Raw genomic sequence first — 57,671 nt, 5'->3', positions numbered from 1 at the left:
TTTTGGCGACTTCATTTTTGCTCCGTTGGGCGAATTTGTCGTTCGCAACGGACTGGAGAAGAAGCACGTCAATCGATCGCTGCGGACACTCAAGGCACTGACCCAGCGGTTTTCGATGGAGGATGCGATTCGCGCGTTTCTCAACGGACATCCCGAACGGACACTGAACGAACTGCAAAAGTGGTCGACCCATAAGAATTATCACGTGCGACGCTTGGTCAGCGAAGGGACTCGTCCGAAACTGCCATGGTCCAAGCGGCTGTCGATTCCTGTGACCACTCCGCTGCCGCTGCTCGAGCAGTTGCATGCCGATCCGACACGTTACGTCACACGCTCGGTTGCCAATCATTTGAACGACTTGACCAAGTCCCATCCGGACTTGGTCTTGGAAATGCTTCAGCGCTGGAAACAAGCAGCCAAGCAGGACGAGAAAGAGCTACGCTGGATCAGCAGGCATGCACTCCGCACGCTGGTCAAACAAGGTTCCGCTGAGGCACTCGCCTTCTTGGGGTTTCGGCCCGATCCACAGATCGAAGTCAGCGGTTACAAGCTCAAGCGATCGAAGATTCGACCGGGCGAAGCGATCGACATATCCTTCGAAGTTGCGGCGCGGCGTGATGAATCGCTGATGGTGGACTACGTGATCGATTTCGTGAAGGCCAACGGAAAGCACTCGCCCAAAGTCCACAAGCTCAAGCAATTGGCACTGAAATCGGGTTCATCCCTCTCGATGCGAAAGCGGCATGTCTTGCGGGCCAACGCGACCACCTACACACTCTATCCGGGAACACATCACGTCACGCTGCAGATCAACGGAAAGCCGTTCGGGACGCAATCTTTTGAGCTGCTACCCTGACCGTTGGTTGTTAGCCTTGAGGCGATTCCTGGTCGCTGCGTAGCAGCGACAGGGGGCGGCTAAAGCCTGCACACCAACACTCAGTCCCGCGCCACCTTTTTAGGATCCGAGGTTGGCGGTCAGGCAATGGAGGGCGCCGTCGAGTTCGATAATACGTGAACAGTCGATGAACACGATTTCCCAGTTCGGCAGGAGCTTATGGTAAATGCCGCGGACCTCTGATTCGAGGCTTTCGTGGCCGGCGTAGGACGGTACCAATAAGACCCCATTTGCGAACACGACGTTGGTGTAGGTTCTGAAATGGTTGTCGCCTCGTTTCGGCATTGGGACACGATGCACACGCAGTCGTTGCCCTTCGTGATCCATCTTCGAAAGTTGCCGGGCGACCTCATCGAGAATCGCCGTGTTGGGATCGTCAGGATCAGCGTACTGGCCGACGACCACCGTGACGGGGTCGACGAACGTTAGAAACATATCCACGTGGGAGGTGGGTTCGTCTTCCAGCGATTTGACGACGACCAGCTTTTTCGCCCCGCAAATGCGCTGCAATTCACGTGTGATCGCATCAGATGAAAAACCGTAGTCCTGGTTCTTGCGCAGCATCGCTTCGGAAGTGATTGTCAAGCCTTGTCCGTTGGAGAGGATCATGCCGCCTTCGACTCGCAACGGCGTGCGGCTGAACAGTGTGGTTCCGTCATCGATGATTCGTTCGGGCAACGAATCACAGATCGGTCGGAAATCGGTATTCCGTCGGCTGAGTAGCGAGTCAAACCAGATCGATTGGCCGCCGGGTGCGGTCGAGACGATCGGCCCGCTATCGCGAAACCAGGGCACTTCGGTTTCCAACACCCGAAAATCCACACGACTGAGATCGATACCGGCAGCGGTGAGTGCCCGTTTGGCTCGCGTTTGCGAATTCGCGTTGTCGGCAATGACGATCAGATTGGCGCGGGCGCAAAGATGTTTGGCGATGTTCGTGACCAGTTTTTCGGTCCAATCAAACGAACACCACGCGATGGCAAAGCTCGCTTGTGGTTCGAATTCCGCGACCATCGTTCCGCGAAACAAGCTGTCGGAGGCGACTAGCTCGCTCCTGAGATCGACGAGCGGACGCCACTGCAGCATCGGTTGATGATCGGCAACACCGGGACCGGCGTCTCCCTGGCCGGCCTTCGAGATCGCCCCCGTGCAAGCCTCGATCCGTCGCAGGGCGTCTTCATATCGATAGCGATGGGCCTCGCGTTTGGCCAAGTTCTGAGACTTGACGAGCAAGGAGTTGAGGTCATCGCGAGCTTGGCTGAGAACGCGTTTCCCCTGATCTCGGTCGCCGTTCATCTGCAGCAACAGATAGAGTTCTGCACGAAAGTCGACCAGCATTTCGTGTTCGATGGTCAACGACGTTGCTTCTGACCAGGGTGACAGAAACTCGATCGCTTTCTGCAAATAGTCTTTGCCATCGAGACCTTGAGCTTGTGTCGCAAAGCAAAGGTTGCGCAATGCGACCGCGGCAAGTTGACGACAATTTGGTTGTCCCACCAGCGACGTAAAACTTTCTTGGAAGTCGACGATTGCCGAATCCCAGTCCCCCAGAGTCGCGAAAACGCAACCACGCATATTCTGAACGCGGGATCGAAGTTTTGGATCACGCGAGGTGGATGGCGATGCGATCGATTGATTCAACGAGTCGATCGCCGACAATCCATCTCCTTGCAGGAATCTCGCTTGTCCGAGCCGAAAGAAGACTTTTGCCGCCTGATCGCTTTTTCCATAGTGCTGATTCTGAACGTACTGCGAATAAGTCACGTCCGACGCCGAGAGAAATGAATGGGCAAAGGTCGGATTGGATTCGTCACCGTACGCTCTCGCAAGATCGGTTAACACGGCTTCTTGTGATGCCATCGTTTCGTCCAACGATCGTGTTGCGAATGCGTCCGCTGCCGTCAGGCTGAGTTGCAACGCATCGACATGCGCATCGACAGACGCATTGGCATGGGTGATCTCCGATTCCGTTGCATGAGCTGGAACGCTCGCCTGCTGAGACCGAAAGATCAATCCATTGGCGGCTCCGATGACGAGCAGGAGCAAGGAGATGGCAAGGCCGAAAAAAGACCATTGTTTCACAAATCGAACCCCATCACTCGTCGTTACAGTTGGCACCTGGATCCAGTGTTTAACCGATCCGGTCCGGTTTTGGTTTCGCCGGAAACCCTCCGGGTGGATAAAGATTCGGTAAATGGACTGCCCCGTTTAGAGTCTTGCTGCTCCCCCCGAGCCGACGGCATTGCGGAGCCGACACCCGTTACTCTGGGACCGGCCACCGTCGCTCTTCAGGGGAGGCCTGGCAACCGGAAGGGGCGAGGCGGGGGTGGAGGCTGCAGTGACGGCGGCCATGGTTTTCGAGTATGCTAACGGTTCAATCGAAGCACTCAAGCCGTGCCGACTCGTTCGGCCGAGCGTTCCGATCCCACCCCACTCGCGCTCTCGAGATTTTGACGATGACCCGCACATCGTTTTTGATCGTGCTGCTGATTTGCATGCACACTTCGTTGACCGGTGTTCGGTCGTCGTCGGCGGAAGAAACATCGACGCAAAAGCTGACTTACGAGCAGCACATCCGGCCGATCTTTCGCGCCCATTGTTTTGATTGCCACGGGGCGACGGCGGAATTGGAAGGCGGCTTGGACCTGCGGCTTGTTCGGTTGATGAAAGCGGGCGGTGACAGCGGTGCGTCGATCGTGCCCGGCGATCCTGAGGAAAGCTTGCTGCTGCAACGCGTCATCGACGGTGAAATGCCTCCGGGAGATCACAACGTCCCCGACGAGGAGACCGCGATTTTGAAGCAATGGATCGCGGCGGGCGCTCCCACCGCACGGAAGGAACCCGATTCGATCGGCCCCGGCTTGGGGATCACCCCCGAAGAACGGGCGTACTGGGCGTTTCAGCCGATCGCGACCGACGAGGCCCCGCCGCTGGCGGACCATCCCCGCGTCCGAAACCCGATCGATTCCATCGTGTTACGAGACGGCGAGGGGCAACCGGTACCGCTGGAACCCGAGGCGGATCGCACGACGTTGGTCATCCGCGTCTATTTTGACCTGGTCGGTCTGCCGCCATCGGCCGAGGAGGTACAACGTTGGCGCAACGATTCACGGGAAGACTGGTACGACCACCTGCTGACCGAACTGCTCGATTCGCCGCACTATGGCGAACGCTGGGGACGACATTGGCTGGATGTCGCCGGCTACGCCGACTCCGAAGGCTATACCGTGGCCGACCCCGAGCGTGCTTGGGCCTGGAAGTATCGCGACTGGGTCATTCGTGCACTCAATGCAGACAAACCGTTCGATCAATTCATCATCCAACAGCTCGCCGGCGACGAACTCGCCGGTCCCCGCAACGGCGATCTGACGGCCGAACAAATTGAATTGCTGACCGCGACCGGCTTTCTGCGGATGGCCGCCGATGGAACCGGCAACGGAGCCAATCATGACGAAGCACGCAATCAGGTCATGATCGACACGATCAAGATTGTCGGGACGTCGCTGATGGGGTTGAGCTTTCACTGTGCCCAGTGTCACGACCATCGCTACGATCCGATCCTGCAAACCGATTACTACGCGCTCCGCGCGGTTTTCGAACCGGCGCTGGATTGGAAGGACTGGAAGACACCGGGGGCACGTCTGGTTTCGCTGTACACCGCCGCCGACCGCGAACGTTCCGCGGAGGTGGAAATCGAAGCAAAGAAGATCGAGCAGGAGAGAAGCCAGCGGCAGGCCGAATACATGAAGCAGGCACTCGACAAGGAACTGCTCAACTACGAGGAACCGCTGCGGACTTCGCTCCGCCAGGCGTACCAAACGCCTGCCAAGGAACGAAACGACGAGCAGAAGAAACTGTTGGCGGCCAACCCCAGCGTCAATATTACCCCCGGCAATCTGTACCAATACATTCCTGATTCGAAACCCAAACTGGCCGAGATCAGCAAACGGATCGCCGAAGTGCGGGCCGAGAAGCCGACCGAAGAATTTTTGCGGGCGTTGGTCGAACCGGCGGGGCACGTCCCGGAAACCAAACTGTTTCACCGCGGTGATCCCGGCCAACCGAAGCAAACCGTCATGCCGGCTGCACCGGAAGTCGCTTCACCGGAAGGCCGGCAGGTCGAGTTTCCGGTCAACGACCCCGAGTTCGCGTCAACGGGACGTCGACTTGCCTTCGCACACTGGTTGACCGATCGCGACAATCCGTTGCTCTCTCGCGTGATCGTCAATCGCGTTTGGATGCATCACTTCGGCAAGGGGCTGGTCGCCACGCCCGGTGAATTTGGCAAGCTTGGTGCGATGCCTTCGGATCCCCGGCTGCTCGATTGGTTGGCGGCCGAGTTCGTGGAACAGGGCTGGAGTCTCAAACGGCTGCATCGCCTGATCCTCTCTTCGGCACTTTGGCGGCAGAGCGTTGTCCCCACTTCGGCGAACCCCTACGCGCGGACCCTGCGCCGATTGGAAGCCGAAACGATTCGCGACCGGATGCTGGTGGCGTCGGGATCGCTCGATCGCCGATTGTTCGGTCCGCCGGTCAACATCAAAGAAGACGAAACCGGACAGGTCGTCGTCGACGGGCCGCAATCGCGACGCAGTTTGTACGTCCAGGCTCGCCGCAGCCGCCCCGTCGCGCTGTTGCAGACCTTTGATGCGCCGGTCATGGAAACCAATTGTGAAAACCGAGTCAGTTCGACAGTGGCGACCCAGTCGTTGATGTTGCTCAACGGGGAATTCATTCTCGATCAATCCGCCAAACTGGCTGACCGTGCGGCGCAAGAAGCGGTTGCGTTGCCGGAGCAGCGGTTGGCGTCACTTCCCCAAGTGCCGGCTCCCAAGCAATCACAGTGGCAATACGGTCATGGCGGGTTCGACGAAGACAGCGAACGCACCAAATTCACGCCGTTTCCGCACTGGACGGGAACGCATTGGAGTGGTGGCGAAACGCTGCCGGATACCCAGCTCGGCTGGGCACACCTCAGCGCCGGCGGCGGACATCCCCATGATGTCGATCGATCGGTCGTTCGTCGCTGGGTGGCGCCGCGTGACGGTGTGATCGCGATCAGCGGAGCCTTGCATCATCCGTCGACAAACGGCGATGGCGTGCGGGGGCGTATCGTGTCGAGTCGATCAGGTTTGATCGGGGACTGGGTCGCACAGCACGGCACGGTGGAGACGACGGTCGACCGCATTGAATTGCGAACCGGCGACACGATCGACTTCATCACCGACTGCCGAACCAACCACACTTCCGACTCGTTCACCTGGCCGGTGATGATCCGTTTGACGGAACCATCTGGGGCGGATGAAGCGTTTCGCTCGCAAGATCAATTCGCCGGCCCCGCCGAGTCGACCGATGCGGTACCCGGCCAGATCGTTCGTGCCTGGGAACTCGCCTACAACCGCCAGCCCCGCGGCGACGAACTGGCGCTGGCCGTCAAATTCATCGCCGACCAAATTCGGATGATGGGTGCGATGCCCGAGGCCATCCCGCCGGGCAGGACAAGTGTCTCTCAAGCGATGACCAATCTGTGTCAGTCGCTCCTCAGTTCCAATGAGTTCTTGTATGTGGAATGAAACGCTCACCCGCCGCTGTTTTCTAAACCGCCAGGCATTGGGGATCGGTTCGGTCGCGCTGGCTTGGCTGTTGCAACAAGAACAATTGGCTGCGAAACCGAAAAACGTCCCCATGCAGCCGCCCACGTTTGACTTGGGGCTGAAACCGACGCATCATCCGCCCAAGGCCAAGGCGATGATCTCGCTGTTCCAGCACGGCGGGCCGTCACACATGGACTTGACCGATCCCAAGCCGGAGCTGACCAAATACGACGGCACCGAATACCAAGGCGAAGTCGGCTACAGTTTCGTCAACGAAGCCAGCAAGAAGCTGATGGGGACGCGGTGGAAGTTCGCCAAGCATGGCCAATGCGGGACCGAACTATCCGAGTTGTTGCCCGAGACGGCAGAGATCGTCGACGACATCTGCTTGATCCGCAGCATGCACACCGGCGCGAACGGCCACGAAGTGTCGATCCGCTACTTTCACGGTGGCATCCCCGGTGTGACCGGTCGAGCCCACTTGGCGTCGTGGTTGTTGTATGGCTTGGGCAGCGAGACACAAGAGTTGCCCGCCTACATGGTGTTGACCGACCCGGGCGGACATCCCGTTGACGGCACCAACAACTGGTCCAGCGGGTTCATGCCGGCACTTTATCAAGGCACCGTCCTGCGTCCCAAGGAGCCACGGATTTTAAATCTTGATGCGCCCTCGCATCTGCAAGGATTGCCGCAGCGTCAGAACCTGGATTTCTTGCAAACGCTTAACCGAAACCATGCGGAGCGGTTCCCCGGTGCCAGTGATTTAGAGGCCCGCATCGCCAGCTATGAATTGGCCGCGCGGATGCAAACGGCCGCCCGTGAAGCTCTCGACATTTCCAAGGAAACCAAGGCAACCCACGAGTTGTACGGCATCAACGACGACGCAACGCGCGAGTACGGAACGCGTTGTCTGATCGCGCGTCGTCTGGTCGAGCGGGGCGTGCGTTTTGTGCAGTTGTTTCTCAACGGCCAGCCCTGGGACAACCACAGCAACCTCGGCACGGCGTTGCCATCGATCTGTCGCAAGACGGACAAGCCGTCCGCAGCGTTGGTCAAGGACCTGAAACAACGCGGCATGCTGGATGAAGTGATGGTTCACTGGGGCGGTGAAATTGGTCGGTTGCCGGTGACGCAAAACCAGGGGGCGCCGGAAAAGCATGGGCGCGACCACAACGGCCAGGGATTCAGCATGTGGCTCGCCGGAGGAGGCATCAAACCGGGGATGACGTTCGGTGCGACCGATGAATTCGGCCATCGCGCGGTCGAAAACAAGGTGACGCCCAACGACTACCAGGCGACGCTGTTGCACCAATTCGGATTGGACTGGAACGAGTTGGTCTTTCACCACAACGGACGCCAGGAACTGCTGACCGCAGGCCGACCGGCACGCGTTGTCGATGAAATCCTGTCGTAAAGAGTGTCCGACACGAACGATACGGGCATAGACGTTGGTGTTTTAGCCTTCAGGCGATTCCCGGTCGCTGCAATTGCCCCAAGGGCATTCACAACATAGCCTGGGGTCAGGGAACGAGCGCAGCGGAGTGACCGCCACCCCAGGGAAAGAAAGCCAAACCCGCTCTCTCCCCCTTTCGATCGGCCGGCGGCAGAGCCGCCGGCCGATCGAAAGGGGGAGGGTTTTCGGTGGATCGTGGACCTGGGGTTACGCCCGGATTCGCTGGGGCTCATCCGGTCTCACCCCAGGCTATGTTGTTGATCGCCTTTGGCGAACCGAGCCGAGTGATTCTTGATCCACCACGGAACAAGAACAACCAATGTCTTATCCGGCACAACGGATGAAATAGCGGGGATTTTCGCAGCCCAGGCTCTGCCTCCGTGGTCCGCCGGCGGAGCCGGCCTGAATTGAGTTCCCAAGCGGAGCCCCACGCCGTGAACGACTTTTTAGCGGTAGGGCGCGAGCCCTCCGCTGTGTTGGCTTTTTAGCGGTAGGGCGCGAGCCCTCCGGTGTGTTGGCAAAGAAGCGGCACCGGAGGGCTTGCGCCCTGCCGCTACAACCACGTCAAGCACAGGAAATAAATCGTTCACGGCGTAGGGCGGAGCCTGGGAACGAGTCGCGGCGTGACCTTTATCGCTCGACGGACCCCTACTGCCCCACCGGCGTGAAGTGGATGGCTTTGAGGCTAGCGGAGTCGACGTTGCCGTCCAGACACTGAACGGAAACCTTGTAACGACCGGCTCGGGGGAAGTTCAGCCAGCCGATCGGGAACGATTGGTAGTTGTGCGATGCGTTTTGCTGGTTCTGAATCTGCTCGCCACCTTCGACGTTCACACTCCAGACCAACCGGCCTTCACCGGAATAGGTCAGGTCCACGATGTAGTCGCCCGGTTGCAGGACATCGACGTCCCAGGTCGCTTTTCCGCCGGAGCCGAAACCGTGTGCGTGAACGATCCCCTTCCACTCGCCGAACTTTTCCATCCATCGCTTTGCCGATTTTTCAATACCGGTCACTTCGGCAAATTCTGCCAAGATCTCCGTTTCGGTGTTCGGATCGAGTGACCAAATCGGATCGACTTTGGCTTCTGATTCCAGTTTTAATTCGATCACCGAAACCAGTTTTTCCGGTGCTCTCGGTGGAATTTCCAAGAACCGCCAGTCGCCTTGTCGACCATGCGCGATCGAACGCTTCTCTTTGCCGACCAGCAAATCCGCCGACTCGATTCCCGTTTTCAAGTTCGGCAGGTAAAGTTTGCCTGAGGTCGGCCACTGGAAAACACACACAAACAGCGTGTTGCCCTTGCGAGTCACGTCGCCCCATGGCAAGGCGTGCTGCCAGGGTGAGGCTTCTGTGCCGTAGACGACTTGTGGGTATCGGCGAATCCACTCGCCGGATAGCTCGAGTGTCCTGATAGCCCGCTCGGGGACGGTGCCGTCGCCGCGCGGGCCGATGTTCAGCATGTAGGTCCCGCCGCGGCCGACGCATGCGATCAAACGCTTTAAGATCTCTTTCGGCGTCTTCCAGTACTCGTCGTACCAGGCATAGGCCCAGGAATCATTGGTCGTGTCGACACTTTCCCAAAGTCCTTCGATGTTCTCGCGGGGGACTTCCATGTCGCCGAGCGTTTGGTAGTCACCCAGTCCGTGCCCGGCACGACCGGAAACCATCGCCCGCGGTTGATTCTTGTGAACGACCTCGACGAGTTGCTCGACATAGTGTTTGGGCATTTTACCGGGGGTGTCGAACCAGACGATTTCGATGGGACCATATTCGGTCGTGATCTCTTGTACTTGCGGCAAACACTTCTTGGTGAAGTAGTCGTCGAAGGTTGCCGGGTTCCCGTCCTTGTCTTTCTTTGGTCCACCACCGCCGCCGGGGAAGGTCCAGTCTTGATTGTGCGAGTAATAAAAACCGAAACCGAGTCCGGCTTCACGGCACGCGGCAGCGAGTTCTTTCATCGGATCCTTGTTGAAGGGTGTCGCATCGACGATGTTGAAGTCATTGGCTTTGGAGTGATACATCGCGAAGCCGTCGTGGTGTTTCGCCGTGATCACGATGTATTTCATGCCTGCATCCTTGGCGATCCTGGCAATTTCCCCGGCGTCGAACTTGACCGGATTAAAGGTTCCGGCGAGCTGTTTGTATTTCTCCACAGGGATTCCCGCCATGCGTGGATTCATGATCCATTCGCCGATCCCGTAGTACGTATTGCCATCGACTTTGTTTCCGAGTTGGGAGTAAAGCCCCCAGTGGATGAACATCGCGTAATTGCCTTCGTCAAACAACTGACCACGCTCGGCATTTTCGGCCCGCAGTTTGACGACGCGATCTCCCCAAAGCTTGTCCATCGATTCCTGGGCACGCGAGACCGTCGGGATCGAGACAAGGGTGGTCAAGACAAGAGTGGTGATCAGAATGACTGATCGTCTTCGATGTCGATTCACGGTGATGTCCTCAGTTAACGAACGTTTTAGGATTTGCGGTCATAGCTTCAACGCTTGTTGGCGGTAATGTTCGTCGATGCGATTGGCAATCCGATTCACCTCAGTTTCGTCCATGAAGACCGGTCCGCCGAGTGCCGCGGCACCGGCAAAAATCTCTGCCGCCTTGTGAGCCATCAACATCGCGGCTTTCACGGCACCGGGCGTTTTGCCGATCGTGATCAGGCCATGGTTGTGCAACAGAATCACGCGTGGCGGGACCCCAAATTCATCCAGGAACGCTTGCGTCTTTTGACGGATCACCTGTGACAGTTTCAGTCCGGGGTCGACGTACGGGATGGAGACGGACTGTGCCCCGCAACAAACGACTTCGTCGGGAAACAAACGCTGGGTCGCGAATTGCTCGGCCAGCGGCGAGCAGAGGATTCGGTTGACCGCGATGCTGTGCGTGTGGCCGACGAATTCGATCCCCGGCAGCGACAACAGGTAGGCGTGAAAGAGTGTTTCGACGGACGGTTTCTTCGCGGTCGAATCCACGCGACAGCCGAGCAGCCGATCCTCGATCTCCTGGTCACCGATCGCGTCTTCGTCCAGCATCGGCAGCAGCGCATCAAACCGGCAGGCGACCGCATCGTCGACGCCGAGTGTTCCCAGACAACTGCCACTGGCTTTGACAAAAAAGGTCTCCGCGTCGATCTTCGCCGACGTGTTGCCTTCGCCCAGGATCGCCAGCTGCCGATGTTCCTCACCCAGGAAGTGAGACAGTTCAAGCATGGATTCGAGGGTCTGTTGTTGATTCATCACGTCTGTTGCCCAGCATGGGGTGGTAAAAGTAGATCGTAGCCACGCTCGCCGCAGCGTGGTGGGCGGCCGCCGGGTGACGGCAACGATGTCCTGTCAACTGATTCGCCGTCGACGACGCTTCGATGCGGGAGAGCGGTTTTCAGCTCGTTCGCAACGCACGGAAAACAATCCGCAGAGGCTATCTACGTCCGTACAGCGGTCCGAAGTTTTCGCAGGCCCGAAAGTCGGCGCCCTCCAGGTCGTCGGTCCCGAAAGCATTCCAAGCACTCGGCCGGAAAACACGCGCCCGATCGACGTTGTGCATGTAGACCGGAATTCGAAGGATCGACGCCAAGGTCATGAACAGGTGGCCGACGTGTCCGGCGGTCATCACACAGTGGTTGGCGCCCCAGTGGTTCATGACTTCGTAGGTCGAGGTGAACGCGCCGCGACCGGTCAGCATCGGCGCGAACCACGTCGTCGGCCAAGTCGGATTGGTGCGCTGATCCAACGTGTCGTGGACGTCGTCGGGCAGTTCGATCGTGTGTCCCTCGGCGATCTGCAGGGCAGGGCCGAGCCCATCGACCAGATTGATTCGCGTCATCGTCGCCGGCATGCCGCCGCGTGTTTTAAAGCGGGTGCTCATGCCGCCGCCGGGGAAGTACTCGGTGATCGACGGATGCCACGTCGTCGCCTTCAGGCACTTTTCGACTTCGTCGTCGGAGATTTCCCAGAACGGCTTCATCGTCGGCGTGCCATCGGCGGCGGATTGTTGGCCCGTCCCATCCAACGCCGCCGGCCCGGAGTTGATCAGGTGCAGCAGACCGTCGCCGGCCATCCCATCAAGCCGATAACCGTCACAGACTGACGCGACCGCGTCCGGGCTCCAGTACGTCCGCAGGTCGGCGAACACCTGAGCCGAATTAGTCAGCAGATGACCGAACAACATGGTCGCCGCATTCATGGCATCGTTTTCGGTGGCGACGATGTACGGGGCGCGTTTGCCGTTCCAGTCGAACGAGGTATTGAGGATCGCTTCCATGAAGTCCCCGTTGGGAAAATGATCCGTCCATTGACGCTGGCCTTGGAATCCGGATGCGATCGCGCCGTGCCCGTGAGCTTGTTCGTTCAGTCCCATCTCGGCCAGTTTCGGGTTGCCGACCATCAAGTCGCGGGCGATCAACGCCATCTTCACACCATCCGACCACTCGCCGTCGAGTTGTTCGCGGGAACGTTTGGTGGCATCGCTGTTGTAATCGTCGCCTTCGGGACAGTTCTCTTTTACCCAGCCGAGTGCCGTTTCGTATTCGGCCTGATCGAATTGGCCCTTGTTCATCCGTCCAATGAACTCGCTCATGTCGATGTCTTCGACACGCATGCCCAACCATTTTTCCCAGAACGAGTAGTCGACCATCGAACCGGCGATGCCCATCGACGTTCCGCCCATCGACAGGTAGGACTTGCCTCGCATCAACGCCGCTGCCAGACCGCAGCGGGCGAAATCCAGGATCTTCGTTTGCACATCGGCGGGCATCGCCGCGTCTCCCGCGTTCTGGACGTCGCGTCCATAGATGCCGAATGCGGGGAAGCCTTTTTGCGAGTGTCCGGCCAGGACCGCCGCCAGATAAACGGCGCCCGGGCGTTCGGTACCATTGAAACCGAACACCGCTTTGGGGCGTAGCGGGTCCATGTCCATCGTTTCCGATCCGTAACACCAGCACGGGGTGACGGTCAACGACAGCCCCACGTTCTCGCGACGAAACAGGTCTTCGCAGCGGCTGGCCTCCGCGACGCCGCCGATGCACGTCTCGGCAATCACGCACTCGGCCGGTTCGCCGTTGGGATAGCGAACATTGCTGCTGATCAATTCGGCCACTCGTTTCGCCAGATTCATCGTCTGGTCCTCGAGCGATTCACGGACGCCGCCGAGTCGTCCATCGATCGTGGGTCGGATGCCGATCTTGGGCAGGTTGCCGTTCCAAACGCTGGGAGAGGGTGAAGGTGTATTCATGATGGAGGTTTTTGGACGATTCCCTTCTGACGGAGAACAGGTGGACCGCTAATCCGAAGATGGCGATGGTGGTAAAGCAAGCTTTTGGCGAGTCGAATGATACAGCAACGGCTGCCAAAGCTCGACCGGTGATGGTCGTCGGGTGGTGATCAATCGGCGTCTGTTTTGCCCTCGCGTTTGAGCGTCAATTGCCTCAGATTCATGGGCTGCCACGAGCCGGGAGCGGGGATGACGCGGACACTCTTCCGCCCGGCCTGGCTGACCCGGATCGTGCCCAGATCTCGTCGGACGTAGCGGCCATAGCTGCCGGTGGAGGGGACGGACGCGGAGAGCTGTGAATCGTTGACCGACACCCGGAATTCGGTTTGAGATTCTTGAACGGACATCACGGCGGAAACCTGGTAGACGCCGGGTTCGCGAATTTCGATCTCCCATTCGACCCAGGCCTGGTCGTCCAACCAGTATCCGACGTGCGGGATTCCGTCGTGTTCGCGAAGGCCGGCATCGCGACTGCCTTCGTTGTTGTGAATGAAGGCTTGGTCGGCAAAAAGTTCGAGCACACCGTCTTTTCCAGGTGTGGGCAACAGCGATCGGACTTCCGGCGTTCCGCTGACGACCAGTTTGATCACGCTGTCGTCGGCGTCCGGCGGATCTGCAGGCACGCTGACCAGAACGCCGTCGTCGACCGTCTGGGTGGAAAGAATTTGACCGCCGTCGAGAAGACTGGCCGATTGGACGTCGTTTTCCAGCCCACGGATGACCAACTTGCCGTCTTGCGGCCAGTCGAACACGTGCAAGTACAGCGCCGTGCTGTCACCGGTCGCCTTGGCCGTGCAGCGTCCCCAATCCGGCTTGCCGATCAGGCTGGCTGTCGTGCCGTAAATCGATTCTCCGTTGGTTTGCATCCATTGTCCGATTTGCTCCAGCCGTTCGACCGCCTGGGGCAACAGTGTGCCCGTTCCCGTCGGGCTCACGTTGAGCAGATAGTTTCCGCCCTTGCTGGCGATGTCGGCCAGATTCCGAATCAGCGTGCGGGTGGATTTGAAATCCGTGTCGGACTTCTTGTATCCCCAGCTGCCGCTGATCGGCATGCAGACCTCCCAGTCTTTGCCGTGCGGTGCTTGCCTGGGAATATTCCGCTCAAACGTCTTGTAGTCACCCGGAAAGTTTTCTCCCAGTCGGTCGTTGGTCAGGACATCGGGTTGAAGTTTGGTCAGCGAATGCAAGCTATTGAACGCTGCTTCGCTCATCGCCCGCGGGGTGTCCCACCAGAAGATCCCGATCGGGCCGTATTCGGTCAGCAACTGCCGCACCTCCGGCACCGCCTTTTCACTCACGTATTGGTCACTGCTGACTCGCTTGATGGTTTTGTCCCAACCGTTGCCGAATCCACCCGGATGATGCCAATCTTGAGCCTGGGAATAATAGAACCCAAACTTGATGCCTTGCTTTTGGCAGGCCTCGGCCAGCTCGCTCATGATGTCGCGGCCAAAGGGGCTGAAGTCGACCACGTTGTAAGCGGTCGCTTTGGAGTCGAACATCGCAAAGCCGTCGTGGTGCTTGGCCGTGATGACCAAGTACTTCATGCCGGCGCGCTTGGCCAGTCCGACGAACTTGTCGGCGTCAAATGCCGTCGGGTTGAATTGCTTGGCGTATTGTTCGTATTCGGCGATCGGGATTTTGCCGCGTGCCATCATCCATTCGGCGCTGTTGGGCAATTCCTGGCCTTTGTATTGACCGCCGACGACCGAGTAGACGCCCCAGTGCACGAACATGCCGAATTTCGCTTCACGCCACCACGCGATCCGCGAGGCGTTCGCGTCCGGCGATTCGGTGGGCTGCTGAGTCGCTGTCGGCTGGGCTGCGGGGCGCTGCGCCGAAAGATGCTGCGTGGTGGTGCGGCTGGTGGCGAAGACCACGGCGACCAAGACAAAAAGCCCGTGTCGCGCGGAACGCAGTCGAGCGAGCGATGAAGGGAATCGTGGCTGTTTGTTTCGATCGGGCATTCGCTTCAGGTTCCAAGGATGAACTCGTCGGATGCCCAGCTGGGCAATGCATTTCGGTGCAGCGTTCCGCCGCGGCCCAGGATTCCGACAATCGGGGACCTGATTCAACTTACCGACACGGTCCTGTTCGTAAAGAACGTTTTGCGTCAATGGAGCTGATGAATGCGACATTGGCGCATCGGGATCATGAACCTTCGTTTTGAAGCGGTAGCGAAGGCAGCCCACGGATGGCAAAGCGTACCCGCGGATGCAAGGAAGCCAGGGATCCGCGGGTACGCCAAGCCATCGGTGGGTGTCGTCCGTTAGATCGGATTGATCGAAGCGAGCAGGTTGCCCAGACAGTTCATAACTGGCAAAAAGGGCCACCCAAAAGCTGGGGTCGCGGAGAGTGACAGGCAAGTCGATCGCGTTCCATTCACCCGACCCATCCGGCGAACGCCAGACGAAAATCGATTGATTTGCCATCGGCGGCACAGCAGACAACACCGGCGACTGGGCGGATCGACCCTGGAGAGGAGAGGGCCTGAAGAATCAGCCTGCCGGCTGCAGTGGGCTTTCTGGCGCACAAAGCCAACCCTGACCACAGCCTGTGGCTTCTGCCGCTAGATTGTCTGCCGTCCCTGCGACATGTTCAACGATCGATGGCTTCTTGGATCCGCTGCCACTGGTCGGGTGGCAACAGCCTCGCCAATTGCAGATTGAAATAGGGCCGGTCCGGATTGCGAATGTTACCCCAGGGCGGTGCCAGGCGAGGCACGTCCCAGACAAGCTCGTCTCTATAGTACAAGCGGAGCTGGTCATGACGCGACCGCGCCGGCGAATAAACCCACGTGGATCCTGCATCGGTGCGTCGAGCTTCGATGACCAGTAGCAGTTCCGGATCCGTCGAGTCGACAAATCCGTAAACGGCTCCGTCGAGGATCTTCTCATTCGTGCTCTCGTATCGATACAACGGTTTGGACAGCAGCCGCAGACGAGAAATTTCGTCAGGCGCAGTGTGTGGAGAAAACTCGGCGCGGAATTGACGCGCGATCCGATTCATCTGACCGAGTCGCGTAGTCGCCGAGTTCGTCGGCGGCCGAATGTCGGCGATCGGGCGAAATTCGACACCCGGCTTCGCGGGCGACCATTTTGGGATGCCGTCTCGATGCATCGTGAACGTCTCGTCGCTGAGCGACTGAAACTCTGCATCAAAAATTCTCTTCGACGTCACTGCGTAAATCGAAACGATTGCTTCAGCGCACCCTTGGTGCGTCCAGATGTAGGTGTCGCCGAATGCGGAACCTTGCGTTGCCTTCGACCAACGCAATAGTGAGCGGGGAACTCGGCTCAGTGCGACACCATCCGGCATCGTGACGGTGTACCGATCGGCCTCCTCATCGCAGATCTCATGCACCAGTCGACCGAGCGATGTTTCTTCGGAATCCTGAGCCCGAACCGAGTGAGCGGCAAGTGCAACAAGCATTGCCAGACACTTCACGTAAAGAGTTTGTTTCGCTGGCATTTGATAGTCTCTGCTGATGCGATGATGCTTCACGGTCGGCTTGATTCTAAGCCCCACCGTCTTCGGCATCAAACGCGCCGGCGAACTTTCGTGAAAAGGTTACACCATCGCGTCCACTTCAGAACCACGACCGCCCCGCTCCCGACCACCGGCGGCATCACCATGCTGCCATGCCCAGGCCCGCGGCGGTGCTGCGGAATCGCGCATTGCCCGTTGCCTCCACTCGGTGAAGCTCTGCGGTCTGCGGAATAAGTCAACGATAGTGGGACAACGTTCCGATGTGAACCAAATTCAGCAGGATCCACCACTTCCAAGCGAGGTTTCCGAGCCATGGCAATCTCACCAAGGTGAACTGGGCAAGATAAAAGTAGGCAAAAAAAGCGGTCGCGTGCCGAGAAAGTATGGGTGGCACTTGTTGGTCGCCTGCCTACCAAATGCGACGTTGCCCAAAGCTGTAACCATTTAGATGGTTTGAAGAAAGTTCAGCCCGAATACTCCGTAATCTTGGCCGTCGACGTCGCCGTCGCTATCGAAGTCCAATTCGGCGTTGAATCCTGTCTCTCCGGATCGTTTCAGGAATGTCAAACCGAACCTTCCATAGTCCTGTCCATCGACGTCGCGATCACCATCGGTGTCACCGAAAAAGCGGAAGAAGGCATCGGCGGCCTGGGAGCCAAAGACGTAGTCGTCACCACTCGCCCCGTCCGCATCGCCGTCCATGATCAAGCCGTCACCGACGACGTATCGCGAAAGCACTCGCAGCTGGTAGTTACCATCGATCAAGCCTCCCGCGGCATTCACCGAGGGGCCGGGGAGGAAGGTCAAATCGACGATCGTTTTTCCATCCGATTGGCTGATCGTGTACGCGAGACCGACGGAATCGCCTGAATCGACGTTAACGACTTCGAACGGGACGGTTTGGCTGTCATCGATCTCGACCACGCGATCGAACACAACGGTCACTTCGTCAACGGTGGAGCGTTGGGCGTCGCCGCCGTTGACGATGACTTGCCGGACGGTCGGGGCGGGACCGCCGACGACGTTTAAGTCAAACGGTACCGGTTCGGGCTCGACATTGCCAACGTTGTCAGTTGCAACGCTGAAGAAGGAATACCGGGTACCTAGCGTGATCGGAAACGTTGCCTGGGTCTCGTTGGTTCGCTCGATCCAAGCGACCGGATCGCCGCCGCCCTCGGCGACGTAGATCGTGTAGTCGCGCACACCGGACTGCTGCGCGCCGTCTTCGCCGGACCAGACCAACAAGATTTCACCGCCGCTCGTCGTCGTCGCCGCCGGAGCGATGTTGCTCTGCGGTGCGTCTGCATCGATGGTCACCAGTGCCTCCAAATCGGGACTCGTTCCTTGGGACGGATCCAACGGATCGACCTGGTTGGTGGCGATAATTTCCGCACCATCGAAGCGGATCTCGGCGATGTTGCGAATCTCGGTACCGGTGGGCAGGTCGGCATTCGTTTGGACGACAAACTCAACGAAGCCCTGGCCGATGCCATTACCGTCTTCCGGTGGAAGCATGCCTGTCAATCCAAACGGCGGCAAACCGAACTCGGGATCGATGGATTGAAAGACGGTTTGAACGACACCATTTTCCGCATCCAAGCTCAGTTCGACTTCCACCTGGAAGGATTCTCCGTCGATTTCCACCTCAAGCGTTTCGAAATGGTATTGGCTGGGATCGTCGAGGATCACCAAATAGTCACCAAAGCCATACTGGGTGAACTGCAAGGTTGACCAGTCGAGGTCTTCGGAAAGTTCGTCCGTGATCACCACGCGCTGAGCCGGAGCCGTCGCCGGACGCGCTGGTGTCGGTTCACTGCCGGGTCCCAGGTTTTCGAATTTGACGCGATAGGGAATCAAATCGTCGGCAGTAACAAACCCGGAGTCACCGAATCCGGTGAGAGATATTTTCTCGTTGGGGTCAGTCGGACGGCGAAGGCTGACACTCCCCTCGTCCACGGATCGACCGCCGGAACTGGGAGCATCCGGGGGCTCAACCGCACCACTATTGCAAGGAGCAGAATTTCCTGTGGAAGAGTTGAGGCTCAGTCCTTTCGATGAATCAGGATTGTTTCCTGCAAGATAGGTACCTGTAATGTCAACAGGCTCGCGCTCCGGGTTGTTTTCACCACCTTCGTCGTTGTCGTGGCACGGAGGGGGGAGTGGCGGTGGTGGTTGCGGTGAACAAGGACTACTGCTAGTTGCCCCAGATAAATACACACCTGTTATGTCGACAGGTTCATTTTCTGGGGTACATGGGACACTGCCAGTGGCGTTTGGTCCACGTGGACTGAGCCCCAATGGATCAGAGAACATTTGGGGCGAATTCAGTGCGTACCGATAAAAGTTTGCATCGCCACTCGTCAAACGCAAACGATCCATAGAAAGAAAATCGCCCCGCTGGGCGTTGTAAAAACGGTCTCTCATAAAATGCAAGTTGTTATTTTCGTTTGTCACACCCTCCCGGCCGACAAACTCAAATTCATTCTCAATCGATTCGATGCTTGACAGCGATTCTCCGAATGGAAGAAAGAGGTACCGATTTACGTAATTGCCATCTGTTGAAGACACGCCCGATGTCGACCCGAGAGCGTCGTAGTCAAAGAAGTACACGGCGTTCAAATCGTTTCGCGATTCAAGCCCATAGCCATACACATAAGAGGACACACGCTGTCCCTCACGATCAAAAGCGGAGGTCACATTTCCGACACCACCCGGATCGATCAGATATTCTGTTCGCTCGCCGTCCACAATCGAAGCGATCCGATTTCCAAATGCGTCGTATTCGTATTCCCAAATTCCGTCCGATGCTGCGACGCGGATCAGCCGATTTTCGATGTTATAGGTATAGGACTTCACCCCGTCCGGCCCCGACTCCTGAATCAGATTGCCATCGACGTCGTAACGGAAAGTTGTATCGCCCGCGGAAACGATCTGATTCAGGTTGTTGGTTTCATAGATGGTTTCTTCGCCGTTTCGAACGGTGCGGATTCGGTTTCCGGCGGAATCGTATTCGTAGATCAAATCCTGGTCAGGAATCTCCGCATTGGTGGAAGCAAAGATAGCGTGGATGAGTTGTCCGCTGGCGTCGTATTCGTACGTCCAGCTGCCATCGAGCGTCACCATGCCGACTCGACGGCCGAGCGTGTCGTAGCTGTAGTCGAACCGTGAATTGTCTGTGCCATCGGCCCTCTCGTTCAGCACCGTTTCGATCCGACCGGCAATGTCGTGGACGTAAGTCGTCGTCGTTCCGTTGCCGTGGGTTTCGCGACTCAATCGGCCGGCATCATCGTAGTCGTAGGTGACAATCAACTCATCGGACGCATCGAGTAATCGTGACAATCGCCCGACGTTGTCATAGTCGTACTGAACGACGTGCCCGGTGTGGTCTTCCAAACGCGTGCGGCGACCGGCAGCATCGTACTCGTAAGCGAGCCAGCGGCTCTTCGGATAATCGATTCGGGTCACGCGGTCCGCGCTGTCATAGTTGTAGGTCGTCACTGCGCCGCGGTTGTCAACCGACTCCAGACGATTGCGCACATCGTACGTGTAGATGTTCGCCGACCCGTCAGGGAAATCTTCTCGTGTCAGTTGACCAAGACTGTTGACGGTGCGGGTGATCTGTTGATTGCGTCGATTGTTGGTCGCGATCAGGCTGCCACCATCGTCGTATTCAAATCGCTCGATACTGCCGTCGGGGAAAATCCGGCCAAGCAGATTGCCGGCAGGATCCAATTGGTAGCGGATCGTGTTGCCGCGACTGTCGGTGAACGAGAGCGGTTGGTTGTTGGGTCCGCCCGGGGCAAAACGCAGTTCTCCCCGCAACTGATCACTGACCGAAAGTAATTGTCGCGAGCGGTTCCAACTGAATTCCTCCGTCGCTCCAAACGTATCGGTCGTTCGGATCAAATTCCCCGCAATGTCGTAATCAAACAGCAGATAACTTCCGGTCGTATCCTCAAGTCGGGATATCCCACCAACTTGGTCGAACGAATAGATCAGCCGGTTGTGTGCTTCGTCGACCGTCGCAACGCGTCCCGCCTTGCCGTAAGCGTACTCGACACGACCTTCGTCAGTTCCCAGGAATGAGGCAGCCAGTCGTCCCAATGCGTCGTATTCAAACGACGTTGTGACACCGGTCGCATCTTCGATCGAAGCCAAGGCGAACTGACGCTGTGGACCTTGTCCGGTCACGTACGCGTACATCGTCGTTCCCGCTGGATTGGTCGCCGAGAGCAGGAGCTGGTGCGCGGGGTCGTAGGTGTAACTTGTCGACCAACCGCTGGAATCGGTGACACGATCGATCAGCCCTTCGGCGTTGTAGGCGATCGTGATCGATTCGCCGGAGCTGTGCGTCAGCGCACTCAAGTTGCCATCGGTGTAGCCAAACGACAAGCGGTTTCCGTCTGTGCCTTCCGTGAATTGCAGTGCACCGTCCGAACCGAACTGCCGCACGAGTCCACTAGCTTCAACCAGTTGATAAACGTCACCACCAATTGGAACCAACGTTCCGATTTCTTCAGGGCCCGAAACGAAACGATTGAAGTACCTCCGGTCGGGTTCAAACGACCGCAAGAAACCGCCAGGTTCAATGACGCGGACGATACCATCGCCGTCGACTTCCAACGCGGCTTGCGACGGTGCCTGCCAACCGCGTCCGAATGGCCCGACGCTGTAACGCTGAGTGATCGTATTGCCAAAGCTCCGGCTGTGCGAGAGGCCAATGCCAGGGACGGGCACCGATGCGTCGGTCGCCGAGGCCAACACGGGAACGACGCCGATCCCGTTGGCTTGCTGGTAGATGAAGTCGAACAGTTCGTCGACGTCCGAAACTTCACGCCCGAGTCGATCGAGATAACTCGCGTTGTCACTCAGCGTGTTGATGTATTCATCCCAGGTGTTGCCCAGTAGCGTGACGAGATTGCCGGCGACCGCGTTCCACGCCTCTTCGGAATCGGTTTCCGGTTTCGACTCGGCAATGTACGTCGGCCAGTCGACCGCCTCCGAATCACCGGCTTCGCGGACTCGGACGGTCAGTGTCGAATCTCGCCCATTTGCGTCTCCCACCGCGCGGTAATAGATGGGGACACTCACCTGCTCGCCCGGCTGAAGGAAACCGGCCGATTCTCCTTGGGCATAGATCCGCACAGAGGTTCCAATCGAGTCGCTTTCGACCGAAGACCAGAATCGCGACTGGTACTCGGACTTGTCCAACGTCATCAACGCCGGATAGGCATTGTCTGGATTGGCAGGTTCGACGGTCAACACCGGCGCAGGGATGGGAACGTCACCGGTGTTGGCGTATTCCAGGTATAAGATCCCGCCGCCAGCTATGTTAATGCCCCGACGCGGCACGATCAGGTCCGCTTCGAAGGAAGCGTCGGTCTCGGCTACGATTTCGAATGCCTGTGAGAGCGTTCGAGTCGAAAGGTCGGGCAGAGTGATTTGAACGTCGTAGGACTTGGCGGACAAACTGCTCAAGTCAAATTCTGCCGTGATCCGCTTGGGATTCGAAATCGTGACCTCGGATGCAGCGAATACGCCTAAGGTCGCGGGATCGATCAGTTCGACCATTGTCCCCGGTAGAAAGCCGAGCCCTTCAAGTGACAGAAACGCGGAAGGAAGTTGCAGACTGGATTGCGGGACAACGCTGTCCAGGCGAGCCTCCTCGCTCGACGCGGTGATCGTGAACGGACTTCCCGTCGCGGTCGATTGACCATACACCAGTACGTACCACTGCCCCGGATTGGCGTAGGAGATGTCCAGCGACTGGCTTGAAGACTCCTCGGTGGCAGCAAAGTTGAAGCGACGTCGATTCGGCGGACTTCCAAACCCGACGTACAACTCGTTTCGATTGTCTTGCGCGGTGTCAGAAAGCTCGATCGAGATCGGTCCGGGATCGGTCACGTTAAACCGATACAGCATCGCTGATCCCGCACCTGGTAGCGTTCCCGCCGTCGCTTGTCCCAAAACCAACTCGGTCGCATTGGTCTTTTCGACTTCAAAAGAAAACACGCCGTCGTCCTTTCCACCGGTCGTTGCTTCCAGCACATAGGTTCCCGTCGCTGGAAGGCTGATCAGCGGCGAGTCGACGGTCTGTCCGGTGAAGCCGACCCAACCTTCGGGGCCGGTGAGCTCAAAGTTGAGTCCGCGAACATTGCTTGCCAGCAGGTCGAAACGAATTTGATCGTTCGATTCAGCCGTGAACGTCCACCGATCGACGCTGTAGGGTGATTCCAGCGATCCGGTCTCGGGTTGATTCAGGATCAGCGTGCTGGTGTCGACAGTGGCTTCGTAGGCGGCGAGCGAATAGTTTCCGATGCCGGATGCAGCCAGTCCGTTGGCTTCGACCTGCACTCGATAGACGCCTTCTGGATTGAGCGGAACACCGTTCAGAACGAGTTGTTGTCCCACCGTCGCCGACTCGTCGCTGATGACCTGGCTGCCATCGGGGGCAATCAGCGTCAGAGTCATGCCGTCCAGATTCGGTGGCACGACGCCGTAGGAACTTGTCGAACCGGGATCGGCGATCAACGTCACGGCCGATCCGGCGCGTCCGTAAAAAGTCCATTCATCGACCTCGTTGACTTTCGAAATCGTTCCCGGATTGTTGCTGTTGAAGATTAGCGGACCGCTATCATCGACCACCGTGTAATCACCGATCACCGTGCCTTCGATGAGAGCTTGGCGGACGTAGAGCGGAACCCCGTTGGTATCAAGCGTCGAGCTTGAATCGACGTAGAGCGTGTCAATGTAGACCGCTTCGGGACTCGCCCCCGGCGCATTGTCTTCGTTGTCCCGCAATCGAACAACGCGGGATTCGGATCGAACTTCGACGGTGCCAAAGGAGAAATTCTTGTCAAATCCGTCAGCGACCGGACCGAGATCTCGCCCCATCGCCTCAAGTGCATATGGGCTGAACGACCCCGAAGCCTTTTCAAAGACGAGTGTACCATCGGGCGTGAACAAAGTCTCCGCCGGACTGGCGCTGGCAAGAGAACCCTTCAACACGATCGTTCCGGTCGGTCGGGTCGAGATACCTGACGTATCTCCTAACGTCAGATTGCCGTCGATTGTCAGCGTCCCGCCGAGGACCCCGATTGTGCCGCCGCTGTCGTTGGTGACATTGGATAGAGCCAATGAGCCTCCATCCAGAATTGCCATTCCGTTATTCTGAAGATCAGCGTCAATACGACTTGTCCCGGATCCCAGTCGGATCACCGTCCCCTGGTTGTCCACCAAGTTTGGTTCGCTACCTTCAGCACCGATGAACGCATCTCCCTCGATCGTTAACGTCGCACCGGGAAGATTCCTGAGCGTTCCACCGCTGGATGATTGCCGTCCGAGAACAAAATCATTGCTAGTGATTAGACCCTCACCGTTATTCTCTAGCACACGCTGCAGCCGACTCACTTGCCGAAAAGGGTTCCGCTCGGCGATCGTTAACTGACCGTTGACGATGGTCTTTCCGCTGCCATCCATCGTTCCGATCCACCAGTCCAACTCACCATTGACAGTCAAATCTCCCGCACCACTGATCGTCCCGAAAAGATGCTGCGTGCTTGTGCCGTTGGGAATAACATGGCCGAGTTTCAAGTTTTCAATCGCGACGTCTTCGTTGACTGTCAAAGTCGAGCGAAGATCGAGCAATCCGGAACCCATGACAGTCGTCCCGGCATCGAATGCGATTGGTGCCGCCACGAACAATCGCCCACTGTCGAGCTCAAGTGCGCCGCTGTTGGTCGTGGAGGCAGTGGGAAAGATACCTACTACATTAAGCTGCAGTGTGCCTTCACTCACTCTGATTGTGCCGCTGTTGTCCAGCGACGCGTCGATCCGGCTCGTCCCGGATCCCACTCGGATCATCGTCCCCTGATTGTCTACCAAATTTGGTTCGCTACCTTCGGCGCTGATGAGTGCACCTCCTTCCAGCGTCAACCTCGCACCGGGGAGATTCCTGAGCGTTCCACCGCTGGATGATTGCCGTCCGAGAACAAAATCATTGCTAGTGATTAGACCCTGACCGTTATTCTCTAGGACTCGCTGCAGCCGACTCACTTGCCGAAAAGAATTTCGTTCGGCAATCGTTAACTGACCGTTGACGATGGTCGTTCCGGTGCCATCCATCGTTCCGATCCACCAGTCCAACTCACCATTAACAGTCAAATCTCCCGCACCACTGATCGTCCCAAAAAGGTGCTGCGTGCTTGTCCCATTGGGAACCACGTGACCGAGTTTCAAGTTTTCAATTGTTACGTCTTCGTTGATTGTCAAAGTCGAGCGAACTTCGAGCAGGCCGGGACCTGTGACTGTCGTCCCGGCATCGAATGCGATTGGTGCCGCCACGAACAATCGCCCACTGTCGAGCTCAAGTGCGCCGCTGTTGGTCGTGGAGGCAGTGGGAAAGATACCTACTACATTAAGCTGCAGTGTGCCTTCACTCACTCTGATTGTGCCGCTGTTGTCCAGCGACGCGTCGATCCGGCTCGTCCCGGATCCCACTCGGATCATCGTCCCCTGATTGTCCACCAAATTTGGTTCGCTACCTTCGGCGCTGATGAGCGCACCTCCCTCCAGAGTTAACGTCGCACCGGGGAGATTCCTGAGCGTTCCACCGCTGGATGATTGCCGTCCGAGAACAAAATCATTGCTAGTGATTAGACCCTCACCGCTATTCTCTAGGACTCGCTGCAGCCGACTCACTTGCCGAAAAGGGTTCCGCTCGGCGATCGTTAACTGACCGTTGACGATGGTCTTTCCGCTGCCATCCATCGTTCCGATCCACCAGTCCAACTGACCATTAACAATCAAATCTCCCGCACCACTGATCGTCCCGAAAAGATGTTGCGTGCTTGTCCCGTTGGGAATCACGTGGCCGAGAATCACACTCCCGCCCACGGTTAGATCGCCTTGCGTGTTCAAGACGGATCGCAGGTTTAGGCCGTGGGCAATGTGTGATTGCCCACGTATGGAAAAGGTACCGCCGAAAAGTTTGAGCGATGCAGTTTCGCTATTCAGTGAATTGATGGTAACGTTACTTGAAGATTGGATGGTTCCTGCGTCCGGCAAGTCAATCACAACATCGTCGGCGACGCCTGGTAAAACGTCGCCGACCCAGTTGTCCGCGTCGTGCCAATTGCTGGTTCCCGCTCCGCCATCCCATAGAATCGTCGCGAGGACTCGCCGATTCTCAAGTGTTTCCAGCCGCAGTTTTCTCGATCTCTTTCGTGCGGAAGCTTGTGAATCGCGAAACATAGTTCGCCTTGGGCGACGCGCGGGCTTTGTAAGCATAGAAACGGCTTTGACGGAGTCGAACTCGAATCGGACGCGGAGGTTCATCCTTCCGCACAGCATTAATGCGCGGTTTCGCCGTTCCTTTTTTCACAAGTTTTCGATTTCTGAGTGAATCTCTGCTGTCGACCTTGCTGACGGCGAGAGATCAGCCGCTCAGCTGGAACTGCCACGTCCGGCGAAGACGCTTTCCACCGCCCAACAAACGTTTGCTTCGTTTACAATGACGCAACCGACATTTTTAGTGTTACTCCCGGTGTTCGTGGATCGATCATGTCCGAAACGCCCCCTCCTATTCCATCCCAAGACGGTGAACCGGCGTGAGAACCGGCTTGGGAAGCGGTCTACTTGCATCCTCCGCAAGGCAGTTGGTCCGAAGGAGATTTCCTGAGGTTGCACACCAACCGAATGGCTGAGCATGCTGACGGAAGGCTGGAGATCCTGCCAATGTCGAACCTGAAATATCAGCGGATGCTGCGGTTGGTGCTGGGATTGCTCGAAGACGCGATGCCCGAAGGCGGTACCGCCCTGTTCGCTCCGCTGCCGATTCGATTGTTCCCCGGCACGATTCGAGAACCGGACCTGCTGTACCTCGCCCCTGGAAACCGCCCAGCCGTCGATGTCGACTATCCCGATCATCTTGATCTGGTGATGGAGATCGTCAGCCCCGGTACGGAAGCCAGGCACCGCGACTACACCGACAAACGCCGTGACTATGCCAAGGCGGGTGTCGCCGAATACTGGATCGTGGATCCAGTCGAGCAGCGAGTGACCGTGCTATCGTTGAACTCGGACCGATATACGGAAATCGGCACCTTCGCGCCCGGACAAGTCGCTTCCGGTGAGTTGCTGACGGGACTGCGGGTCGACGTTTCAACGCTCATGAAGGCATGGTCGGTATCAATCGAAACTCTTGACGAGTTCCGCTACCCGAAAATTGAGCTGACATAGACTACTCGTTGGGCGCGAGTAAGAATGCTTCGGCACTATTTGGCCCAGACAAGACACGTCCGATGACAACGCCTGAATCATTGATGTCAAAGTACCCGATTCGATCGGAGATTCCGTTTCCGTCAATGAGCGTTGCCAACTCCTGCGGTAGATTCGACGTGCGACTGAAGACATCGATGACGCCATCATTATCCGTGTAGACAAAGGGCCGCCAGCCACCGTTAAGACTTCCACTTCCGACAACGTCTCCGTTGTTGTTGATCGCCCAGCCAACGGAGGCCCGGTTCTTCGGCATCTTGATCACATTGATGCTACCGTCCGCCTCGACCCGGCACGCATTCTTGTACGATGTATTGGACCTCTGGTAGGTACCGCCAATCTGATTGAAGTCGTTGATTTCTCGCACGCTGCTGTCCCATCCCACGTCGGATGGAAACACCTGAGAATATCCGTCTCCTGGAATATATTTCCAATTTCCATAGGGCCCGCACATGGCGCCATTGAGATTGATGCTCCAAGTTTCTTTCCAGAAACCGAGGTAGTTACGCCCCGACTCGGGCGTCCACTGATACGTGCCCGTGCTACCGTCGACGACGTTATCATTTGAATCGCTGGCAACGACTCCGGCGTCGTTCAATACGACCCGATCGATTCTCGAAGAGCTAATGTCGATGTATTGCAAACTTGATGCAACGACATTGCCCTGATCGTCAACGGACGCCGGCGTGTACAGGCAGGTGTAAAACAGGTACTCACCGGATTGCGGGTCAATGATTTCTTCGATGATGCACGCGACACCACCCGAATTATTGATTTCTCCAATCTCCACTTGATAGACACCCACCAGGTTTTCCCAATCGAACTCGCCGATTCGTCCCTCGTCGATCAGTTGCTGCTGAAAATCCACCATTTGGCCAGCATCGGGTCCAGTGGACCAAATGATGAAAGGACGGCTGGCGAACGCCGGTTCGCTGACTCCGCTTGGCACAGTACTACTGCCCCAGACGTCACCACTTTCATTGATACCGGAGGTCGACGTAAACGGTCCTCCGAGGGTCCCCAACCACGTGAAGGTAAAGGTGGGTTGTGAATCGCCTTTTCCGCCGTTCCCTCCCTTGTCGCCTTTGCCACCTTTCTGAGCGAAGGCCATCGGCGTCAAGGCGAATGAGAGGCTCAACGTGAGCGTCAGGATTGGGCTGAGACATCTTCGAAGCATTGTCTTCTCCGTGCTGTGGTGCGCAATGGTAGTTAAGTCAAGTCGGTCCATCGTTGGTAAGCCTGAGCTCTAATTATGGCTGCAAAAGAAAAACGCCCAACACCCGCAGCCAAGTCCGACAATTCTCAAGACTGTTTTGAGAAGATTACAGGCTTGCCTTCTCTGAGGCGTCTTTCTGGCTTAGAGCCCCGCGGTCATGCGTCGGCTCACCGTCCTTATCAATGCGTATTTTCAGCAATCCGCTTTTCAGAAATTACGGTTTTTCAATCAGTTAATTTTTCAGACGCAGATTGGTCCATTTGACCTGAAACTGGCGATCGAGTCCGATCAGCGTCGAATCGTCGGCTGACAGATAGGTGCGGTAATACCCGTCCGGTGACGGCATAACCGGAAAAAGTTTCTGCATCGCTCCCGTGTGCCACAACCAAATCTGTTGACCGCGTCCGCTGGATAATAATGTGTTTCCGTCGCGACTGATCGACAGGAATTTCGGCATATCGCTGGGTTGGACGCCGACCAACTCAGGCGCCGTTCCCTCTTGATAGTTCCAGCGTTTGATACGACGGTCGTTGCTGGCGGTGTAGAGCCATCGCTCGTCGGGACTGAATCGCAGGTCATTGATGGTTTCCGTGTGGTGCTCGGGTGACGCCGCCAGCAGCCGACCGCCATCGACCTCGTTGACAAACAGATCACCGCGTCGACTCGTTGCCAGAAACCGGCCGCTTGCAGAAAGGTCGGCCGTATACGCTTCGCGAACTTCCTTTTTGAAGAGCAGTTCAAGTTGCGGGAAACTGACCACGATCACCAAAGAATCACGCCGTGAAAAGAGCATCATGCGGTCACCGCTGCGAGAAAAACGCACCTCGGCGTAATCTGCGGTGATGGGTGCGTCGAAGACCCGCACGGCCGCAGCGATGGAGCCCTTCGTCACGTTCACTCTGCCGCCTCTGTCAGGCACCGGAAGGTTCATTTTCACGATTCGGCCGTCCTGGGTCGTGAGTAACAGATCACCCTGCGGTGAAAAGTTCAGTCCCGCGAATTCGCTTTTCGGCAACTCCGCGTCCAATGAAAACGTTTTCCCAGTCGCCGTTTCGATCAATTCGGCTCGGATGTAATCGTGAGCTGCGATCCAATCGCCGTTGGGCGAAACAGCAATGCGATCGTTTTTGGACCTGACATCCGTTGTCTTGACGGTGTTGGATCGAAAACTCGACTCGACCAATCGCCCATCTCGCCCAACGGAGAAAACCGAATCGGGTGCAAGGCAAAGACACGCTTCGACACGAGCATCATGCGACTGGTGTTGTGATTGACGAACCACCGTCGAGGCAAACTGGTTGTCTTTCGCGGAACGTTCGAAATCCTCTCGAGTTAGGCAATAAATCATCCCCGTTCGACATCCCGCGACGACCGTCTTTCCATCGGCTGAAATGTCGACCGACGAAACCGCACTGGGCACGCGAATGGTAATGCCGGACTTTCCCGTTTCGACATCAACCAGGCGGACTTCTCCGTCGACAGAACCATCTACGAGCGTTTTACCAGCGGAGTCCAACGCAACATCGACCAATCGGTAGTCCGAGCGTGATGTTTGGTTCAGCAGGTTACCGGTGGGCCATTGCCAGACCGCGGAAGTTTGATCCTTGGACGTCGTCGCAATCCGAGTTCCATCCTCCGAAATCGCAATTCCGTAAATCGGTCCTTCGTGTTGCCGAAGGTGCCGAACCACTTTCCCGGATTTGATCTCCACGGCACTCACATCCGCGCCGCCATCGCAAACGAATAAATGTCGAGCGTCTCGACTGATACAAAAATCAACAATCGGTTGTGCCGAAAGATTGCACACCGTTTGCCACCCACCTTCATCCGCCAAGCTGAACGCTTTGATCGATCCATCACTGCCGCCGGCAAAACAAACTCCTGTGACCTGCGAGAACGCCAGCGAGCTGATGGAGGGTTGCCCGCTTGCGGGCAGTGATCGGACTGTGTTCCCCCTTAAATCAATCACATGTACGATGCCACCCTCACCGCCCACCGCGCTGATCTTGTGCTCCGGATCGAAGGCCATCGCGTACAAAGACAAGTGAGTCTCGAGCCGGGAACGTCCCGCTCTTTCCAATTGGGTGTGGAGGAAGTTGTACGGCAAAGGGAGCGTGGGTGATGAAGCGTTTTTCATCGCGAGATCGACCGGGATTTGCCGATCCAAAATGTCAGCGGCTTCCAGATAGTCACCGTCATCGATCGCATTGGCCGCCAGTCGCCAATCCGCTGCTTCCACGAGTGCAAGTGTTTGTTGCTGTGCCGCAATCATGCCCTCCCGCAACCGCTCTGATAGACGGTGGGCTTCCCTCGTCACGCCGACTTGGTGCAGGCTGATGCCGAAACCCAGCAAAAGGAAACTGAGTGCAGCCGACGTCAGCAACGAGGCTGCTTTGTGACGTAAGAAGAATCGGGTCACCAGGTAGAGCTTCGTTTGACGTCGTGCTTGCACCGGTAGCCCGGCGGACAGACGTGACAAATCATTCGAAAACGATTCGACCGACTCATAGCGTTCCGACGGCGACTTTGCCATCGCTTTCAATAAAATCCAGTCCAAATCTCCGGCGAGAAACTGGTGAAGGGTTGAAACACTTGTTTGGCGTTCGTGCGCGAGGCGGGCGCACGTCGGGTCATCCAACGCGAGGAACCATTTGCTCGGCCGGGTCACCGGATGCGAATCAATCAGAGTTGGTTCTGAAAATCGAAAAAAATGATCAACGTCTGGAAGCCGCCCGACCACGAGTTCGTGCAAGAGAATGCCCAAGGAAAAGACATCTGAGCGGGTATCGATTCGAGATTTGTCTCCCACTTGCTGCTCGGGGCTCGAATAGGGCTGGGTGCCGAGGATGCGGATGAAATGAGTCATTCGCTCACCGTCGGCATCCAAGAGCTTTGCGATCCCAAAATCGATGATCTTGGCCACGGGCGTTCCAGTGCCGTCGGCAACCAAAACATTTCCCGGTTTTAGATCTCTGTGTAAAACTCCATGTTGGTGTGCAAAGCGGATGGCCGAACAAACCGTTTCGAATAGCTTGAACCGCTCCTGGATGGTCAATCGGTTCTGGTTGCAATACTCGATCAACGGTTGCCCGTTGACGAATTCCATGACAAAGTATGGCTGTCCGTTTTCGGTCGTTCCCGCGTCCAGCAGCCTGGCAATGTTCGGGTGTTCCAGACGGGCCAAAACGGCCTGTTCCCACTGGAAGCGGCGAAGGATTTCGCGGCTATCCATGCCGGGCTTCACCATCTTGATCGCCACGGTCCGATCGATCGGCTGTGTCTGCCGAGCCCGATAGACAACCCCCATTCCCCCCTCTCCAACAAGGGCCTCGATCTGGTAGGGACCAACCCATTGGCCGGAAATCAAATTCAGGCCATCGTTTTTGCCGGCGTACGTCTGGTCGACCAAATCGCACAGCCGGTGCTCGGCCACGGACGCACGCAGCAAATCTTCGACGTCAAGACGAAGCGCCGCGTCGGAACCACATTGCTCGCTCAGCCAATCATCCAGTTCGGTGCCGGCCAATCCGGATTCGACTGCTTCCAGAAAAACACGTTTAGTCGATTCATGCCGAAAATATTTTGCATCGCTCATAAATACAATGCGAAATTTTTGCCGCCTTTTTATCGCGATTGCGAAAGATTGGACACCAAAAAAGCGCGGGCGAAGATCCACTCACGGTGCATCGTGGCGACAGAACTGCCCAACACCTCCGCACATTGAGCCAGCGTGAGGCCGCAGAACAGCCTCAGTTCGGCAACCTGCGAAGCCAAACGGTCGTGCACTGCGAGCACGTCCAAGCAATCACTCAAGTCAACCAACTGCTCGTGATCAGAAAGCTTCCCGATGGAAAACTCGTGCAGTGGAGCAATCTTAATCTGGCCACCCCGTTTCTGAGCCTGTTTTTGCCGGGCATCTTCGACCATGATCCGCCGAATCGCCGTCCCTGCCGCCACAAAAAAATGCCCTTCATTCGCCCAACGCGACTCGCTTTTCCGCAATCGAAGATAGGCTTCGTGAACCAGGGCGGTCGCTTGCAATGTTGCCCGAGAACCGTTGCCTCGCAAATAGTGAGCTGCAAGCTGACGTAATTCCTGGTACACGTTAACCAGCATCGCCTCCGACGATTGGGTCGGTGGCAGGTCGGTCGCAATCGATCGTTCGTGAATAGTTGCCGACATGAACTAGAGTCTACCTGCGTGGCAGCCCGGGGGAACGACTAGGGCCAATTCTTTGCAAAACTTTTAGATTTGTATTTCTCGCACGTTTCGGTCGCAGCTAAGCACCGTTCAAAGATGATCTTACAGGGTAATGAATAACGTTGCTCTCTCATTTTCTTGGATCCGCGGGTACGCCCTACCATTGGCGGGTGTGCTCCTTTGCGGCGACGCGATCAGAGCCCGCCTTCGGGTTGCAATCTGGTTTCACCGACCGGCTTGAGTTCGACGAGAAGTCCAACGTCGCGGCGTCGTCGGTCGATCGAAAAGGTGATCGCATGCCGACCGCGTTCCAGATGGATCGGGGCCGCGAGATCATCGATCCGTCGTGTGTCGACCCACAGTCCTAAACCGTTGCTGGAGTTCAACTCCAGCTGAACGTCACCAGGGACGAGCACGTTGACGAAACCGCGGGCGAAGATCGCTTCGGAATCGGGCCAATCGGCAGAGGGCAACTCGCCACGCACCATGCTGTATGCCGGCAACCAATCGGCATCGTCGTCAGGCAGCGTCGCCAATTCGGGGGCTGCAAGGACACGCCATTTGCGGATGACGGGACTCTCGTCATTGGCATAGTCACCGGGCTTTCCGAGCACCGAGATGAATTTGACCAGATCAAGAAACTCACTCCGGTCCTTCAGCTGGTCGGCCAGGCCCGCCGGCATCAGCGACTTGGCGGGGACTTCCGCCTCAATTTCATCCGTCGCGAGACGGACTTCTTGGCCCAGCGCCGACGAATCGCGCAGCACCACTTCTTGCTCGTTTCGGAAGGTCACGATCCCGGTTCGTACCCTGCCGCTGTCCAGCAAAAACGCTTTGGTTTCGTAGTGTTCGGCGATCGCCGCATTGGGACTGAGAATCGACTCGACCAAGTACTTGGTTTTCGCGGCGGCACCGACCGCGACCAAATTGGGACCGATGATCGGTCCGGCCGGTCCGATCGCGTGACACTGGGTACAGGACAGGGATTTGCGACGATAGATCAGCTCGCCGCGCGCGGCGTTGCCAAGTGTTTCCGCGTCGGCCGCCAGCGTTTCGATGTCCTCAGCCAACAGATCGCTCGTCAGCGAGCCGGAGGGCGTCGAGGGCTGGAAGGTTTTCGCTAGAGTGTCGCTCAGCAAACCACTTTCGCGATGGAACTGGCTGACACGGTCGATGACCAACGGATGAATCGTGACGTCGGCCAGCGATTCGCCCAGCCGTGCTCCGCCGTTTTGTCGATTTAAGAATGCTTGCACGACGGGCACGGGATCCGCCCGGCCGGGGTCTTTGCTCATCAAGGTCGCGGCGGCCTTGGCGGCACGATCCAAATCGAGATGGGCCAAGCCCACGACGGCGGCATAACGAGTTTCCAAGTCGGCATCGGCCGCCAAATTCGCCAGCGGTTCCGTGTAAGCCTTGGCGCTGGTCTGGGCGAGTGCCACTGCGAGGGCTTGCTTGACCGCCGGACTGTACGAACCCTCCTGCAGTGCGGCCAACTCGTCTCGTCCTGCCACACGCCAGACGCCCAGGTTGTTGGCGGCGAGAACGCGGACGGTTGCGTCGTCGCTGTCGAGCAGCGTCCTCAGGCCTCGCATGATGCGTCTCAGTCGCGTCGACCCTTGCCGCTTTGCCAGCTGTTGCAGCGTTTCCAGCATCGCGATGGACGTGTCAACCGACCGGATCCCGTTTCCCTTGCTGAAGGCGGTCACGATCATACGAATGTCGTCTTCGGTTCCGACCTTGATCAACTGGGCTTGGAGATTCTGCAGACTTTGGGAACTGGGAGATTTCCGCCCAGCAAGATCGCCACGATAGAAATGGGTTTCATCGCTCGTTTGGGGAGTTCACTTTTTGGGTTTCTTGTCAACACGCTGGATTTGCCAGGTTGAAACGGTTTCATTCGCGTCGGGCACCGGTCGGCCGACTGCCCAACAACAGCCATTGATCAGCATCCGAACAAACGATTCTTCGTTAAAGTCACCGGGATGACCGAATGAAGTTCCAAAAACCTTGGCTCCCCATTCATTCTCCCATGCCCAGGCGACCACATCGGACTCGTGCTGTTTGACTTCGATCGTGCCGAAGGATTTTTTGAGTGTCCGCACGCGTCCCTGTCCCGAACCGGTCACCAACGGAACGCAACCGTCCTGCAGTCGCGTCAGGTAGAGCGTTCCCGGGGAGACCCACTTCGTTTTGGTGATGTTGGACAGGATCGGGTGATCCAATGATTGCTCGACCACGCTGATTTGCGTTTCGCTGGTTTGGTGCACAACGTAGGGCGTTCCTAAAACCCGTCGGCCGAAGTCATCGTTCCAAGAAAATCGCGGATGATCGGCCGGATATTTGAACGAATGGTTCGCCGTCCGCAGGCCGATGACGGGCTTGCCGGATCGGATGTAATTTTCGATCGGTTGCCATTCGGCGTCGGGCAACTTCAAAAAACGCATGAAGAAGATCGCGAGGTCCGCGTCGGCCAACGCTTCAATGCCCGGCAGCACGTTTTCGGTCTTCTTTTCCGGGTTTCCATCCCCCATCACAATCGTCGTGCGAAATCCGAATCGCTCCAGTTCTTTGGCGAAGATCGGCATCGACAACTCCGGCGAATAGTGGAGCGTGCCGACGACGATCACCGCGTGCGGTCGTTCCACGTCGGCCGACCAGGCGTGACCCGATCCGACGACCGAGACGACAGACAGGGCGATCAGCGCGAGACACTGAATCGGCCCTGTCATTCTGCGAACCGCGGTCATCGCACGTCCGGCGACCGGATGGCGGGTCGATGGCGTCAGTGGAATCGGTTGCATCATCGTGGAACTCATAGGGAGGGAGCGGATCTGGACGGGGAACGAACTGGCGCTGTTCAGTTGGTGCTTTGGCAATATTTCATTTTGAGATAGTGGAGCTTACCAAGAGTTCGGCTCTGTCTGCGATCCGCGGAAAGCATTGGCGGGCGGCACTCCGGCAATTTTCCCGGGCTAACCACCGGAAATCATACCCACGGATGGCAGCGCGAACCCACGGATCACAGGGTGCAAAAATCCGTGGGTTCGCGCTGCCATCCGTGGGCCCGGTAATCGTTTCATTGTTCCGCAAGTGACAGCCTGACCCTTTTCCGATCGACAAACGCAAGCCAAAACCCAAATTTGGACAGAGGACTACTTTGCGGCGTCGTTTTCAAAGGCGAACGTCACCCGATCGAGAATCGGTTTCGATTGATTCTCGGTGCTGTCTTTGATTTTGACTTCGAACTGAAACCCGTAGCCGGCGGGCAACTCGGACAGGTCCAGTCGCGCCGGAGTCTTGGCGACCTGTTTGGCGAACCCCGGAATGTAGTCGTAGGTCTCTTTGACGGCTTGCCAATCGGTCCACTTGTCGATCGATCCGTCATTGTTCTCGTCGACTCCGGCACGAACGACGACCTGCTCGACCCAGGGTCCCGGGCTGACGAAATCCATTTTCTGTTGCGTCGCGAGATAGAATTGTCCTTCGGCGAACATGATGTCTGGATCGGGATGGCCGCGGCCAACGTTGCCGCACCAGGTGAAGGGTTCATTGATGCTTTTCGATGTGAAGCGACCGACGCTCATCGTCTTGCTGTCCGCCGGGTCATAGTCGCAAAACAGATAGTACTGTCCGCCGATCGAGATCGCCGCCCAGTCACCGTAGGCGTTTTGTTCCGGTTCGTGAATTTCGTACTCGGCAACGTTTGTTTTGAAACGTTCCGGGTTTTCTTTCACCCAGTGGGGATGCTTGTAGGTTCCCTTCCTGCCGGTCGGTTTGGTGCGTTCGTCTACCGGCGGCGCCAGCAGTTTGAAATCCTGGATTCCATCGGGGCTGACCGCATGTGCCGCCAAGGGAGAATCCCAGGCATGGCGTTGGGCATTGATCGGGCTCCAGTCTTCCAGGATCAAGTGGAACTGACCGTCCAGGCCGCGAATGATTCCGCAGTCGGAACCGTGCGAGGGGTCATCATAGGCCATTCCTTTGTTCTCACCGGGCCGGCCATCGAACAGGTCATCATCGACAAAAACGTGTGGATCCTGGTCGTTGGGAAAGTCGTAGTAAAAGTACGCTTTGCCATCGGCATACTCGGCAGTCGTCATCCATGCGGAAGCTTTTTCGGTGATCGGGCCGTGATGAACCCAGTTGACCATGTCTTTGCTTTGCCAGGCGTGGTAACCACCCAGTCTCGGTTGCAGTCCACCGGCGGCATCGAACTGATTCGGAAACTTGGTTGTCTGCAGCGGAATGTCGAAACCGTCGAGCGTTGCCGGTTCAGGCTTGAAGGGCGGCAGCTTGGACGTATCGCCCCGTTTTCGGCCGCCACCGTAACGGCCAAACATCCAGTAGTTGTCCGGGCCGAGGCTGAGCATCACCGGTGCGTCGCCGAGATTCACCGGACCAAGATCGTTGGTTTGATTCCAATTGGACCATTCAGGTGACTGGTCGAATTGAATCGATTCCGCCATCCGTTTGGTCGCAAATGTCTTCAACACGCTCACCAGTGAAGCGTTTTGCTCGGTTGGGACTGCCATCCCGTCCTTGATCTGAATTCCCTCGTTCTTTGTCGTGCTTTGCTGCCATTCGTCTTGCGTGTCGATCACCCAGGCATGATCGTTTGCATGGACGGTCGCGGCCTGGAGCATTGCAAAGGCGGTGAAAGAAAACAGGGTTAGTAGTATTCGTGTCATGCGGTGATTCATGGAGGTGATTTCTTGCGATTGCGTGATCGTTGATTGATGGCGGCCGGTAAGCACGTTCAGTCGCGCAACGACGAGAAATTCTTGGGGTTGGGTTTGGGCGGAAGCGTGGCTTTCCAGGCGGCAAGTTTCTCGGTGAGTTGCGCGACCACGTCCGGGTGCGATTCTTTCACGTCTTGCTTTTCGTAGGGATCGGAGACGATGTCATACAACTCCACGTACGAGGAGGCTTCGTCGCTGATGAGTTTCCAGTTTTGGTCGACGATGCAGTAGTCGACCCAATGAAAGGAGTCGGCTTGGCCGGGTTTGCCGTTGCCCTTCATCTTCCAGAACAACGGTTTGTCGCGGCCATCGCTGACGTCCCCTTGAAGCGGTTTCAGCTGACTGATTCCATCGGGCTGATACGATTCGGGTAACTTCGCGCCGGCGATTTCGCAAAACGTCGGCAACAGATCGACGGCCGAAATCATCAAACGTTGATCGACTTTGCCGGCGGCGATTTTGCCCGGCCAGCGTGCGATGAAGGGCACGTTGATGCCGCCTTCGAACAGCGACGCTTTGTAGCCCTTGCGTCCGGCGGTGATTCCCTTGGCCGCGGCGATTCCGAATCCCGCACCTGTGGCGGTGTCGTAGCTGAGGGCTAGCGGTGTTCCGGGACGGGCGCGGGCAGGCCCGTTGTCCGAGCTGAAGATGACCAGCGTGTTGTCCACCAGGTCCAGCTTGTCGAGCGTCTCGAGAACCTCGCCGATGCGATCGTCGGCGTGCGACAAAACGGCTGCGTAGATCTCATCGTTTTCATCGAGCCCGCTGTTTCGAAATCGCCAACGGTACTTCGGCAGGACGTGGAAGGGCGTGTGCGGTTCATGGATCCATAGGTTGACGAAGAACGGTTGACCGGCCTGGTGACTCCTCTGGATAAACTCGATCGCATGTTCGGCGTCTTCGTGCACAGGCATTTGCTCACCCGAACAATTGAACGCTCCGTAGGTATCGTATCCGTATTGTCCCGGCGAAGGGGAATCGGGAATCATGTCGTTGGCCAGGTGCCATTTGCCGAAATGGGCCGTCGCGTATCCGGCCTTTTGCAGCAATCGGGGCAGCGTGACAGTGTCGGTGTCCAGCCAATCGGGCATGTTGCGTTTGGCGTTACTGGGCACCCAGGCGAAATGCCCATCGATGTTGTAGCGGGCCGGAAAATGCCCCGTCATCACGGCCGTTCGGCTGGGGGAACACACACCGCTGGCGACGGTAAAGCGATGGAAATCCGTTCCCTCACGCGCCAGCCGATCGATGTTGGGCGTTCTGACATCAGGATGCCCGTGGCAACTCAGATCGCCCCAACCCCAGTCGTCGGCAAAAATAAACACGATGTTGGGACGCGGTGAATCAGCGGCAGCGAAGGCTGTCAAAAGACACACCAACGCAATCGCCATCAAACAAGAGGACTTCATGGTTTCGACTTGGAGGTTCGTTTGGCGAATTTTGTTGAAATGAATTGTAGTGGGTGAAGGTGGATTCGTTGTGTTTTACACAGTCTGCCGATCGTCGCTCTGCCGATCGTCGCTCTGCCGATCGTCGCTGCGTCAAAGGACGTCGACCTCTTTCGAGACCCAACGCAGATTCCGGAACTGCGGCGGTGGTCCTTTCCATTGGCCGCCCACGATGCGAGTCTTCGGGTCGCGGCGTTGTCCCGATTGCAATCGCTCCGTCGCCGATAATTCCAACTGCCGGATGTTTTCCCAGCCGGCCAAGGGGTCGTCTGCTCCATCGCGAAAGTTTGCCGGAGTGAGCACAACGGGTTGCCATGCATCACCGCCGTCCAAATCGACTTCGGCGGCATGGTCGTCGATCCGCACCACCAAGGTGTTTCCCTGATCCGCTTTCACGTCAACGGCCAACACCGCATCCGGCGGCGCGTGATAGATGTCCGCGTTCAGTTTGTTCGTGGTGAGCGGCCATTCGTCCGGCCGATAGGTAAACCATTCTTTCTGCCAGTCGCCGGCGAAGTCATCGATGACGGTTTGGGGTTGTTGTGTCGGCGTGACGCCGGATTGCTGGAGTTGTTGCGGAGGGACGGTCAGCAGCAAAGACGACAGGTTGATCGTTTCGCTGCGGTACTGCCGATAGTAATAGCCGGCACCTTCGACTGGTTTTGGCAGCGTGTAGGTCACATTGGCGTAAACCCACAGTGGTTTTTCTGTGCTGGAGATCGGTAGCGATCCGGTCCACGATTTCTCCTGACGCTTCGCCGCGACGTGATGCCAAAAGCGATGGACCACGTCGTCTCGATCACGCGGGGTCTCGTTCGGCTTTCCGTCTTGGGAGTAAAAGACGTCCACCGACTCGATCGGCAAACTTGTATCGGCGTCGATGCGGATGGTGGGGATGCCGTCGGACGTCTGCAAGGTGAGATTCGTCGCGGGTGTCGCAGGGAACACGAAACTGTGCTTAAGATGTTGGTCGAACCAGAGCAGCGTGGCCGCTTCATAGGGTGCGGTGTCTTGGTGGTTGTGGTGCGGAGAACAGGTCACGCGCCACTGTCGGCTTTGGATCTCCTCGACCGCTCTGGGCAGATCGCCGATTCGACCATGGAAATCATTGGCCGGGCTCAGGAAAAGAATCGGACACGTGAGGTGCGCCAGACTGACGTCGTCACCCAGCGTGTTGCGAAACAATTCGCTATCGTTGTAGCGATCGCTGATTCCACCGCACGAAGGAGCGGCGGCTTGGACTCGGTCGTCGATCGCGGTGAGCACGGTGAGTTTGCCGCCCATCGAGTGGCCGTAGACTCCCAGTCGTTCCGGGTCGACTTCCGGTTGTTGCTCCAGAAACGTCAGTGCCCGTCTGGCCGCCACTGCGCAGAGGAACCAACCGCTGTTGCGAGGCGATTCGACGGGATCCAGCGTCCACGGAGCCGCTTTGCCGCTTGGGAATTGATTGCCCGCATTTCGTGAGGGAGCGTGATAGCCGTCGACGGCGCCCCAGTCCGTCGTCGGTTTAAAATCGGGTGCGTCGGTTTCTTGATCCCAAAACAATTTGACTTGATCGGGACCGACGCGGTATTGGGGCGCGGAGATTCGGCCCGCCCAAGCGATCGACACCGTCGCGTAGCCGCGTTTGGCATTGGTCAAACAGGCCTTGTAGTCAGCGTATTGGCCGCCGCCATGGATCTGCACCAGGCCGGGCACGTCGGTGGCGCCTTGCGGGAAGCCGTACACGGCGGCCAGCGTTGCTTTCCGGCCCTTGAAGATGCCGATGCGAAAACGCACGACTCGCAGCACGACACCGTCCTCTTCCCACTGATGAAGCAGTTCAACGTCCAAGGGTTCCTCGCGTGGATCAAACCCCGACCACATCTCGTCCAGATTCTCGGGCGCCTTGTTGTTCTGTAACGCCGGCAGAGTGTCGGGAGCTTCAGCCGACACTGCGCCACTGGCGGCGATGGAAAGCAGGAGCGCCAGGAGAACGGTGCAACCCTGGAGGTTCAAAACGCGGAGCATGGGGCGGGGCCGGTGCCGGAGGGCGAGGGTTGGGGGAGACCCTCGAATCGGGAGTGTCACCACACAACATCTTTCAATGGCGGGTGAAAGTCAATCAACCGCTGCGTCGGACGGCGAAGGATTTGCGACACGGAGATGTCCGCGGCTCAGAAAAGTGGGGTAAGCATCCTGCTTGCCACCCGCGATTGCTCCGCAATCGCGAGTGCTGCACTCGCAAGCTGGAAGCTTACGGCACTCGCAAGCTGGAAGCTTGCGGCACTCGCAAGCTGGAAGCTTACGCCACTCGCAAGCTGGAAGCTTACGGCACCCGCAAGCTGGAAGCTTACGCCACTCGCAAGCTGGGAGCTTACGGCACTCGCAAGCTGGAAGCGTACGCCACCCGCAAGCTGGGAGCTTACGGCACTCGCAAGCTGGGAGCTTACGGCACTGGCGAGCCGGAAGCTGACGCTACGAACACGCTCATTGCGCACGCAATTCTTGGAACGCGGTGTTTTCCGCTCGATCGGTCACCGGCTGGACACTCCAGATGATCCAGCGGAATTTTCCCAGGGACTGTCCCGGCGCGGATCGCAACGCAACGGCATGGAACACATCCTGTGTCGCGCGACGGGTATCGATCGAGGTCAGCGGCGTGAACTTGGAACGGTCCGAAACATCCCAACCGGGGTCGGTTGATGAATCGCTTCCGTAAAGCGTCAGCTTCTGTGGGCCGCGGACCCCATTGAAGTTCGTCGACCAGCTGGTGATCGAAGAGATGTCGTTTGATTCACCGAGGTCCAAGCGATAGGCTCCGGTGGTCACGCCGTTGGCGAAAACCGGGCCGTAGCTTTGTCGCAGTTTGCCATCGATCAGCGTTGCCGGCGGTTCGTTGCGGGGCAAAGGGTTGGCGTCGACCTTGCCCGATGGTCTTCCTGTCAGCGCCAGTGTTGCAAAGTCTTCGGCAGTCCCCGCGGATTCCATCACGATGCGGGGTGCGTTCTGAAGCGACAGTATCACGGGCTGCTGGTTTCGAATGACTTTCACGTTCAACGCTGCGTCGCCGACTTGTTGGTAGGCCGAGAGCAAACCGGAGACCTGCTTGACCGGCGTTGCGTTGATGCCTTGAATCAAGTCTCCCTCGGTCAGTCCCGCGCCGGCGGCGTCGCTGTCGGGCTTGATTTCTGTCACCGTGACACCGCCCTCTTCTTGGGACACTCCATAGGCGGAAAATTCGGAACCTTTCAAGTCGCTTACCCGAGCCCCCAGCCAGAACGACGGCTGCGGCGTTGCGACAGGCCGGCGAGCGGATCGGGGCGTTGGCGTTTCGCCTTTGACCTCCACAGCCGGGATCTCGGGCGTTTCGGCGATCTGTTTCAGCGAAGGTTTCTTGACGCCGAACTGATCCATCGCGAAGTTTTCGAAACCGATGTCAAAGGCTGGCGAATTTGGCTGGACACGGAAATCACCGCTCGCCGGATCGATGAACCTGGGATCGGCGACGATGGAATGACGGTCCCATCCAAAGTCGGCGTAGCGATCTTTCATTGCCGGGGCGTGCGAGAAATAGAGGTTGCGATCGACCCGTTTTCCCTTGGCGGTCTCCGTCGGGGCGCGAACACCCTGTGGTGCGGCCATGAAGATGTTGCTGAACACTTCGTCGCCGCTGTTGTTGTACCAAACGTGCGGGTGCAGGCCGTTGTTGACGGTGATGTTGTTCCAGGCTCGACGCCGAAAGCCTTCACGAAACTTCAAGCCGCCCGAAAGCATCAGATTGTTGTAAATGTCGTAGTTGGAAGATCCGTCATCCAGGTCGATGTCCCAACCATGATCACAGCGCCAGCGGCTGTTGCGAATCACGGTCGTCTCGACGGCGTCCAAGAACGGGAACTGCGGTTCCTGGTCGATGATTTGTTGACTGGCGTTCCGGTCGCTGCTCCAAAAACGGTCTCGTCCCCAGGAGTTGAACGAGCCGTGGTCGTGGGTTTCTTGCACAGTGTCGAAGACATCGCAGCGTTCGATCAGGTGGCCGCCCCAGGCACCGTCCCCGATGTTGATGCCGGCGCGGGCGCAATCATAGATCGAGCAATCGCGAACCGTGATGCCTTGTGCCATCGTGATTTGAACTCCGGCCGGTTGGCGTTCGACTCGGCCGATCCCATGAATCAAGCAGTCTTCGACGACGCAGTCGGCCGGGTACCGGTTCGACTTCGGCCCCGGAGTACGGTCGACCTTGCTCAGATCGTTCTTTTGACGGTATTCGAATAGCGGATCGCGAACGGCGTCGGGGTCACCCACAAAACAAACACCGCTGGCGCCGCAGTCGTGGATGTGGCAACCCTTGACGACCACACGGCGATTGAAACGGCTGACAAAGATCGCATTGCCGCCGACCTGATCAAATTCGGTGTCCAACAGCTGGACGTCCTCGGTGCCGGAGAGCAAAACGGCGCCGCCGCGATAGATCGTCCAATCCGACCGCAGCATCGGTTCTTTGGTTTCCAGGAAGGTCCGCGCGGCATGCCGAACGACGAATCCCTTTAGGGCAATGAACCGCACGGGGTTGTCGGCGGAGCCGTTGAATTCGATCAGGTGTCGCAGTCGCACCACTTCGACCTTCGCTCGGCTCAAATCCACGCCAGGGGGAGGCATGAAGTACAGGCGGTTCGCGCCGGCGTCGTGATACCATTCGCCGGCCGCGTCCAATTCTTCGAAGATGTTTTCGACCATGCGAAAGTCGTTGTGCATGCCCATTTGGCGGTTGTTTTGCCAGCCACCTTCATAGGTCACTTCGCCATCGGAGTCCTTACCGGTGATCCGGTAGTGGTATCCTCCCCAGCGGGCCCGGTGCATGGCGTGAATGAACCCGCCGGTGGGGTCGGCCCAACCGCTGGCGCGTTGTTTGGAGAACGCATCGGCGGCATACCCTTGATAGGCTGCGGTCTTTTTGCCGGCGTCATAGTTCGGATAGCGTGCCATCCGTTGTTGGCGTCCGGCCAGGAACAGCTGGTCGATCGCCAGCCCCGGTTCGGTGGTTGCCACGAAAATTCCGTCGCGGAAAGGTTGCCATTGCAGGTCGAGCATTGTCCCACCGCTGAGCACGGCTTTGCCTTCGTTTTCCGCACGGTAGATGACCGGTCGATCGGGGGCACCGGAGTCGGCGGGGGTGAACGTGAGTGTCTCGGGCAGGTAGTAGACGCCGTCCGCGACGGAGACCGTCACGGGGTCGGTTCCGGCCGATTGCCGAGCGAGCACCTGTGCCCGACCGAGCGTCGCCACCGGAGCGGCGGCCGAGCCGTCATTGGCGTCGTCGCCCGCGGGACTGACGAAGATGTCGAGGGCCTGCGAAGAGGTGACACTTGCGGCGAAGCAGATCAGAATCAAGAAAGACCGGAGCATGGGAACGAATCGTGAACGGGGGATCAGACGGAAAGGTGGCAACCGTAGGACAACCGCTCTAACGGTTTTTTGAAGAGACGGTCGGCGTTTGGGGGTGATCGCGATTGGCTTGTTTCGATCGAAACTCGCCGGGTGACTCACCGGTCTCGCGTTTGAAAACTGCCCCCAGACATTCTTTATGACTGTAACCCGTTTTCGCTGCGATTTGCTCCAGCGTCATGTCCGTCTCCAACAGCAACTGCTTGACGCGTTCCAATTGCGTGATCGTGATCTGCTGGTGTGGTGTTCGCCCCAAAACGTCCCGGAACCTCCGCTCCAATTGACGACGAGAGAGGGACGTGAACTCGGCGACGTCGCCCACGTTAATTCCCGAACAGGCGTTTTGTCGAATGAATCTGCACACTCGGGCGATTTCGACATCGTCCACGGCCACGACTTTTGTCGAAAGACGTTCGGAGACCGAAATCGGCGGAACGTACTCGATCTCATTTTCTGGCAGCAAGCCATGCATCATCTGTTGCAAAATTTCGGCGGCCCGATATCCGACCTGTTCCGCATTGGGACGGACACTCGACAGCGGCGGGTCACACAGCAGGCAGATCGCGTCGTCGTCATCGACGCCGATCACCCCCAGGTCATCGGGGACGGCAATATTGGACAGCCGGCAAGCGTTGAGCACCTGTTGTCCGCGAATGTCATTGCAGACCAACAGTCCGGTCGGTCGCGAAAGCGTCGATAACCACTTTGCCAACGATTCCAATTCCAGCACACCCGCTTCTTCCAGTTGGGTCAACGTGGTGCCGGGGACGCCGGGGGATTGGTAGACATCGAAAGGGCATTCCGAGGCATCGACCAAGGTTTGAAACGCGGCCAGTCGGGCGTCGGAATACGTGGCGAATCGAAACCCACAGAACGCGAATCGTCGAAAGCCACGCTCCCATAAATGCGAGAACGCCATTTCGGCGACACGTTGGTTGTCCGTTTCGACTTGCGGCACGCCGGTGAATTTTCGGTTGCAGCGGACATCAATGATCGGCACTCGCAATTGACGCAGCGGTTCAATCGTGTGCCAGTCCACGCGGGCAATCACGCCGTCGATCCGCGAGCTAAAAATCCAATCCGGAATCGCCGAATCCAGCGTCATCTCTTGATGCAGCAACGACCACTCCACACGCGTCCGCGAGAACAACGCCACGCCGCGAAGTAGTTCACGTCCGTAGGCGCGCGACGCTTCGACGAGGAGTGCGATTCGGGGCCGTTTTGTTGACTTCACTGCTGCTGCCTGTTGCATTCCACTTGGGCGAGTCACGAACGGCTGATCGCGTGTCGCAAATCATTTGAGCCGAAGACAAGGTTTTGCAAAATGCCGCTGGATTCGGAAGGCTACCAGAAACACACGCGAGTCGCAAATTTCAAGCCCGCCACCGGCTTGGCGACGAAGATGTTAGCGGAACGGCGCGAGCGGCCTGTCGATTTGGTCGATGTTCCGAAATCAACGTGATCATGCCAGCCCGACGCGTGAGCAAGGGGCGCCGCGTGGCCCCTTGCCAACGCGTGCGGGCTTAAAACGACAGACCGCGAGCCGTCCGGTTTCGCAGCGAAGCCACCTTGAAAGACCGGAGAGGCTCGCGGCCTTCCGCTAACAAGAAACGCTCTGCCGCGAACACCTCGTCAAACGCGGGGAATCAATGCTTCACAGCGTAGCGTCGTGCGAGCGGTGCAGCGGATGAGGTGACGCGTCGCTTTTCGCTGTTGCACGTGATTCAAACTTTGTCGGCGGTGGCGATGGCTGCGTGTAGCAGTTCGAGCGTCAAAGGCGTACGATGCTGATTCGCAGCGATGATCCGTTTGTGAAGGTCGAACCAACTTGATTGATCACATTGTATCGGAAAACGAGAAACGTCTGCGAAAGAGGCTGCCAGTACGGGCGTCTCGTTGTGCTCGGGTCGTTGTGCTCGGGTTTGAAACGAACGCCGAGCGTCCGCTTTCCAACCGATGGACTTCAACATGATTCAGTTTCTTGCCGCAACGATGCCCCGTACCCGAATGACCGGTTGCCGCCGACCATGCCGCCGATCATGCCGGCGTCAGATGCGAAAGAGAGTCACCGCATTCGTCTGCTCGGCGTTTGCAGCACTCCTGACTCAGGCCCTTCATTCAGACGTCGCTGGGGCCGAGTCGACGGAGCGTCCCAACGTGGTTTTGATTCTTGCCGATGATTTGGGATACGGTGATCTGGGGTGTTACGGTCACCCGGTCGCCAAGACGCCGAACATTGATGCCTTGGCAAAGCAAGGGGTTCGCTTCACGCAGCACTATTCCAATGGGCCCGAGTGCAGCCCGACTCGGACGGCGTTGTTGACCGGACGTTATCAACAGCGGGTGGGCGGCCTGGAGTGTGCGATCGGAACCGGGAATGTGGGACGCTACGACGATGCAATCCGTTTGGCCGAACAACATGAGTTGGGGCTGCCGGTCGAAGATGCCGTTCTGCCGGCGCTGCTCAAGCCGGCCGGCTACCGTTGTGGCATTTTCGGCAAATGGCACTTGGGATACGAACCCAAGTTCAATCCGATGCAGTACGGCTGGGACGAGTTCGTCGGATACTTGGGCGGCAACGTCCACTACTTCAACCATCGCGAACTCAGCGACTTGCAGGTGTTGTTCCGTGGTCGGCAGCCGATCGAACGCGATGGCTACATGACGCACTTGATCACCGATGACAGCATCGATTTTATCAAGCGTCACAAAGACCAGCCGTTCTTCGCCTATGTCTCGCATGAGTGTCCGCACTTTCCCTATCAAGGTCCGGACGACAAAGACAAGGTTGTCACGGAAGAGAATTGGATGGCGTTCGATCCACCGGCGTACGTCGGGATGTTGGAGGATCTCGATTCGGAAGTCGGCAGGATTCTGACGACGCTTGAGGAATCGGGCGTCGCCGACAACACCGTCGTCATCTTCGTCTCCGACAATGGAGGCTTCGCCGGCGCGGGGAACATGGGGCCACTCCGCGGCAGCAAGGGCACGACGTATGAAGGCGGGATTCGCGTGCCGCTGATTGTCCGCTGGCCCGATCAAATTGCCGCCGGGACGGTCAGCGACCAGGTTTGCGTCACGTTTGATTTGACGCGATCGATTCTGACGTTGGCGGGGGCTGATGTTCCGGGTCGCAAGCTGGAGGGAATCGATCTTCTGTCGCACGTCGCCGAGCAACGCGACGACATTCCGCGGACGTTGTTTTGGCGCGGCCGCCGTGGCAACAGGACTTGGACTGCGGTGCGGGACGGCGATCTAAAATTGGTCCGCAAGCGCGAGGGCACGAACACGGCACAATGGATGTATAATCTTGAGAGCGATCTTGGCGAAACCAACGACCTTGCATCGTCGCGTCCCCAAGAATTGGAGCGGCTCGAGCACTTGCTTCAGTGGTGGGAAGGGGACGTCCAGCCGCGTCGTTAACCAGAGGAAGTGACATGAATTGGGCCTGGATGACGCTCATCGTCGCGGTGGTTCTGCTCGCGTGGATCGCCTTCGATGTTTTGCAAAAGAAGCACGCGATCTTGCACAATTTCCCGATCATCGGCCATTTTCGATACTGGTTGGAAGCGATCGGTCCCGAATTGCGGCAATACATCGTCACCAACAATGACGAGGAACGACCCTTCAGCCGGGATCAGCGGCGCTGGGTGTACGCGTCGTCCAAAAAGGACAACAACTATTTCGGTTTCGGGACGGACAACGAATTGGAGTCGTCCCCGAACTACCTGATCATTCGCCACAGCCCATTTCCACTCAGCGATCCCTTGCCAGGCGAAGACGATTTTGACCCGAATCATTCCGCGGCGTGCAAAAAGGTCATGGGGGCGTCTCAGGGCCGTGCCAAGGCGTTTCGGCCTGATTCGATTGTTAACATTTCCGCCATGAGCTTCGGCTCGCTCAGCGCACCGGCCATCGAAGCGCTCAACCGGGGCGCGGCGCTGGCCGGTTGTTTGCACAACACCGGCGAAGGCGGCGTGTCACCCTATCACTGCAAAGGCGGTGAGCTGATTTGGCAGATCGGTACCGGGTACTTCGGTTGTCGCACCGCTGACGGAGGCTTCGACATCGCGCGGTTCCGCGATGTGGTCCAATCGCATCCGATTCGCGCGATCGAAATCAAACTCAGCCAGGGAGCCAAGCCGGGCCGGGGAGGGTTGCTGCCGGCGGCAAAGATCACCTCCGAGATCTCAAAGATCCGTGGCGTGCCGATGGGGCAGGACTGCGCCAGCCCGGCGTCACACCGTGAGTTCAGCGACGTCGACTCGATGCTCGATTTCGTCGAACGGCTTGCCGACGAAAGTGGTCTGCCGGTCGGCATCAAGTCGGCCGTGGGGCAAATGGAATTCTGGCACGAATTGGCCGGCCGGATTCAACAGACCGGTCGTAGCGTGGACTTTGTCACCATCGACGGGGGCGAAGGCGGAACGGGAGCGGCACCGTTGGTGTTTTCAGACCACGTCGCAATGCCCTTTAAGCTGGGCATGAGTTCGGTGTATCGCATCTTTCGCGATGCGGAGTTGCATGAAAACATCGTCTTCGTCGGATCCGGTAAGCTCGGTTTCCCGCACAACGCATTGCTGGCGTTCGGACTGGGTTGCGACATGATCAACGTCGGTCGTGAAGCGATGTTGTCCATCGGATGCATTCAAGCACAACGCTGTCACACCGGGCACTGTCCGGCCGGCATCGCGACCCAAAATCGATGGCTGATGGGAGGGTTGGATCCGACCGACAAGGCGCATCGGTTTGCCAACTACGTCGTGACATTGCGAAAGGAGTTATTGCAGCTCGGCCGGGCATGCGGCGTGCCGCACCCCTGCGACGTGGAGCTGAAACATTTTGATATCCTGACCGATTCGTTCGGCACCAGTTCGGCCAAGGAACTGTTCGGATACCGCTGGGCGACGAAGGTCTAGCCCTTCTTGTTACCGGGCGAACCAGCGGAAAGAATACCCGCGGATGGCAGCGCGAACCCACGGATGACAGGGTGGTACAAATCCGTGGGTTCGCGCTGCTATCCGTGGGGCCAGTGATCGTTTCTTTGCTCCGCAAGCTAAAGCCTGACCTTTTCCGCTCGACAAACCTCACCCGAAGATTCAATCGGAACGAATCGCTACGCGGCACGACGTGGCCGGGCCGGGACGATGTGTTCGCCGAGCGTGTCGATTTCCATTCGCAACAACGTCGCCGTCACCTCGTCGGCGGACGGACGGTTTTCGGGTGCCGCGTCGACCATGCACTCGACCAATTCACACGCCGGACTGAGAATTTGTTCGTTGGTGGTTTCCACCCGCGCCAGCCATTCCCACAACATTCGCCCCGCGGCAAAGATATCGCTCGCCGGGCTTCCCGAGGAAGCATTGACGAGCAGCTCGGGCGCGGCATATTGCCGGGTGCCACGGAACGGTGCCGACTGGTCGAGCGTGCCTTGATGGGCGAATGCCAGGTCGATCAACGTCACATGCCCATTGCTGCCTACAATCACGTTGTCGGGTTTGACATCACCGTGAGTCCAGCCGGCGGCATGGATCGCGCCAAGTCCCTGGCATATCTGTCGGATCAGCCAGAGGGCGACCGGCAAGGGTTTTCGCGGACCGCTGGACAGATGCCATTTCATCGTCCGCCCGTCCAACAGCGGCATCGTCAAGTAAGGCCATGCTCCGGACGCGTTACCGTCGAGAATCGGGACCACGTTGGGATGCCGGATCTGGGCTCCGGCGGCGATGGAACCGGCGATCCCCTCGCGGCCTTCGGGCAACGTCGCCACCTTCATCGCGTAGTCCCAACGCGGGCTACCGACGGCATCGACCGGTTGGGCGAACGTGACGCAACACGCCGAATTGACACACAGACTTGATCCGAGTCGCCAAATTCCCAATTGCTCAGGCAGCTTTGATTCCATTTCGCCATCGATCGGATGATCGCGCCAGGGGTCGTAAAAGAAAGGCCGACTAAGAACATCGACCGATCCGCCGCGGCTCTGTCGAACCGTTGAATCAATCGGCAAAGTCGACGTGGTTTAACCCGCGGGTACAACGCTGTGAAGCATTTTTTAGCGGTAGCCCGCGAGCCCTCCGGTGTTTGGGCAAAGATGCGGAACCGGAGGGCTCGCGCCCTGCCACTAACACCTTAAGAACCACAGGGGAAAAATGCTTCACAGCGTTGCCGCGGGGAGCGTAAAACGCTCCGAATCGCAGGATTTCGGGAACGCTGGTCTTTCGTGTAAACTGGTGGGGCCGCTTTGACGGTCCCACCTTTTCCCCTCCACTTCCAGCCGTTGGTCTCTCGCCATGAATCGACATCGTCCCAATCCGCGGGTCGTCGGTCGCCGATCCATTTTGCAGGCCGCAGGGATTTCGATCGCTCTGCCGGCGTTCGACTCGCTCCGCAGCCGGGCCACCGCAGGCGAATCGGATTCCCCGTCCCCGACGTCTGCCGAATCGTTACAACCGCCCCGCCGAATGGTCTGCATCGGCAACATGTTGGGGTTTTATCCCGAGGCATTTTGGCCCGACAAGTCCTCGGCGGACGAAACCAAGACCGCCGCCGACAACGCGACTTCGCTGTCGACGACACTCGCCACGCTGGCCGAGCACGCCGGAGATTTTACCGTGATCGGCGGGTTGGACCACGGGCTCAAGGGCGGCCATTTCGCGATTCATGCGTTCCTGTCGGGGATTCGCAGTGTGGACGCCAAATCGATGCCCGACGGGAACATCACGCTGGACCAGTTCGCCGCCGAAACGATCGCCGGCCGCACGCGGTTCGCCTCGTTGACCGTCGGCAGTGATTCGGGAATCCATGGCGGATGCCAAATGTCGTGGAGCCGCTCGGGGACCCGCGTCCCTCCGATCACGGGCCCGCGGGAATTGTTCGAGAAATTGTTTGTCGGAGTAAAACCGGCCGACAAACAGCGCGCCGCCGATCGGTTCCGCATGCAGGAATCAATCCTCGATGCGGTCAACGGTGACGCCAAGACCATTTCAACACAACTCAATCGCCGCGACGCGCAAAAGCTGGACGAATATCTGACGTCGATTCGCGACGTCGAAAAACGTTTGGGCAATCGCAAACAGTGGATCGACATCGAAAAACCTCCGGCGCCGTTTGCGGCACCGGCCAACACGAACATGGTTGACGATCTGCCGATGCTGTACGAGTTGATCGCCCTGGCGCTGCAAACCGATTCGACTCGGATCGCCACGCTGGAAATCGGCGGCGACTTTGAAGCCCGGGATTTCGGTTTCAAAAGCGGTTATCACTCGCTGTCGCATCACGGCCAACGCAAGGAGTCGATCGATGCGTTGAAGAAGATCGAGTCGTACCAGGTCGAACAGTTTTCTCGATTCCTGACCAAGCTGCGAGAGACCGAATGCGGCGATTCGAATCTGCTGCAAACCACGTCGGTGCTGTTTGGCAGCGGCATGGGGAACGCGAATTCCCATACCAACACGAACCTGCCGATCGTCGTCGCCGGCGGAGGGTTGCGGCATCGGGGAACGATGTGGTTTGATTCCTCGTCTCCGCACCGTCCTCCGTTGACCAACCTGTACCTGACGCTGCTGCATCGGTTCGGGATTCCGACCGAACGTTTCTCCACCAGCACCGGCACCCTTTCGGGATTGGAGTTGGCGTGATGCGTCGCTACACCCTAGCGCGAGCCCTCTGCGTCGGGTTTGCCATGCTGGTCGGGTTTTCGCATCAGCGGGGCCTGGCGGAGGATGCAATCGCGTTCTTAGAAACCTACTGCGTCGATTGTCACAACGCCGATGACGCCAATGGCGAGCGTGAATTTGATGCGCTCGACTTGTCGTCCACCGATCACGACACGCAAATCCTGTTGCAGGAGATCATCGACCAGTTGACGCTCGGCGACATGCCACCGGAGGATGCGGAGCAGCCGACACGTGAAGATCGTCAGGCGGCGATCGATTCGCTGACGGCGTCGTTGCAGCAGCTGCGACGACAGTCGTCCAGCACCGGCGGCCAAACGGTGCTGCGTCGGTTGACGCGTCGCGAATACCTCGCCACCGTCAGCGATTTGTTCCAGATGGACATGTCGATGTTCGATCCCAGCGATCGATTCCCACGGGACAACACCGTCGAACAATTGGACAACGTCGGCGACGCCCTGGTGACCTCGGGATACCTGTTGGAACAGTACCTGGACGCGGCCGATGCGATCGTCGAGAAGGCGCTGGCCAACCGGACGCAGCCCGAACAGCGGACGTGGCATTTTGAGGACCATTTTCGCCAGCAACCCGAGCTGGATGGGGCTCACCGGGCGGCGTTTCAGTTTCGCCATCTGTGTTTGTATGACAGTCCCCTGGCGGATCGACCGGAGGGGGCTTACGGGCCATTGGAGGCGTTCGCCGAGGGCGTGCCGTCGGACGGCGTTTATGAGATTCGTGTGCTCGCCCAAGCCCTCCACCGCGACACGCCGTATTCAGAAGCCGACCTGAAGATCGACTTGAGCGAAAAGTTTCGCTTGGGCATCCGTCCCGGCAACGCCGACGCGGGCAGCTTGCACACGATGCAGCCGATTCAACCCCTGCTGGCCGAGCGTACGATCGAAGACGGTGAGCCGCAGTGGTACACGATGGAGGTGCCGTTGGATCGCGGTTTCACTCCACGATTCACCTTTGAAAACGGCTTGCGCGAAGTGCGTCCCTTGCACACGCGGCTGCATCGGAAATATGCCGACACCTTGCCCGAGCACGCCCGTGGTGGCCAGGGAATCGTTCGCGCACGAAACGTGATGTTGCGATACGGACAGGTCCCGCAGATCCGGATTCACGAAGTCATGATCCGCGGTCCGATTTCTCGACAGTGGCCCAACGCGACCCTGGCAAGCGTCTTGCCCGACGGTCGATACGAGCCCGGGGATGCGCGGCAACTGACCGAAGCGTTCGCCCGCCGCGCGTATCGACGGCCCCTGAAATCGGGCGAACTCGACCGGTTGATGTCGGTCTATCAGACGCGTCTGCGGCACGGTCGAGATCCGTTTGGTGCGTTCAAAGACACGTTGAAGACGGTGCTTTGTTCGCCGGCATTTTTGTATCTGCATCCCGATTGCCCTCCCGAAACGGATCAGATTTCCCAGCACGCGCTGGCCGCCCGGCTGTCTTACTTTCTGACCGGGTCGATGCCCGATGCGAGCTTGCGAGAAATTGCCGATTCACAGGGATTGGACCGCGAGGCGTTGCTCGAGCAAACGCGCCGCTTGCTGGCCGATCGCAAGTCCGACGCGATGGTTGCCGGGTTCACCGATGCCTGGTTGAATCTGCGCGCGTTGGGCGAGATGCCGCCGGACCGGGATCAGTTTTGGCGTTATTACGCGTCCAATTTGCAGCCCGACATGAAACAGGAAACGCGCACCTTTCTACGTCACCTGATCGATGAAAACGTGTCGATCGTTCGCTGGCTGGATGCGGATTATTCGTTCATCAATCGAGACCTGGCAAAGCTTTACGGTGTGGTGGATCAGGTACCGGCCGAAGGCGCCGACACATTTCGCAAAGTCGTGTTCAGCGACCGGCGTCGTGGCGGACTGTTGGGTCAGGCGAGCGTGTTGACGGTGTCCGCCAACGGGATCGAAACCTCGCCCGTCGTTCGCGGGGTCTGGATGTTGGAAAACGTGCTCGGGACTCCCCCGCCGCCTCCGCCGGACGATGTGCCCGCGATCGATCCGGATGTGCGGGGGGCGACGTCGGTCCGAGACTTGTTAGAGAAGCATCGAACCTCGGCCGCTTGTAACGAGTGCCATCGCAAGATTGATCCGCTCGGTTTTGCGCTGGAGTGTTTTGATCCGATCGGTGAACTGCGGCCCCGTTATGACAACAAGGCGGCCATCGATACGTCGGGAAAACTTCCCAGCGGTCAAGCCTTTGACGGCGTCGCGGAATTGAAGACGCTGTTGGTGCAGCGTCAGGCGTTTTTCGCGCGAGCGTTCAGCGAAAAGTTATTCGCCTATGCACTGGGACGGCGAATCGAGTGGAGCGACCGAGCGACGATCGATGCGATCCTGGAACGACTCGCCGAAAACGAGTATCCGACGCGAGAGCTGATCGAACACATCGTGACCAGTGATCTGTTTTCGCGGCGGTAGGGCATGCTGTGCATGCCGGCTGTCTTGCAACTTGTTCCAGGCTCCGCCTGGGGACACACTGCTTCGGAGGCTCCGCCTCTGGGCCGTCAACCGCGTGTGGCGGAGCCACACCGGCATTGCGTTCCACGGCGGAGCCGTGGAACGAGGGGCGCAAATGTCATGCATCACCCCGGTAGGGGTGAAAGCCAGTAGCCGGTGGTCGCCGTTGGCGCACCACCGGAAACGCGTGCGTCGGGGTCGTGCTTTCGCTTTTGCTCGACCCCGGCGGTCAACGCTGTGAAGCATTTTTTAGCGGCAGGGCGCGAGCCCTCCGGTGTTTTGGCAGAGATGAAGAACCGGAGGGCTCGCGCCCTGCCGCTAAAACCTCAAGAAACGCATGGGGAAAATGCTTCACAGCGTTGCCCGGCGGTGTTCGCTCCGCTCGACCGCCGGCTACTGGCTGGAATCCCTTTCGGGAGACGCCGCCAACTGCTGTGACCGACACGCTCAGAAATCACTCAACTCCATCCAACGCTCTTCGGCTTGTTCGAGTTCTTGGCTGATCTCGGTCAATTTGTCGTGCAACCGCACCGCTTCGTCGGGGTCTGTTTCGGTCAACAGTTTTTCATTGACGGCTTTCTTCTCGTCATCGAGCTGTGCGATCTTCTTTTCCAGATTCTTGATTTCCTTTTCAGCCTTTCGTGATTGACGCTGGCTGGCCCGGTAGTCTTCGGCGCTGGCGATTTTGGTCGGCGGTGGCGGGGCGGCTTTTCCGGCGATCCTGTCGCGTTCCCGTTCGCCTTCGTCCACCTCGCTTTCGACACTCTGCAGATAGGACTCGTAGTTGCCGAAGTAATTCTTGACGGTCCCGTCGCGAACCTCGATCACATTGGTCGCCACCCGTTGCATGAAGTGCCGGTCGTGCGAGGTGAAGATCACGGTGCCCTGGTACTCGATCAGGGCATCGGCGAGCGATTCGACGGTTTCGACATCCAGGTGGTTGCCCGGTTCGTCCAAGACCAGCACGTTGGCGGTACCCAGCAGCAAGCCGGCCATGCACAATCGAGCGCGTTCTCCTCCGGAGAGCACCTTGATTTTTTTGTTGATGTGCGAATCGCGAAACAAGAGCGCTCCGGCCATCGCCAGGCAATCCTGTCGCGTGGTGTCCGGATTGGATTCGTACTCCAAGTGCTCCAGCACGGTCCGCCGATCATCCAGGCTGGAGTAAACGTGTTGGGCGTAGGTGCCCAATTCCGTCGCGTGCCCCCATTTGATTTCTCCACGGATCGGGGTGAGTGAATCGACGAGGGTCCGCAGCAGCGTCGTTTTACCTTGGCCGTTGTCGCCGACGATGGCCGCCCGTTGGCCGTGTTCGATTTCCAGGGAGATGTTTTCGGCGACGGTGTGGCCCGGATAGCCGATCGCAAGCTCCTCGGTCCGCATCACCGTCCCTTGCCGCGGGGTGACACGCGGCGCTCGGATGTGGACGGTCGGCTCATCGACCTCCACTTCACTCGTCTGCAGACGCTCCAGCTGTTTTGCCTTGCTCCGCGCCTGGCTGGCCGTGGAGGCGTTGGCTCGGTTTTTCTCGATGAACCGTTGCAACTGTTTTTGTTTAGCGATGACGGTGGCATTGACGCGGCGGTCGTGTTCGCGACGCTCCTCGCGGAACTCCAAAAACCGATCGATCTTGCCGGGGTACATCGTCAATTTGCCGCGCGACAGTTCCAGGGTTTGGGAGCACGTCGCTTTCAAGAACGCGCGGTCGTGGCTGACGATCAACGCCGCCTTGTTGAAGGTCCGCAGAAAGTGCTCCAGCAGAATCTGGGTTCGCAGATCCAGGAAGTTGGTCGGTTCGTCCAACATCAACAGGTTGGGATCGTTGAGCAGCAACGCCGCCAGCTTGACCCGTGTCTGCCACCCACCGGAGAGCGCTTTGACCGGGCCGGTGAGGTAGTCTCCCTTCAGTTCGAATTGGCCGGCCACCTCGCCGCAGCGCCAATCGGGCTGGCCGCTTTCCCGCATCAGAAAATCCAACGCCGATTCGCCCGGTTGGAAGGGGTCGTGTTGGCGGAGATAGCCGATCCGCAGCGAGGGATGGTGTATGACCTCGCCCTGTTCCAGTTCTTCGTCGCCCAGTAGCGCCCTCAAAAACGTACTCTTTCCGGCGCCGTTTCGGCCGATAAAGCCGACCTTGGCGTCGTCAACCAGGGAAACGTCGGCACCATCGAGCAGGACTTGGTCGCCGAAACGCTTGTGGGCGTTTCGCACTTGAATCAATACGGCCATATCGGCGGACAAAGGGGGGCTGGAGGGCGCGAAATGGAAACGCCGATGAGATTACCAAGCCGACGCCGAATCGTCGACTGCGGTAGGCCGCCGGTGGCTTGTGGTGGACGGGAGAATGATCACGCGCCGGTCGCTGACGCGTCCCGCTGGGGGCCATCCCAGCACGTGGCGTCAGCGGTCTGTCGATTTCGTGAGCCGCGACGCGTAAGCGGCCGGGCATTTCGACGCCCGCCCGAGGCCTTACGGCCAGCGGCTCACCATTGACTCCGCAGATCCCGAATCAATCGACAGGCCGTCAGCCAGTGGCGCGTGGGTCGGGGAAACGCGTGCTACGACCGTTTGGGGGCGGCGACGTTCTTGGTCGGGCGGCGTTTGATGGGGGCCAACGCGTGCTGGACTTGGAACGCGACGTCCGCGATCAGCGTGTCGACGCGGTTGCGGCTGACGGCATAGGCTGCCAACGCGGGAATCGCAACGACCAAGCCGCCCACGGTGGTCACCAACGCCTGGTAGATCCCTTCGGCCAAGTCACCGGCACCCGCCGCTCCCCGCGTCGTGGCGACTTGCTGGAACGCAAAAATCATCCCCGTCACCGTGCCCAACAGCCCGACCATCGGGGCGATGTTGCCGATCACGGACAGGTATTCGATCCGTCGCATCATCCGGGCGGACTGCTCGGCGAGCGCGTCTTCGACCGCCTTTTCAACCCCCTGCCAGCCGTAATCGACTTCCGCAATCCCGGACAGGAGCACCACGCTCAGAACGCTCGGTTCACGCCGGCAGGCCGCATCGGCTTCCTGCAACCGCCCGGTCAGCAAGGCCTGTCGGACGGTTTCACTCAACCCTTCCGGCAAGACTTCGCCACGACGAAGCGTCATCACTTGGTCGAACACCAGATAGGCCGCCAAGAAACTGAGCGAAAGCAGCACCACCAAGATGACCGCGCCGACGATCCCACCGCTGAGCAGGATGTCCAGCAATCCCGCGCTCTCGGCCGCCTCGTCGGCGTTTCCTTGGGCAAGCAACACATCAAATGGAAGCGGCAATCCCTGCGGCATGATTGGCTGGTGGATGAGTGGTGAAGGAGCGGTGAAGGAGGATGCACAGTGTATCACTTCACCGTCGTCGCGAAACTGTCGCTGGGAGTTCAATGTTGGCGGAAGGCCGCGAGCCCAATGCCACTTACTTTGACGCCAAGCGGAGTGTTTTTGTGAGCGGTAGGGCGCGAGCCCTCCGGTCTTTCACGCGGAAACCGGATGGCTCGCGGTCTGTCGGTTT

The 57,671-nt window shown here is 58.2% G+C and carries 28 protein-coding genes (1 of these 28 only partly in view); 8 read left to right on the top strand and 20 right to left on the bottom strand.

Annotated elements, in window-relative coordinates; translation table 11 throughout:
* Positions 1-856: the 3' portion of a hypothetical protein gene (locus NZK35_RS09640; RefSeq protein ID WP_259632323.1), read on the top strand. It extends 287 nt beyond the left edge of the window; the window shows 856 of its 1,143 coding nt (coding positions 288-1,143); its start codon lies beyond the left edge, outside the window; its stop codon occupies positions 854-856.
* A 99-nt stretch (positions 857-955) separates the two neighbouring features.
* Here the strand turns inward: NZK35_RS09640 and NZK35_RS09635 are convergent, their stop codons facing one another.
* Positions 956-2,941, bottom strand: a complete 1,986-nt coding sequence (locus tag NZK35_RS09635; protein ID WP_259632322.1) for an agmatine deiminase family protein — start codon at positions 2,939-2,941, stop codon at positions 956-958.
* Between the two features lie 410 nt (positions 2,942-3,351).
* Between NZK35_RS09635 and NZK35_RS09630 the strand changes: the two genes are divergently transcribed.
* Complete coding sequence (locus NZK35_RS09630; protein ID WP_259632321.1) at positions 3,352-6,468, top strand: PSD1 and planctomycete cytochrome C domain-containing protein; 3,117 nt, start codon at positions 3,352-3,354, stop codon at positions 6,466-6,468.
* The gene (locus NZK35_RS09625) at positions 6,446-7,903 is read left to right on the top strand and encodes a DUF1501 domain-containing protein (protein WP_259632320.1); all 1,458 of its coding nucleotides are present in this window, start codon (positions 6,446-6,448) and stop codon (positions 7,901-7,903) included. The genes NZK35_RS09630 and NZK35_RS09625 overlap by 23 nt, the downstream gene beginning before the upstream one ends.
* 687 nt (positions 7,904-8,590) lie before the next feature.
* On the opposite strand, the gene NZK35_RS09620 is transcribed toward NZK35_RS09625, so the two are convergent.
* The 6 genes from NZK35_RS09620 to NZK35_RS09595 form a co-directional block, all read right to left on the bottom strand.
* Positions 8,591-10,291 carry an alpha-L-fucosidase gene (locus NZK35_RS09620; protein WP_259632368.1) on the bottom strand — a complete coding sequence of 567 codons (1,701 nt, stop codon included), beginning with the start codon at positions 10,289-10,291 and terminating at the stop codon, positions 8,591-8,593.
* A gap of 135 nt (positions 10,292-10,426) precedes the next feature.
* The gene (locus NZK35_RS09615; RefSeq protein ID WP_259632319.1) at positions 10,427-11,158 is read right to left on the bottom strand and encodes a class II aldolase/adducin family protein; all 732 of its coding nucleotides are present in this window, start codon (positions 11,156-11,158) and stop codon (positions 10,427-10,429) included.
* 208 nt (positions 11,159-11,366) lie between these two features.
* Positions 11,367-13,178 (bottom strand): L-fucose isomerase, encoded by a 1,812-nt coding sequence (locus NZK35_RS09610; protein WP_259632318.1) that lies wholly within the window; start codon positions 13,176-13,178, stop codon positions 11,367-11,369.
* Positions 13,179-13,327: 149 nt separating this feature from the next.
* The gene (locus tag NZK35_RS09605; protein ID WP_259632317.1) at positions 13,328-15,184 is read right to left on the bottom strand and encodes an alpha-L-fucosidase; all 1,857 of its coding nucleotides are present in this window, start codon (positions 15,182-15,184) and stop codon (positions 13,328-13,330) included.
* Positions 15,185-15,815: 631 nt separating this feature from the next.
* Positions 15,816-16,688 (bottom strand): hypothetical protein, encoded by an 873-nt coding sequence (locus tag NZK35_RS09600; protein WP_259632316.1) that lies wholly within the window; start codon positions 16,686-16,688, stop codon positions 15,816-15,818.
* 462 nt (positions 16,689-17,150) lie between these two features.
* The gene (locus NZK35_RS09595) at positions 17,151-25,958 is read right to left on the bottom strand and encodes an RHS repeat-associated core domain-containing protein (RefSeq protein WP_259632315.1); all 8,808 of its coding nucleotides are present in this window, start codon (positions 25,956-25,958) and stop codon (positions 17,151-17,153) included.
* Positions 25,959-26,342: 384 nt separating this feature from the next.
* On the opposite strand from NZK35_RS09595, the gene NZK35_RS09590 reads away from it, so the two are divergent.
* Positions 26,343-26,945: a Uma2 family endonuclease gene (locus tag NZK35_RS09590; protein WP_323379627.1), complete on the top strand. Its 603-nt coding sequence runs from the start codon at positions 26,343-26,345 to the stop codon at positions 26,943-26,945.
* A gap of 1 nt (position 26,946) precedes the next feature.
* Here NZK35_RS09590 and NZK35_RS09585 read toward each other — a convergent pair whose 3' ends face one another.
* From NZK35_RS09585 to NZK35_RS09540, 10 genes are all read right to left on the bottom strand, one after another.
* Positions 26,947-28,161: a hypothetical protein gene (locus NZK35_RS09585; RefSeq protein WP_259632313.1), complete on the bottom strand. Its 1,215-nt coding sequence runs from the start codon at positions 28,159-28,161 to the stop codon at positions 26,947-26,949.
* Positions 28,162-28,432: 271 nt separating this feature from the next.
* A complete protein-coding gene (locus NZK35_RS09580; protein WP_259632312.1) occupies positions 28,433-31,795 on the bottom strand; it encodes a WD40 repeat domain-containing serine/threonine-protein kinase in 3,363 nt (1,120 codons plus the stop codon).
* A 29-nt stretch (positions 31,796-31,824) separates the two neighbouring features.
* A complete protein-coding gene (locus tag NZK35_RS09575; RefSeq protein ID WP_259632311.1) occupies positions 31,825-32,382 on the bottom strand; it encodes an ECF-type sigma factor in 558 nt (185 codons plus the stop codon).
* A gap of 212 nt (positions 32,383-32,594) precedes the next feature.
* Positions 32,595-34,148 (bottom strand): hypothetical protein, encoded by a 1,554-nt coding sequence (locus NZK35_RS09570; protein ID WP_259632310.1) that lies wholly within the window; start codon positions 34,146-34,148, stop codon positions 32,595-32,597.
* A gap of 96 nt (positions 34,149-34,244) precedes the next feature.
* Positions 34,245-35,207, bottom strand: coding sequence for a ThuA domain-containing protein (locus NZK35_RS09565; RefSeq protein ID WP_259632309.1), 963 nt, complete (start codon positions 35,205-35,207; stop codon positions 34,245-34,247).
* A gap of 348 nt (positions 35,208-35,555) precedes the next feature.
* Positions 35,556-37,046 (bottom strand): glycoside hydrolase family protein, encoded by a 1,491-nt coding sequence (locus NZK35_RS09560; RefSeq protein WP_259632367.1) that lies wholly within the window; start codon positions 37,044-37,046, stop codon positions 35,556-35,558.
* 113 nt (positions 37,047-37,159) lie between these two features.
* The gene (locus tag NZK35_RS09555) at positions 37,160-38,533 is read right to left on the bottom strand and encodes a sulfatase family protein (RefSeq protein WP_259632366.1); all 1,374 of its coding nucleotides are present in this window, start codon (positions 38,531-38,533) and stop codon (positions 37,160-37,162) included.
* A 150-nt stretch (positions 38,534-38,683) separates the two neighbouring features.
* Positions 38,684-40,525, bottom strand: coding sequence for an alpha/beta hydrolase family protein (locus NZK35_RS09550; protein WP_323379626.1), 1,842 nt, complete (start codon positions 40,523-40,525; stop codon positions 38,684-38,686).
* Positions 40,526-41,059: 534 nt separating this feature from the next.
* Positions 41,060-43,975, bottom strand: a complete 2,916-nt coding sequence (locus NZK35_RS09545; RefSeq protein ID WP_259632307.1) for a PDZ domain-containing protein — start codon at positions 43,973-43,975, stop codon at positions 41,060-41,062.
* Between the two features lie 58 nt (positions 43,976-44,033).
* Positions 44,034-45,248 (bottom strand): XylR family transcriptional regulator, encoded by a 1,215-nt coding sequence (locus NZK35_RS09540; protein ID WP_259632306.1) that lies wholly within the window; start codon positions 45,246-45,248, stop codon positions 44,034-44,036.
* Between the two features lie 923 nt (positions 45,249-46,171).
* On the opposite strand from NZK35_RS09540, the gene NZK35_RS09535 reads away from it, so the two are divergent.
* On the top strand, positions 46,172-47,437 hold the full coding sequence (locus NZK35_RS09535) for a sulfatase-like hydrolase/transferase (RefSeq protein ID WP_259632305.1): 1,266 nt from the start codon (positions 46,172-46,174) through the stop codon (positions 47,435-47,437).
* A 14-nt stretch (positions 47,438-47,451) separates the two neighbouring features.
* Complete coding sequence (locus NZK35_RS09530; protein ID WP_259632304.1) at positions 47,452-48,933, top strand: FMN-binding glutamate synthase family protein; 1,482 nt, start codon at positions 47,452-47,454, stop codon at positions 48,931-48,933.
* Between the two features lie 197 nt (positions 48,934-49,130).
* On the opposite strand, the gene NZK35_RS09525 is transcribed toward NZK35_RS09530, so the two are convergent.
* Positions 49,131-50,024 (bottom strand): protein kinase domain-containing protein, encoded by an 894-nt coding sequence (locus tag NZK35_RS09525; protein ID WP_259632303.1) that lies wholly within the window; start codon positions 50,022-50,024, stop codon positions 49,131-49,133.
* A gap of 283 nt (positions 50,025-50,307) precedes the next feature.
* Between NZK35_RS09525 and NZK35_RS09520 the strand changes: the two genes are divergently transcribed.
* Positions 50,308-51,654: a DUF1552 domain-containing protein gene (locus tag NZK35_RS09520; RefSeq protein ID WP_259632302.1), complete on the top strand. Its 1,347-nt coding sequence runs from the start codon at positions 50,308-50,310 to the stop codon at positions 51,652-51,654.
* Complete coding sequence (locus NZK35_RS09515; RefSeq protein ID WP_259632301.1) at positions 51,654-54,125, top strand: DUF1592 domain-containing protein; 2,472 nt, start codon at positions 51,654-51,656, stop codon at positions 54,123-54,125. The genes NZK35_RS09520 and NZK35_RS09515 overlap by 1 nt, the downstream gene beginning before the upstream one ends.
* Before the next feature lie 486 nt (positions 54,126-54,611).
* Here the strand turns inward: NZK35_RS09515 and NZK35_RS09510 are convergent, their stop codons facing one another.
* Entirely contained in the window at positions 54,612-56,393 is a 1,782-nt protein-coding gene (locus tag NZK35_RS09510; protein WP_259632300.1) for an ABC-F family ATP-binding cassette domain-containing protein, read from the bottom strand.
* A gap of 329 nt (positions 56,394-56,722) precedes the next feature.
* Positions 56,723-57,451 (bottom strand): MotA/TolQ/ExbB proton channel family protein, encoded by a 729-nt coding sequence (locus tag NZK35_RS09505; protein WP_259632299.1) that lies wholly within the window; start codon positions 57,449-57,451, stop codon positions 56,723-56,725.
* Positions 57,452-57,671 lie beyond the last annotated feature (220 nt).

It is taken from the genome of Stieleria sedimenti (genome assembly GCF_025060895.1).
Taxonomy (GTDB): domain Bacteria; phylum Planctomycetota; class Planctomycetia; order Pirellulales; family Pirellulaceae; genus Stieleria; species Stieleria sedimenti.
This window is presented reverse-complemented; position numbering and strand designations above follow the sequence as displayed.

Excerpts from the sequence above, each read along its gene's own strand:
- NZK35_RS09630 (WP_259632321.1), top strand. The coding sequence starts at position 3,352 with ATGACCCGCACATCGTTTTTGATCGTGCTGCTGATTTGCATGCACACT.
- NZK35_RS09625 (WP_259632320.1), top strand. The coding sequence starts at position 6,446 with ATGAGTTCTTGTATGTGGAATGAAACGCTCACCCGCCGCTGTTTTCTA.
- NZK35_RS09620 (WP_259632368.1), bottom strand. The coding sequence starts at position 10,291 with ATGGACAAGCTTTGGGGAGATCGCGTCGTCAAACTGCGGGCCGAAAAT.
- NZK35_RS09615 (WP_259632319.1), bottom strand. The coding sequence starts at position 11,158 with ATGCTTGAACTGTCTCACTTCCTGGGTGAGGAACATCGGCAGCTGGCG.
- NZK35_RS09610 (WP_259632318.1), bottom strand. The coding sequence starts at position 13,178 with ATGAATACACCTTCACCCTCTCCCAGCGTTTGGAACGGCAACCTGCCC.
- NZK35_RS09605 (WP_259632317.1), bottom strand. The coding sequence starts at position 15,184 with ATGCCCGATCGAAACAAACAGCCACGATTCCCTTCATCGCTCGCTCGA.
- NZK35_RS09600 (WP_259632316.1), bottom strand. The coding sequence starts at position 16,688 with ATGCCAGCGAAACAAACTCTTTACGTGAAGTGTCTGGCAATGCTTGTT.
- NZK35_RS09595 (WP_259632315.1), bottom strand. The coding sequence starts at position 25,958 with ATGTTTCGCGATTCACAAGCTTCCGCACGAAAGAGATCGAGAAAACTG.
- NZK35_RS09585 (WP_259632313.1), bottom strand. The coding sequence starts at position 28,161 with ATGCTTCGAAGATGTCTCAGCCCAATCCTGACGCTCACGTTGAGCCTC.
- NZK35_RS09580 (WP_259632312.1), bottom strand. The coding sequence starts at position 31,795 with ATGAGCGATGCAAAATATTTTCGGCATGAATCGACTAAACGTGTTTTT.
- NZK35_RS09575 (WP_259632311.1), bottom strand. The coding sequence starts at position 32,382 with ATGTCGGCAACTATTCACGAACGATCGATTGCGACCGACCTGCCACCG.
- NZK35_RS09565 (WP_259632309.1), bottom strand. The coding sequence starts at position 35,207 with ATGATGCAACCGATTCCACTGACGCCATCGACCCGCCATCCGGTCGCC.
- NZK35_RS09560 (WP_259632367.1), bottom strand. The coding sequence starts at position 37,046 with ATGCTCCAGGCCGCGACCGTCCATGCAAACGATCATGCCTGGGTGATC.
- NZK35_RS09555 (WP_259632366.1), bottom strand. The coding sequence starts at position 38,533 with ATGGCGATTGCGTTGGTGTGTCTTTTGACAGCCTTCGCTGCCGCTGAT.
- NZK35_RS09545 (WP_259632307.1), bottom strand. The coding sequence starts at position 43,975 with ATGCTCCGGTCTTTCTTGATTCTGATCTGCTTCGCCGCAAGTGTCACC.
- NZK35_RS09530 (WP_259632304.1), top strand. The coding sequence starts at position 47,452 with ATGAATTGGGCCTGGATGACGCTCATCGTCGCGGTGGTTCTGCTCGCG.
- NZK35_RS09520 (WP_259632302.1), top strand. The coding sequence starts at position 50,308 with ATGAATCGACATCGTCCCAATCCGCGGGTCGTCGGTCGCCGATCCATT.
- NZK35_RS09515 (WP_259632301.1), top strand. The coding sequence starts at position 51,654 with ATGCGTCGCTACACCCTAGCGCGAGCCCTCTGCGTCGGGTTTGCCATG.
- NZK35_RS09510 (WP_259632300.1), bottom strand. The coding sequence starts at position 56,393 with ATGGCCGTATTGATTCAAGTGCGAAACGCCCACAAGCGTTTCGGCGAC.
- NZK35_RS09505 (WP_259632299.1), bottom strand. The coding sequence starts at position 57,451 with ATGCCGCAGGGATTGCCGCTTCCATTTGATGTGTTGCTTGCCCAAGGA.